The 56,893-nt window shown below is 71.5% G+C and carries 53 protein-coding genes, 2 tRNA genes and 1 pseudogene (1 of these 56 cut by a window edge); 24 read left to right on the forward strand and 32 right to left on the reverse strand.

All coding sequences use genetic code 11. The features are described 5' to 3' along the window. A partial coding sequence (locus tag ABD352_RS33305) for a discoidin domain-containing protein (RefSeq protein WP_344616501.1) occupies positions 1-473 on the forward strand: 473 nt, incomplete at its 5' end. A gap of 272 nt (positions 474-745) precedes the next feature. On the opposite strand, the gene ABD352_RS33310 is transcribed toward ABD352_RS33305, so the two are convergent. Further along, positions 746-819, reverse strand: a tRNA-Met gene (locus ABD352_RS33310). A gap of 578 nt (positions 820-1,397) precedes the next feature. Between ABD352_RS33310 and ABD352_RS33315 the strand changes: the two genes are divergently transcribed. Both ABD352_RS33315 and ABD352_RS33320 read left to right on the forward strand, forming a co-directional pair. Continuing rightward, positions 1,398-1,850 carry a hypothetical protein gene (locus ABD352_RS33315; protein ID WP_344616502.1) on the forward strand — a complete coding sequence of 151 codons (453 nt, stop codon included), beginning with the start codon at positions 1,398-1,400 and terminating at the stop codon, positions 1,848-1,850. A 354-nt stretch (positions 1,851-2,204) separates the two neighbouring features. After that, positions 2,205-2,474, forward strand: coding sequence for a tyrosine-type recombinase/integrase (locus tag ABD352_RS33320; protein ID WP_344616503.1), 270 nt, complete (start codon positions 2,205-2,207; stop codon positions 2,472-2,474). 70 nt (positions 2,475-2,544) lie between these two features. Here ABD352_RS33320 and ABD352_RS33325 read toward each other — a convergent pair. The 3 genes from ABD352_RS33325 to ABD352_RS33335 form a co-directional block, all read right to left on the reverse strand. After that, a tRNA-Met gene (locus ABD352_RS33325) sits at positions 2,545-2,618 on the reverse strand. A gap of 116 nt (positions 2,619-2,734) precedes the next feature. Further along, entirely contained in the window at positions 2,735-5,734 is a 3,000-nt protein-coding gene (locus ABD352_RS33330; protein WP_344616504.1) for a UPF0182 family membrane protein, read from the reverse strand. A gap of 61 nt (positions 5,735-5,795) precedes the next feature. Next, entirely contained in the window at positions 5,796-6,830 is a 1,035-nt protein-coding gene (locus ABD352_RS33335) for a YlbL family protein (RefSeq protein ID WP_344616505.1), read from the reverse strand. Positions 6,831-6,886: 56 nt separating this feature from the next. Here ABD352_RS33335 and ABD352_RS33340 point away from each other — a divergent pair, with 56 nt between their 5' ends. Next, positions 6,887-8,233: a zinc-dependent metalloprotease gene (locus ABD352_RS33340; RefSeq protein ID WP_344616506.1), complete on the forward strand. Its 1,347-nt coding sequence runs from the start codon at positions 6,887-6,889 to the stop codon at positions 8,231-8,233. Between the two features lie 391 nt (positions 8,234-8,624). Here the strand turns inward: ABD352_RS33340 and ABD352_RS33345 are convergent, their stop codons facing one another. Both ABD352_RS33345 and ABD352_RS33350 read right to left on the reverse strand, forming a co-directional pair. Further along, complete coding sequence (locus ABD352_RS33345) at positions 8,625-9,215, reverse strand: hypothetical protein (RefSeq protein WP_344616507.1); 591 nt, start codon at positions 9,213-9,215, stop codon at positions 8,625-8,627. Continuing rightward, positions 9,212-9,736, reverse strand: coding sequence for a M48 metallopeptidase family protein (locus tag ABD352_RS33350; protein ID WP_344616508.1), 525 nt, complete (start codon positions 9,734-9,736; stop codon positions 9,212-9,214). Before ABD352_RS33350 ends, ABD352_RS33345 begins: the two co-directional genes overlap by 4 nt. A 374-nt stretch (positions 9,737-10,110) precedes the next feature. On the opposite strand from ABD352_RS33350, the gene ABD352_RS33355 reads away from it, so the two are divergent. The 3 genes from ABD352_RS33355 (at position 10,111) to ABD352_RS33365 (ending at position 13,290) form a co-directional block, all read left to right on the forward strand. After that, positions 10,111-10,266: a DUF5679 domain-containing protein gene (locus ABD352_RS33355; protein ID WP_425553753.1), complete on the forward strand. Its 156-nt coding sequence runs from the start codon at positions 10,111-10,113 to the stop codon at positions 10,264-10,266. A 307-nt stretch (positions 10,267-10,573) separates the two neighbouring features. Then, a complete protein-coding gene (locus tag ABD352_RS33360; RefSeq protein ID WP_344616510.1) occupies positions 10,574-11,635 on the forward strand; it encodes a hypothetical protein in 1,062 nt (353 codons plus the stop codon). Between the two features lie 314 nt (positions 11,636-11,949). Then, a complete protein-coding gene (locus ABD352_RS33365) occupies positions 11,950-13,290 on the forward strand; it encodes an ABC1 kinase family protein (RefSeq protein WP_344616511.1) in 1,341 nt (446 codons plus the stop codon). Positions 13,291-13,575: 285 nt separating this feature from the next. On the opposite strand, the gene ABD352_RS33370 is transcribed toward ABD352_RS33365, so the two are convergent. From ABD352_RS33370 to ABD352_RS33380, 3 genes are all read right to left on the reverse strand, one after another. After that, positions 13,576-13,959, reverse strand: coding sequence for a WhiB family transcriptional regulator (locus ABD352_RS33370; protein WP_344616617.1), 384 nt, complete (start codon positions 13,957-13,959; stop codon positions 13,576-13,578). A gap of 118 nt (positions 13,960-14,077) precedes the next feature. Further along, the gene (locus ABD352_RS33375; protein WP_344616512.1) at positions 14,078-14,515 is read right to left on the reverse strand and encodes a hypothetical protein; all 438 of its coding nucleotides are present in this window, start codon (positions 14,513-14,515) and stop codon (positions 14,078-14,080) included. Positions 14,516-14,685: 170 nt separating this feature from the next. After that, positions 14,686-16,767 (reverse strand): ATP-dependent DNA helicase UvrD2, encoded by a 2,082-nt coding sequence (locus ABD352_RS33380; protein WP_344616513.1) that lies wholly within the window; start codon positions 16,765-16,767, stop codon positions 14,686-14,688. An 84-nt stretch (positions 16,768-16,851) separates the two neighbouring features. Between ABD352_RS33380 and ABD352_RS33385 the strand changes: the two genes are divergently transcribed. Beyond that, positions 16,852-17,094, forward strand: coding sequence for a mycoredoxin (locus ABD352_RS33385; RefSeq protein ID WP_344616514.1), 243 nt, complete (start codon positions 16,852-16,854; stop codon positions 17,092-17,094). 61 nt (positions 17,095-17,155) lie between these two features. Then, positions 17,156-17,746 carry a hypothetical protein gene (locus ABD352_RS33390; RefSeq protein WP_344616515.1) on the forward strand — a complete coding sequence of 197 codons (591 nt, stop codon included), beginning with the start codon at positions 17,156-17,158 and terminating at the stop codon, positions 17,744-17,746. Here ABD352_RS33390 and nudC read toward each other — a convergent pair. From nudC to ABD352_RS33445, 11 genes and pseudogenes are all read right to left on the reverse strand, one after another. Beyond that, positions 17,724-18,626 (reverse strand): NAD(+) diphosphatase, encoded by a 903-nt coding sequence (gene nudC, locus ABD352_RS33395; protein ID WP_344616516.1) that lies wholly within the window; start codon positions 18,624-18,626, stop codon positions 17,724-17,726. The genes ABD352_RS33390 and nudC overlap by 23 nt on opposite strands. Then, positions 18,623-19,957 (reverse strand): M16 family metallopeptidase, encoded by a 1,335-nt coding sequence (locus ABD352_RS33400; RefSeq protein ID WP_344616517.1) that lies wholly within the window; start codon positions 19,955-19,957, stop codon positions 18,623-18,625. Before ABD352_RS33400 ends, nudC begins: the two co-directional genes overlap by 4 nt. Continuing rightward, on the reverse strand, positions 19,954-21,270 hold the full coding sequence (locus ABD352_RS33405) for a M16 family metallopeptidase (RefSeq protein ID WP_344616518.1): 1,317 nt from the start codon (positions 21,268-21,270) through the stop codon (positions 19,954-19,956). Before ABD352_RS33405 ends, ABD352_RS33400 begins: the two co-directional genes overlap by 4 nt. Continuing rightward, entirely contained in the window at positions 21,257-22,423 is a 1,167-nt protein-coding gene (locus ABD352_RS33410) for a S8 family peptidase (protein ID WP_344616519.1), read from the reverse strand. The genes ABD352_RS33405 and ABD352_RS33410 overlap by 14 nt, the downstream gene beginning before the upstream one ends. A gap of 51 nt (positions 22,424-22,474) precedes the next feature. Next, positions 22,475-23,488: a hypothetical protein gene (locus ABD352_RS33415; RefSeq protein WP_344616520.1), complete on the reverse strand. Its 1,014-nt coding sequence runs from the start codon at positions 23,486-23,488 to the stop codon at positions 22,475-22,477. 61 nt (positions 23,489-23,549) lie between these two features. Next, positions 23,550-23,711 (reverse strand): hypothetical protein, encoded by a 162-nt coding sequence (locus ABD352_RS33420; protein ID WP_344616521.1) that lies wholly within the window; start codon positions 23,709-23,711, stop codon positions 23,550-23,552. A gap of 154 nt (positions 23,712-23,865) precedes the next feature. Next, positions 23,866-27,063, reverse strand: a pseudogene (locus ABD352_RS33425) (ATP-dependent helicase); the annotation flags it as partial. Beyond that, positions 27,063-30,173, reverse strand: a complete 3,111-nt coding sequence (locus ABD352_RS33430; protein WP_344616618.1) for an ATP-dependent helicase — start codon at positions 30,171-30,173, stop codon at positions 27,063-27,065. The gene ABD352_RS33430 and the pseudogene ABD352_RS33425, both read right to left, overlap by 1 nt. An 81-nt stretch (positions 30,174-30,254) precedes the next feature. Then, the gene (locus ABD352_RS33435) at positions 30,255-30,818 is read right to left on the reverse strand and encodes an LOG family protein (protein ID WP_344616522.1); all 564 of its coding nucleotides are present in this window, start codon (positions 30,816-30,818) and stop codon (positions 30,255-30,257) included. Further along, positions 30,819-31,583 carry an LOG family protein gene (locus ABD352_RS33440; protein WP_344616523.1) on the reverse strand — a complete coding sequence of 255 codons (765 nt, stop codon included), beginning with the start codon at positions 31,581-31,583 and terminating at the stop codon, positions 30,819-30,821. It abuts the gene before it with no gap. 91 nt (positions 31,584-31,674) lie between these two features. Further along, positions 31,675-31,944 (reverse strand): hypothetical protein, encoded by a 270-nt coding sequence (locus tag ABD352_RS33445; RefSeq protein WP_344616524.1) that lies wholly within the window; start codon positions 31,942-31,944, stop codon positions 31,675-31,677. A 13-nt stretch (positions 31,945-31,957) separates the two neighbouring features. On the opposite strand from ABD352_RS33445, the gene ABD352_RS33450 reads away from it, so the two are divergent. Next, positions 31,958-32,530: a DUF3152 domain-containing protein gene (locus ABD352_RS33450; protein WP_344616525.1), complete on the forward strand. Its 573-nt coding sequence runs from the start codon at positions 31,958-31,960 to the stop codon at positions 32,528-32,530. A gap of 103 nt (positions 32,531-32,633) precedes the next feature. Next, positions 32,634-32,762: a hypothetical protein gene (locus ABD352_RS33455; RefSeq protein ID WP_344616526.1), complete on the forward strand. Its 129-nt coding sequence runs from the start codon at positions 32,634-32,636 to the stop codon at positions 32,760-32,762. 117 nt (positions 32,763-32,879) lie between these two features. Here the strand turns inward: ABD352_RS33455 and dapE are convergent, their stop codons facing one another. Further along, positions 32,880-33,947, reverse strand: coding sequence for a succinyl-diaminopimelate desuccinylase (gene dapE / locus ABD352_RS33460; RefSeq protein ID WP_344616527.1), 1,068 nt, complete (start codon positions 33,945-33,947; stop codon positions 32,880-32,882). Positions 33,948-33,981: 34 nt separating this feature from the next. Here dapE and dapD point away from each other — a divergent pair, with 34 nt between their 5' ends. Next, positions 33,982-34,926, forward strand: coding sequence for a 2,3,4,5-tetrahydropyridine-2,6-dicarboxylate N-succinyltransferase (dapD, locus tag ABD352_RS33465; RefSeq protein ID WP_344616528.1), 945 nt, complete (start codon positions 33,982-33,984; stop codon positions 34,924-34,926). 43 nt (positions 34,927-34,969) lie between these two features. On the opposite strand, the gene dapC is transcribed toward dapD, so the two are convergent. Both dapC and fdxA read right to left on the reverse strand, forming a co-directional pair. Continuing rightward, positions 34,970-36,082, reverse strand: coding sequence for a succinyldiaminopimelate transaminase (dapC, locus tag ABD352_RS33470; protein ID WP_344616619.1), 1,113 nt, complete (start codon positions 36,080-36,082; stop codon positions 34,970-34,972). Continuing rightward, on the reverse strand, positions 36,079-36,405 hold the full coding sequence (gene fdxA / locus ABD352_RS33475; RefSeq protein WP_344616529.1) for a ferredoxin: 327 nt from the start codon (positions 36,403-36,405) through the stop codon (positions 36,079-36,081). The genes dapC and fdxA overlap by 4 nt, the downstream gene beginning before the upstream one ends. A 107-nt stretch (positions 36,406-36,512) precedes the next feature. Here fdxA and ABD352_RS33480 point away from each other — a divergent pair, with 107 nt between their 5' ends. Next, complete coding sequence (locus ABD352_RS33480; RefSeq protein ID WP_344616530.1) at positions 36,513-37,469, forward strand: GNAT family N-acetyltransferase; 957 nt, start codon at positions 36,513-36,515, stop codon at positions 37,467-37,469. A gap of 2 nt (positions 37,470-37,471) precedes the next feature. Here the strand turns inward: ABD352_RS33480 and ABD352_RS33485 are convergent, their stop codons facing one another. The 3 genes from ABD352_RS33485 to mshB all read right to left on the reverse strand — a co-directional run bounded on the left by ABD352_RS33485 (position 37,472) and on the right by mshB (position 39,900). Continuing rightward, the gene (locus ABD352_RS33485; RefSeq protein WP_344616531.1) at positions 37,472-37,939 is read right to left on the reverse strand and encodes a hypothetical protein; all 468 of its coding nucleotides are present in this window, start codon (positions 37,937-37,939) and stop codon (positions 37,472-37,474) included. A 255-nt stretch (positions 37,940-38,194) separates the two neighbouring features. Beyond that, a complete protein-coding gene (locus tag ABD352_RS33490; protein WP_344616532.1) occupies positions 38,195-39,001 on the reverse strand; it encodes a hypothetical protein in 807 nt (268 codons plus the stop codon). Next, positions 38,998-39,900, reverse strand: a complete 903-nt coding sequence (gene mshB, locus ABD352_RS33495) for an N-acetyl-1-D-myo-inositol-2-amino-2-deoxy-alpha-D-glucopyranoside deacetylase (protein WP_344616620.1) — start codon at positions 39,898-39,900, stop codon at positions 38,998-39,000. Before mshB ends, ABD352_RS33490 begins: the two co-directional genes overlap by 4 nt. 181 nt (positions 39,901-40,081) lie before the next feature. On the opposite strand from mshB, the gene ABD352_RS33500 reads away from it, so the two are divergent. Continuing rightward, positions 40,082-42,187 carry a S9 family peptidase gene (locus ABD352_RS33500; RefSeq protein ID WP_344616533.1) on the forward strand — a complete coding sequence of 702 codons (2,106 nt, stop codon included), beginning with the start codon at positions 40,082-40,084 and terminating at the stop codon, positions 42,185-42,187. Here ABD352_RS33500 and ABD352_RS33505 read toward each other — a convergent pair. Beyond that, positions 42,156-43,025 (reverse strand): hypothetical protein, encoded by an 870-nt coding sequence (locus tag ABD352_RS33505; protein WP_344616534.1) that lies wholly within the window; start codon positions 43,023-43,025, stop codon positions 42,156-42,158. The two genes, ABD352_RS33500 and ABD352_RS33505, sit on opposite strands and share 32 nt — an antisense overlap. Before the next feature lie 68 nt (positions 43,026-43,093). Between ABD352_RS33505 and ABD352_RS33510 the strand changes: the two genes are divergently transcribed. From ABD352_RS33510 to ABD352_RS33550, 9 genes are all read left to right on the forward strand, one after another. Further along, positions 43,094-43,552: a hypothetical protein gene (locus tag ABD352_RS33510; protein WP_344616535.1), complete on the forward strand. Its 459-nt coding sequence runs from the start codon at positions 43,094-43,096 to the stop codon at positions 43,550-43,552. Then, on the forward strand, positions 43,549-44,874 hold the full coding sequence (locus ABD352_RS33515; RefSeq protein ID WP_344616536.1) for a hypothetical protein: 1,326 nt from the start codon (positions 43,549-43,551) through the stop codon (positions 44,872-44,874). The genes ABD352_RS33510 and ABD352_RS33515 overlap by 4 nt, the downstream gene beginning before the upstream one ends. An 89-nt stretch (positions 44,875-44,963) precedes the next feature. Beyond that, entirely contained in the window at positions 44,964-45,971 is a 1,008-nt protein-coding gene (gene mycP, locus ABD352_RS33520; protein WP_344616537.1) for a type VII secretion-associated serine protease mycosin, read from the forward strand. A gap of 10 nt (positions 45,972-45,981) precedes the next feature. Further along, a complete protein-coding gene (locus tag ABD352_RS33525) occupies positions 45,982-46,266 on the forward strand; it encodes a 4a-hydroxytetrahydrobiopterin dehydratase (RefSeq protein WP_344616538.1) in 285 nt (94 codons plus the stop codon). Positions 46,267-46,329: 63 nt separating this feature from the next. Then, the gene (locus tag ABD352_RS33530; RefSeq protein ID WP_344616539.1) at positions 46,330-47,766 is read left to right on the forward strand and encodes a TldD/PmbA family protein; all 1,437 of its coding nucleotides are present in this window, start codon (positions 46,330-46,332) and stop codon (positions 47,764-47,766) included. Positions 47,767-47,780: 14 nt separating this feature from the next. Beyond that, positions 47,781-49,163 (forward strand): TldD/PmbA family protein, encoded by a 1,383-nt coding sequence (locus tag ABD352_RS33535; protein WP_425553746.1) that lies wholly within the window; start codon positions 47,781-47,783, stop codon positions 49,161-49,163. A 374-nt stretch (positions 49,164-49,537) separates the two neighbouring features. Further along, entirely contained in the window at positions 49,538-50,359 is an 822-nt protein-coding gene (locus ABD352_RS33540; protein ID WP_344616540.1) for a hypothetical protein, read from the forward strand. A gap of 9 nt (positions 50,360-50,368) precedes the next feature. Further along, positions 50,369-52,234 carry a fumarate reductase/succinate dehydrogenase flavoprotein subunit gene (locus tag ABD352_RS33545; RefSeq protein ID WP_344616541.1) on the forward strand — a complete coding sequence of 622 codons (1,866 nt, stop codon included), beginning with the start codon at positions 50,369-50,371 and terminating at the stop codon, positions 52,232-52,234. After that, positions 52,234-53,226, forward strand: a complete 993-nt coding sequence (locus tag ABD352_RS33550) for a succinate dehydrogenase/fumarate reductase iron-sulfur subunit (RefSeq protein WP_344616542.1) — start codon at positions 52,234-52,236, stop codon at positions 53,224-53,226. Before ABD352_RS33545 ends, ABD352_RS33550 begins: the two co-directional genes overlap by 1 nt. Positions 53,227-53,259: 33 nt before the next feature. Here the strand turns inward: ABD352_RS33550 and ABD352_RS33555 are convergent, their stop codons facing one another. Both ABD352_RS33555 and ABD352_RS33560 read right to left on the reverse strand, forming a co-directional pair. Further along, positions 53,260-53,754: a DUF1990 domain-containing protein gene (locus ABD352_RS33555; protein ID WP_344616543.1), complete on the reverse strand. Its 495-nt coding sequence runs from the start codon at positions 53,752-53,754 to the stop codon at positions 53,260-53,262. Continuing rightward, entirely contained in the window at positions 53,751-54,149 is a 399-nt protein-coding gene (locus ABD352_RS33560; protein ID WP_344616622.1) for a (deoxy)nucleoside triphosphate pyrophosphohydrolase, read from the reverse strand. The genes ABD352_RS33555 and ABD352_RS33560 overlap by 4 nt, the downstream gene beginning before the upstream one ends. Before the next feature lie 206 nt (positions 54,150-54,355). Here ABD352_RS33560 and ABD352_RS33565 point away from each other — a divergent pair, with 206 nt between their 5' ends. Next, positions 54,356-54,673: a pterin dehydratase gene (locus ABD352_RS33565; RefSeq protein ID WP_344616544.1), complete on the forward strand. Its 318-nt coding sequence runs from the start codon at positions 54,356-54,358 to the stop codon at positions 54,671-54,673. A gap of 257 nt (positions 54,674-54,930) precedes the next feature. On the opposite strand, the gene ABD352_RS33570 is transcribed toward ABD352_RS33565, so the two are convergent. The 3 genes from ABD352_RS33570 to ABD352_RS33580 all read right to left on the reverse strand — a co-directional run. Continuing rightward, complete coding sequence (locus ABD352_RS33570) at positions 54,931-55,395, reverse strand: phage tail protein (protein ID WP_344616545.1); 465 nt, start codon at positions 55,393-55,395, stop codon at positions 54,931-54,933. A gap of 50 nt (positions 55,396-55,445) precedes the next feature. Next, the gene (gene ychF, locus ABD352_RS33575) at positions 55,446-56,519 is read right to left on the reverse strand and encodes a redox-regulated ATPase YchF (RefSeq protein ID WP_344616546.1); all 1,074 of its coding nucleotides are present in this window, start codon (positions 56,517-56,519) and stop codon (positions 55,446-55,448) included. A gap of 272 nt (positions 56,520-56,791) precedes the next feature. Beyond that, positions 56,792-56,893, reverse strand: the 3' end of a protein-coding gene (locus ABD352_RS33580) for a sugar phosphate isomerase/epimerase family protein (protein WP_344616547.1). 732 nt of this gene lie beyond the right edge of the window; 102 of the gene's 834 nt are visible here — the last part of the coding sequence; the start codon falls outside the window, past its right edge; it ends in the stop codon at positions 56,792-56,794.

Below are 56,893 nucleotides of genomic sequence, written 5' to 3' on the forward strand. Positions count from 1 at the left end.
GGATCAACGGCACCGCTCGCGGTACCGCATACGGCTACTCGCTCTTCGAGTTCGAGGTCTACGGCGGCACCACTCCACCGCAGCCGACCGGAAACCTGGCACTGAGCCGCCCGGTGACGGCGTCGAGCGTGGAGAACGCCGGCACCCCGGCCTCGGCCGCGGTGGACGGCTCCCTCACCACCCGGTGGTCGAGCGCGTTCAGCGACCCGCAGTGGATCCAGGTCGACCTGGGTCAGCCGACGTCGATCAGCCGGGTGAAGCTGACCTGGGAGGCCGCGTACGGCAAGAACTACACGATCCAAACCTCGCCCGACGGCACGAACTGGACAACGGTCCGCACGATCACCAATGGAGACGGCGGGGTGGACGACAACACCGCCCTCGCCGCCACCGGCCGGTACGTGCGGATCAACGGCACCGCTCGCGGTACCGCATACGGCTACTCGCTCTTCGAGTTCGAGGTCTACGGCTAGCCCGTAAGCCCGCACCAAGCGCGGAGGGCCCGCTCCGGGCCCTCCGCGCTCACCTGTTGAGGGGTTGCGCTGAGCGCAAACCCGACCAGCGCACGCCCGCCGCAGTTGGGACGGTGTGGGTGGACCGAACCCGACCAGCGCACCCACCGCAGCAGTTGAGGGGGCGTGGGTGGAGCGAAGCTCCCCCACTTTCAGGGAGCGAGCGAAGCGAGCGGGCAAGGCTACAACCCAAAAGGCGAGGGCCCCTGCACAAAGCAGGGGCCCTCAGGTTGTAGCGGGGACAGGATTTGAACCTGCGACCTCTGGGTTATGAGCCCAGCGAGCTACCGAGCTGCTCCACCCCGCGTCGGCTTGGTTAGGTTAGCGCATCTTCGTCCCGGGTTCCCACCCACCGCAGCAGTTGAGGGGGCGTGGGTGGGGCGAAGCTCCCCCACTCTTCAGGGAGCGAGCGAAGCGAGCGGGAAAGGCTACTCGTCAAAAGGCGAACGGCCCCTGCGTGAGCAGGGGCCGTTCAGATGAGTAGCAGGGACAGGATTTGAACCTGCGACCTCTGGGTTATGAGCAAATCGTGGACGTCTCAGCGGTCGCATCCGATCGCGTCCGTGTGCTCATGACCTGGCCATATAGTGCCGAGCGTCTCACCCGTGCCGATCCATCCCCGGCCGTGCCGGAGCCTCCTGGCTACATATTTGGCTACAGCCCGCCTGACGTGCGAGCGGTGCCGCCACGCCGCGCCGGCGCCGTGTCCACACTCGGCGGCGAACTGCGGAGGTGCACTGAATCTCCTCTAAACCGCCACGAGATCCTGACAGGCCAGGACCGACACTCGCCGTATATTCGCGATCCATGACGCCCTCACAACCGACCTGGTCACGTCTCGCCGCTAGGGCTCGGCGACGCCTCTCCTGGCGAGTCGGTCTCGTAGTGGGCTTAGTCGCGTTGCTGGCGGTGTCGTTGGCTTACGTCCTCTACCCCGACGATCCGAGGGCGTATCCGGGGTCCGACGGCGGTGAATCGCTCGACCGAAATCTCGCGCGGGCACACATGGTCCTGCCAGCATGCGGACAACCGAGTGCCCGTTACGCCGCTCACTGGGACGGCCTGTTTCCGTCGTACCTCTTCCAGCTGCGCTTCACCGCATCACCAGGCTGCGTAGACGAGTTCCTCCAAGTGAACCACTACACAGCGTTGCCCGAGCAAGGCGTGGCGTTCTTCGTGTCCCGCGCCCCGGCCGAGTACGGCTGGCCGAGCGACCAGTGGAAGAAGTACACGATCGTCCCGGTTGCTTTCGAGACCACCTCACCGATCGCAGTTCTGATCGCCATCGACAGTTCGATCGACCCGTCTGACGTGTTCGTCAAATTCAGCAGCGGGTGATTTGAGACCCGATCCGTCGGGCTCGGACCGTTGCTCGACGGGTCACTCGACCCCTGACCCCCACACTGCCAGGACCGATCTTGAGACGGCCGTTGACGTGCACGCACGTCACAGCCTTGGAACTGGCGCGAGTCCCGGCCCGCTGACGATGGAAGACACCCGCGTCGTGGTCGGCGGGAAGGCCCAGAACTCCGATGGCAAGACGGAGAGCAGTTTCGGCCGCGTCGTCTCGCTTGACCCGGTGACCGTGGCGCACCTACGGCAGCACCTCACGATGCTGGACAGGGTACGCAAGGACTTCGGGAGCGGCTACCAGGACCACGGCAAGCTGTTCTGCCACTCGGACGGACGCCTGTGCATCCGGACACGATCACCCGCCGGTTCAACCGCATGGTCGACCTGGCCGACGTCCCCCGAATCCGGCTGCACGATGTGCGGCACACCTACGCCACGTTGGCGCTCGACAACGGCGAAGACCTCAAGGTGGTGAGCGACCGGCTCGGTCACGCGAACGTGACCGTCACGGCGCAGATCTACACGCACCGGTCGGTGGGCAAGGACCGCCAGTCAGCCGAGCGCATCGCTGGTCAATTCTTCGGAAAGGACTGGGCAATGCGGGCTTGAAACGGCGCCCTGGCTACACCAGACGCGAAAGCGCCCTCCCAGAGAATCTCTGGAAGGGCGCTTTCCTTTGTAGCGGGGACAGGATTTGAACCTGCGACCTCTGGGTTATGAGCCCAGCGAGCTACCGAGCTGCTCCACCCCGCGTCGGCTTGTTTAGATTAGCGCACCTTCGTCCCGGGTTCCAAATCGGCGCCGGGGGATAGTGTCCGGCGTCACCCAGACCGGGATCCGTGACCCCGGCCCGGGTGACATACACGCGATCAGCCCGCGGAAGGCTGCGGCGAAGCGGCCGCAGACGTCCCGGTCGAGGCGGACACGGACGGGCCCGGGGAGGCGCCCACCGAGGGCGTGGCGGCAGGAGTGCCGCCCGCCGCCTTCACCGCGTCCTGGTACCTCCCGATGGCGTCCTGCAGGGCCTTGAGGGCCTTGCCGTACGCCTCGAAGTCACCGGACTTCTGAGCCGCCTCCAGGTCCGCGATCGCCTTGTTCATGGCGGCGATCGCTTCCTGGATCTGGGGCGTGCTCGGCTGGTTGCCGGTCGTGGTGCCGCCCTGGTCGCCCTGGCCGGGGTCGGTCTGCGGCGGCGGTGCTTGACCCGTCACCTGTTTGACCAGCTCCTGCAGGCCCTGGGTGAGCGTGTCGGCGTAGGCCATGTACTGGCCGTAGGCCACCAGCACCTTCTGCATGCGCGGGAAGGCCTTGTCGTTCTTGTTTCTCAGATAGATCGGCTCGACGTACAGCATGCCGTTGGCGACCGGTAGCGAGAGCAGGTTGCCGTAGATGACGTCGGAGTTGCTCGACGCGAACTGGGTCAGGTCCTTTCTCGCGTCGACGAGTGAGGTCATGCTGGCGTGCGTCTGGTTCGGGCCCTGGATCGCCGTGTTGGCCGGCAGCTCCAGCACCTCGAAGCGTGGCTGGCCGTTGACGTAGGAGGCGGACATGAGGGCCGCCAGGTTGCCCCGCTTGCGCGGCGCCATCGCGGCGGTCAGCTGGAAGCGGGCCGAGTCCTGCTTCGGCAGCTGGGCGACGATGTAGTACGGCGGCTGGTCGGCCGTGCTGTTGGCCGGGTCCTTCGGGACCTCCCAGAAGTCCTGCCCGGAGAAGAAGCCGTCGGGCGAGGTCACGTGGAAGCGGCTGAGCAGGTCGCGCTGGACCTTGAACTGGTCCTCGGGGTAGCGCAGGTGGTCCATCAGGCTCTGCGAGATCGCCGAGCGGGGCTGGACCAGCTTGCCGCCGAAGGCCTTGTTCCAGGTCTTGAGCACCGGGTCCTGGTCGTCGAAGGCGTAGAGCTTGACCTCGCCGGTGTAGGCGTCGACGGTGGCCTTGACGGAGTTGCGCAGGTAGTTGACGTCCTGGCGGGGCTCCGGGAAGACCCGGCCGCTGGTCGAGGAGTCCTGGATCGCGGTGTTCCAGTCCAGCTTCTGCGCGTACGGGTACGTCGCCGACGTCGTGTAGCCGTCGATGATCCACTGGATCTTGCCGTCGACCACGGCCGGGTACGGGTCGCTGTCCAGGGTCAGGAACGGGGCGATGTTGCGCACCCGGGTCTCCGGGTCGCGCACGTACATGACCTTGGAGTGGTCGTTGAGCACCCCGGAAAGCAGGAAGTTCGTCTCGCGGAAGTACGAGGCGAAGAGCAGCCGGCGCCAGAAGTTGTTCACGGCGACGCCGCCGCTGCCGTCGTACGTCGAGTAGGTGCTCGACTGGTCCTCGCCCCCGGTCGGCACGTTGAACTCGGCGTCGCGGTCGCCCGCCTTGGCCTTGCCGACGATCGCGTAGACGTCGCCCATCTGCTCGCCGTAGTAGATCTGCGGATGGGTGACCGGGATCTTGTCCTTGTCGGCCACGCAGCTCTTGCCCTCGACCTTGTTGGCGTCCGGCTGGGCCGAGTCGCCGAAGAAGCCCGAGACGTACAGCGGCTGGCCGCTGCAGACGACCTGGTTGGCCGGGGCGGCCACGAACCCGTAGCCGTGCGTGTACACGCTGTGGCGGTTCTGCCAGTTGTTCTGCTGCAGCTGGTCGTAGCGGATCTCACGGACGCCGACGATGTAGTCCTGCGTCTTGCCGTCGATCGTGTAGCGGTCGATGTCGAGCTTCGGGTTGAACTCGTAGAAGCCGCGGACCTGCTGCTGCTGGGTGTACGTGTCGCCGACGACGGCCGGGTCGAGCAGCCGGATGTTGTTGACCGTGGCGTCCTTGCCGTCGACCAGGCTGGCCGGCGGGTTGGGGTTGTCCGCCTCGTAGGCCTCGACCTTGACGTCCTTCAGGCCGAACGCGTCCCTGGTGGCGTCGATCGCGTACTGGAAGTACGGCGACTCCTTCTGCAGCTGGCTCGGCTTCACGGTGAAGGACTGCACCGCGGCCGGGTAGATGCCGCCGACCGCGACCGCCGACAGGGCGAGCAGGCCCAAGGCCAGGCCCGGCCACACCAGGTTACGCATGAACGCGTTGGAGAAGACCAGGATCGCGATCGCCACGATGATCGAGATCCAGGCCAGGATCTCCTTCGCCGGCAGCAGGGCGTTGATGTTGGTGTAGCCGGCGCCGTAGAGGTCCTGGGTGGGGAACTTGTCCAGCAGCAGGCCGCGCCGGTCCAGGAAGTAGGCGGCCGCCTTGAGCAGCACGAACGCCGCGACCAGGGCGGTCAGGTGGGCCCGGGCGGCGGCGGTCATCCGCTCGCCGGCGCCCTGCAGCCGGACCCCGCCGAAGAGGTAGTGCAGGGCCAGCGCGCCGAGCAGGGAGAAGACCACGGTCGTGAAGGCCACGCCCAGCAGGTAGCGCCAGAACGGGTACTCGAACACGTAGAACGACAGGTCGACGTGGAACTCAGGGTCGGTCTTGCCGAACGGGGTGCTGTTGCTGAACAGCATCCAGTCCTGCCAGTGACCCTGGGCCGAGAGCCCGGAGAAGAGCCCGATCAGGGCGGCGACCAGGACGATCCAGCCCATCATGTGGGGCAGGAGGAAGAGCCGGTAGCGATCCAGCGCGTGCTGCTCGGCCGAGTGCGGGCGCAGCAGCGGGCGGGTGCGGTAGGCCAGGTAGAGGTTACCGGCGATGACCAGCCCGACGGCCACCCCGAAGATCAGGAACATCCAGATTCGGGTCGTGAGCACCCCGGTGAAGACCTGGGGGTACTTGACCTCGGAAAACCACAGGTAGTCCGCCCACGCACCGACCACCCGGTCGAACAGCGTGAACAACAGGAAGACGACCACCAGCACGGCGATCGTGACCCGGCCACGCCGGCTCACCCTGGTCATCGGATTACGCATTACCACGGTCGGCTCCGCCCGTTCGCGTATGGAAACTCGTTCAGCGTAGTCATCGGCTGCACAAAGCTGGCGTCCGACCGGCCCGCAGCGCCGTCAGCGCCGCCAGCGCGTCGTCCACGTTGGTGACCTTGACGAGGGGCAGGCCGGGCTGCGGATTGTCCATCGCCTCGGCGCAGTTGCTGGCGGGCGTGAGGAACACCTTGGCCCCGGCGGCCTTCGCGGCGACCAGCTTCTGCGGGATGCCACCGATCGGCCCGACGTTGCCGGCGTCGTCGATCGTGCCGGTACCAGCGATGATCATTCCGCCGGTCAGGTCCTCGGGCTCGATGGTGTCGATGATGCCGAGCGTGAACATGAGGCCGGCCGACGGGCCGCCGATCTTGTCCAGCTGGATGGTCAGCTTGAAGGGGTGCGGCTGCGTGGTGCCCACCTGCACGCCGAGGCGCGGGTTGCCGTCGTCGCCGGCCTTGGTGGCGATCTCGACGGTCTGCGTCTGCCCGCCGCGGACGATCTCCACCTGGCGCACGGTGCCGGCCGGCTTGGCCCGGATCAGCTCGGTGAGCTTGTCCGGCGAGTCGACGGCGGTGCCGTCCACGGCCTTGATGACGTCGTCCTTCTGCAGCTTGCCGACGGCCGGGAAGCCCTCGCTCACCTCGCCGACGGTGACGAGCACCGGGTAGCCGAGCTTGCGCAGCGCCACCGTCTCGGCCGAGGTCTGGGACTGCTGGAAGTCCCGGGCGTTGTCCTCGTCGACCTGCTGCTGGGTGCGGTCGGGCGGGTAGATGAGCTCCCGCGGCACGACGGCGTGGTCGTGCTCGAACCAGCCGGCCATCGCCTCGTACAACGTGAGCTCAGGCTGCACCGACACCGTGGTCATGCGCAGCTGCCCCTTGGACTTGGTGGCCGTGGCGCCCTCGACGCTGATGATCGGATGGCCGCCCGGCTTGCCCGTGTCCGTTCCCAGGGTGTCGTACGTCGGTCCGGGCCCCATCGCGACATACGGCACCTTGACCACGGTCGCCTGCCAGGACAGCACCAACAGCAGCAACGCGCCGAACAGCACGGTGAGCCCACGACGTCTCATGGCGGCGAGCCTAGCGCCCCCGACCCATCCCACCTGGAAGCGAGTACCGTTGAGGAATGCCCGCAGACATCCCGTTCGGCTTCGGTCCGTCCGGCGGCGACGTGCCGGATCCCAATGATCCGCGCCAGATGCAGCAATTCCTCAGCCAGCTGCAGCAGCTTTTCGCCACGCCCGGCGGCGGTCCGGTCAACTGGGATCTGGCCCGCCAGCTGGCCCAGGCCCACCTGACCGGCAACGGCCCGGGCGCGGGCATGTCGCAGTTCCCGGTCGGCTTCGCCATGCCCGGCACCCAGGTGCAGGTGCCGATGCCCGAGGTCGACAGCGAGGCCAGCAAGCCGGTCGGCGACCCGGCGGTGACCGCCGTGGAGCGCGCCTCGGTCATCGAGGCGCTGCGCCTGGCCGACCTGTGGCTCGAGCCCGAGTCCTCCCTCCCGTCCGGCGTGCGCTCGACCTCGGCCTGGAGCCGCGGCGAGTGGCTGAACCAGACCCTGCCGGTCTGGCGCAAGCTGTGCGACCCGGTGGCGGCCCGCATGGTGTCGGCGATGACCGAGCTGGTGCCCGAGGAGATGCGCGCCCAGATGGGCCCGATGACCTCGATGGTCGCCTCCCTCGGCGGGGCCCTGCTCGGCGGCCAGCTGGGCACCGCGCTCGGCTCGCTCGCCGCCGAGGTGCTCTCGGCCGGCGACATCGGCCTTCCGCTCGGCCCGGCGGGCACGGCGGCGCTGGTGCCGGCCAACATCGCGGAGTACGGCAAGGGCCTGGAAATCCCCGACGACCAGGTGCGCCTCTACGTGGCCCTGCGCGAGGCGGCCCACCAGCGGCTCTTCGGCCACGTGCCGTGGCTGCGCGGGCACGTCTTCGCCGCCGTGGAGGCCTACGCCGCCGGGATCCACGTCGACCGCGAAGCGATCGAAGAGGCGATGAGCCGCTTCGACCCCACGACGATGGGCACCGACCCCCAGGAGCTGGTGCTCGAAGGCATCTTCACGCCCGAGGACACGCCGCAGCAGCGGGCCGCGCTGGCCCGGCTGGAGACCGCGCTTGCGCTGGTCGAGGGCTGGGTCTGCCACGTCGTCGACCGGGCCGCCGGCGACCGCCTCCCCGACGTGGTGCGCCTCTCGGAGGCCTTCCGCCGCCGCCGGGCGGCCGGTGGGCCGGCGGAGCAGACCTTCGCGGCCCTCGTCGGGCTGGAGCTGCGGCCGCGGCGGCTGCGCGAGGCCACGGCGCTGTGGAACGCGCTGACCGAGCACCGGGGCATCAGCGGCCGGGACGCGCTGTGGGGCCACCCGGACCTGCTGCCCGACGAGGAGGCGTTCGCGGATCCGGAGATGTTCGCGCGGACCCAGCTCGACCTGGGCGACCTGGGCTTCAACGACGAAACCGGCGAGGAGCCCAAGGAGTAGTTGCCCGCGCTTGGCACGTCGGAGCTGGCAGCGATGAGCGCCAGCTCCGACTGTTCCGGCCGGGCATGGCTCGCTGCTCCCCCGCGCGCCGACCCACTTCCGCGCTTCCCACGAGCCTGGGCACCGCGATGAGTCGGGCATCACGCTGCGCCGAACACGGCCTGCGGCTGACGCCCTCCCCCCGCGAGCCTGAGCATCACGCTGCGCCGAACACGGCCTACGGCTGACGCCCTCCCCCGCACGCCGACCCGCCTCCGCGCTTCCCGCGAGCCCGGGCACCACGCTGCGCCGAACACGGCTCGCTGCTTTCAGCGATAAGTCGGGCGCTGGCGCGCCACGACTTATCGGATTTTCCGCCCGACACGACCTAAGCGGCGATTTGCCCGGTTTCTCAGGTCAAGATCGCGCGGGTGGCTTCCCAGCCGTCCAGGCCAGGGTCGAGGCGGCGCAGGTCGGCCGGGCCGCGGAGACGGTGCCAGCCCGGGGCGGCGGCGACCATGGTGGGGTCGGGGGCCGGGCGGCGGGCGGTGACCACGTCGCCGGCCTCGGCGTCCAGCTCCGGCACCCAGTCCGGCAACGGCAGGCGGGCGGAGGCTGCGAGCAGGCCGCCGTCATGAGCGGGCGCGATGGCCAAGTGCCGGGTGGACAGCGGGCGCAGCAGCTTGCCGATGAGCATGGCCGGCAGGTCGGGCGCGTCGGCCAGGACCACCGCGGCCTTGTCGTGCCCGTCGGCGGCCGCCGCGGCCAGGGCGGCGCGGATGGTCGGGGTCTCGACCTCGTAGATGCGGGTCGACGGCCAGGCGATCTTGGCGGCCAGCGGCATGTCGTCCGCGACGGCGGCGATGGCCGCCTGGACGCGCGGCAGCGGGGTGAGCAGGTCGACCAGGTCCTCGGCCATCGCGGCCCGCCAGGAGTCCAGGTCAGTGCCGGGCGGCGACCAGGTCACCGGCACCAGCAGCGCAACAACCGCGGCCACCGTCACTCGGTGATCCCCAGCCCTGCTGCCGCCGACACCCCCTCAAGATACCCCCGGGCCCGCTCCGCCTTCGGATAGCGGGCCACGAGCGCCCAGAAGGCGCCGCTGTGGCTCGGTATGACCAAGTGTGACAGCTCGTGCAGCAGTACGTAGTCGATCACCCAGTCCGGCATCTCCTGAACGCGGTGAGAGATCCGGATGGTACCGTCGTCCGGCGTGCAAGATCCCCAACGGCCGTTCTGGTTCTGCACCCACCGCACGCTCGCCGGGCGGGCGGCCGCGGGGTGGTCGGGCAGGTAGCGGGCGGCGAGGCGCTGTGCGCGGGCGGTCAGCTCCACGTCGGTGCGGCGGGCGCGCTGCTCACGGGCGGCGAGGCGCTCCAGCATGCGGTCGACCCACTCGCGCTCCTCCGCACGGGAGAACTGGGCCGGTATCAGCACGACCACCCGCTCACCGTCGCGGTAGGCAGACACCGTGCGTCGGCGGCGCTTGCTGCGCCGCACCTCGATGACCGGCTTGCGTGTCATGCCGGCCCCCCTCGGGTACCGCTCACGGAGGAACGCTAGCCGGAGGCGGCCATCCCTTCGCAAGGGCCAATCTCCGGGAGCGCGCCCGTAAGTCACCCATTCGTGGTGACTCGCCGGAAAGATTCCACCGGAAGTCCGGCCTGCTCCGGGACCCGGGCGCGATTTCATCCACAGCAACCCACACCGTTGCCCACACGGTTATCCCCAGGCTGTGCATAGTGTGTACGGTGCGGTTGGAGGAAGATCTTCCGATTACGCTCGGCGTGTCCCGTCTAACCGCACTTTCCCCGAGTGTCCGACAAGGCACACTCACCACGTTGGCCTAGCTGGTCAGCACCGGTACGCGGGGCGTGCCGGACCGAGATGAGGAGGGCATCGTGGCCGAGACCTACAACGGCTACTGCGTCAAGTGCAAGGAGAAGCGGGACTTCGAGGGCGAGATCGCCATCTCGAAGAACGGCATGAAGACGGCGAAGGGCCCGTGCCCGGTGTGCGGCACCACCGTCAACCGGATCCTCGGCAAGGCCTGACGCTCCAGGGCGCCCTCGACGCCCGCCCCGCACGTGGCCCACACCCGGGCCGAACGACGCAACCCGCCAGGGGTCCCCGTCCACACCTGGCATTCGGCCCGGATATGTCCGCCACCTCGTGACGGACATATCCGATTTTTCGGTTAAGAAGGTTCTCGCGAGTCCTTGCGAACCTGTGCGTACCCCCGCGCGATTGCGCCTCCGCCTGTGGACAACCCGGGTCCCAGCTGTGGATAACGCCGGCCGACGGTGGATCATCCTGTGGATAACCGCGTCGGCCGGCGCGCAGCCGTGTTAATGGTGGTCTATGCGACCGACGCTCCTGCCCGGCCTGCGACGCCTCTGGCGCGACGAACGCACCGTCCAGCTCGGCACCGACCCGGCCACGGCGATCGTCCTCGAACTGAACCGCCCCGAGCTGGCCCGCGCCCTCGACCTGCTCGACGGCCGGCACACCGTGCACACCCTGGTGGCCGAGGCGGAGGCGCTCGGCCTCGACGGCTCCGACGTGCTCGACCTGATCCAGGCGCTGCGCTCGTCGGGCCTGCTGGTCGGCTCCCACGCGCTGCTGCCCACCGGCCTGCCCGGCCACGTGGGCGCCCGCCTGACCGTCGAGGCGGCCGCCATCGGCCTGCGCCTGCGGGCCGGCGACGACGCCCGGACGCCCGCCGACGTCCTGCGCCGCCGCACCGCCGCGCGGGTCGTGGTCGCCGGCGAGGGCCCGCTGGTGGCCCCACTGGCCACCGCGCTCGCCGGCGCCGGCATCGGCCACGTGGACCCGCTGGTCGACGGCGCCGCGACCCACGGCGACGTGGCCGTGGGCGGCCTCGCCCGGTCCGACGTCTCCGAGCCGCGGACCTTGGCCACGTCCTCGGCGATCGCCCGCATCGCGCCGGGGGTGGATGTTTCATCGGTGCGCGCGGACAACGTCGACTTCCTCGTGCGCGTGGGCGACCGGCACCCGCCCGGCCTGGCCCGCCGCGGCTACCGGCTGCACGCCCTGCCGCGCCTTGAGGTGACCGTGCGGCTGGGCACGGTCCTCGTCGGGCCGCTGGTGCGGCCGGCGGGCTCCCCGTGCCGCACGTGCCTGGACCTGCACCGCATCGACCGCGACCCGGCCTGGCCGGTGATGGCCGCCCAGCTGGCCACGGCCCCGCCGGGCGGAGGCGAGCCGTGCAGCGTGACCACGGTCATGGCCGGGGCGGCCTTCGCGGCGGAGGAGGTGCTGGCCTACCTGGACGGCGACCCGGTGCGGACGGAGGCGGCGCTGGTCGAGATACCGAGGGCCGGCGAGACGGTACGGCGGGAGTGGTCCGCCCACCCCCGCTGCACCTGCCGCCGGCGGCGCAGGCCGGGCAGCGCCAGTTGAGCGGGCGGGGCAAAAGGCGCCAATTGAGCCGCGGGGGCGGGCAAACCTGCCGCCGGCGGCGCAGGCCGGGCAGCGCCAACTGAGCCGCGGGGCGGGGCAAAAGGCGCCAATTGAGCCGCGGGGGCGGGCAAACCTGCCGCCAACGGCGAAGCCCGGGCAGCGCCAATTGAGCCGCAGGGCGGGGCAAAACCAGCCGCCAACCAAGAAGACCGGGCGGCGGAATTCGCGCCGCAGGGCGGGACGAAACGGGGCTTGTGCGAGGCCTGTGACTGCCGTCGCCGTCGCCGAGTGCGCGGACCAGGTAAGAATGACTTGTGACCGAGATCCCCAGGGGCGCAGTCGCCCGCACCGCACGGCTGGCGTCGCTTCCCCTCGGGCTGGCCGGACGGGCCGCGCTCGGGCTCGGCAAGCGCGTCACCGGCATGGCGGCCGACGTGGTGTCGGCCGACGTGCAGCGGCGCACCGCCGAGCATCTGTTCAGCGTGCTCGGGCAGCTCAAGGGCGGCGCGATGAAGATGGGGCAGGCGCTGTCCGTCTTCGAGGCCGCGCTGCCCGAGGAGCTCGCCGGGCCCTACCGGGCCGCGCTCACCAAGCTGCAGGAGGCCGCGCCGCCGCTGCCGACCGCCAGCGTGCACAAGGTGCTGGACGAGTCGCTCGGGGCGGACTGGCGGTCGCTGTTCAAGGAGTTCGACGACAAGCCGGCCGCGGCGGCCAGCATCGGGCAGGTGCACCGGGCGGTCTGGTCCGACGGGCGGACGGTGGCGGTCAAGGTGCAGTACCCGGGCGCCGGGGACGCGCTGCGCTCCGATCTCAACCAGCTGGCGCGCTTCGCCGGGCTGTTCAAGGCCATCCAGCCCGGCCTGGACGTCAAGCCGCTGGTCGCCGAGATCCGCGACCGGGTGACCGAGGAGCTCGACTACGAGCTGGAGGCCCGCTCGCAGACCGCGTTCGCGACCGCCTTCGACGCGGACCCCGACATCTTCGTGCCGCCGGTGCTCGCCTCGTCGCCCCGCGTGCTGGTGACCGAGTGGGTCGAGGGCACCCCGCTGTCGACGATCATCTCCGGCGGCACCGAGGAAGAGCGCAACCGCGCCGGGAAGCTCATGGCGCTGCTGCACTTCTCGGCGCCGGCCCGGGTCGAGATGCTGCACGCCGATCCGCACCCGGGCAACTATCGGCTGCTGGCCGATGGGCGGCTCGGGGTGCTCGACTTCGGTGCCGTGGCCCAGCTGCCCGGCGGCCATCCGGAGATCATCGGGCGGCTGACCCGGCTGGCGCTCGCGGGGGACGCCCAGGCGGTGCTCGAGGGCCTGCAGCAGGAGGGGTTCATCAAGGGCGATGCCAAGTTCGACGCGGCGGCCGTGCTCGGGTACATCCGGCCGATGCTCGACCCGCTCGCCGAGGACGAGTTCCAGTTCACCCGCGCGTGGCTGCGCTCGGAGGCGGGGCGGCTGGCCAACCCGAAGAGCCCGGCGTACGCGCTGAGCCGGCAGCTCAACCTCCCGCCCTCGTACATGATGGTGCACCGGGTCACGCTGGGGTCGATCGGCGTGTTGTGCCAGCTGGAGGCCCGGGCCGGATACCGGCAGATCCTGACCGACTGGCTGCCCGGGTTCGCCGAGCCGCCGGCCAAGAAGACCCGGCGCAAGAAATAGGACGGGCCCCCTCCACTTGGAAGGGGGCCCGCGACGGGCAGTTATCGGGTCAGGTACGACTCCTGCTCGCGCCGAGCGCGGATGGCGACCTGACGGGCGGACGGGTAAGCCTCAGAGCGCTTGACAGCCTGAGGCCCACGCATTCGGGCCCGTGATAGTGCTTCGTGGAGTAGTTGCAAGGACATCTCAATGCTCCTGATGGCAGTCGTGTGAGTGGTCGTACGGAGCCGGGTCGGTCGCGCGTGGCGCGGCCCTCGGCTGGCTGGCTGTCGATGTGCGCTCATGTCAGGCCGCCACACCGGCGGTGACCGCCTTGGTGCGAGCGGCGACCTCGACCCGCAGGACGGCGTCGCGGGCGACGTCCTCCTTGCGCGGGCGGCCCCGCGGACGCTTGCGCGGCACAACGGCGCCACGCTCGAAGATCTCGCCACCCCAGACACCCCAGGGCTCGGCGCGCTCGATCGCGCCCGCCAGGCACTCGGCGCGGAGCGGGCACTCCACACAGAGCGACTTCGCGAGCTCGAGCTCCGCCGGCGAGTCGGCGAACCACAGGTCCGGGTCGAAGGTGCGGCACGGCAGGTCGGACTTGACGCCTCGCGCAGTAACACGGAGACGCTCGTCCACGGCCGACGCGTCGCGCACGTCGATCGATGCCAAGGCCAGGCTCATCCCGGTCACCCCTTTCTGTCTGTCGATCGTCTGGTTGATCGTTCGGTACAAATGAATGAGGCCGCGGATCCCGGTGTCGGGTTCCGCGGCCTCGAGGTGAGCCGGTGAGTCGGTCTTGTTAGACCGGCCTGCCTCGAGGTGGTATTCCGCGGACTCCGCCATTGGGCTTCAGAGCCGTCATGCTGTGCTTCGCGTCGAACCCATTGGTCCCCTGAACCTGGGCCCCACGCCGGTCGAGCTGAATCTCGTCGGTGGTGCTGATGCTGGTGTCGCCGGTGCGGGCCTGGTCGTCGCCGCCCGGCTCGGTGACCCGAACCGTGCCCTCGACCCGAACCGGCTCGGTAGCGCCGGCGGCAGCCGGGACAACCGTGGCCGGGACGGCCGTAGCCGGGACGGAGACTGCCGGGACGGAGGCAGCCGGAGCCAGGACCAGCGCCTGGGCAAGGGCAGACTCGTGCCACGACAGCAGGGCGGTCGGCGAGACACGACGCACCGAGGCTTGCGAGCAGACGGCAGGCAGCAGCGACCGCCGCTCCGATGTCGAATAGAGCTTCACGGGGGCCACCTTCTCTCCGCAGACTCGTGGTGTGTCGCCGCCGGTCGTCCGGCGTCGTGTTCGCAGGCTATGCCGTGCCTTCACGGTAGGGCAATCGAATTTCCGGGAAAAGTCCTTGTCACATTTCCAGCTGGCCCGCAACCGGGTGAACCGGGCCGCGGTCCGGCCCGTCAGGCCTGCTCAGTGAGGGTGTCGACCGACGTGCCGGCGACGAGGGCGAGCACGTCGTCGCCGTAGAGCCCCAGCTTCCGCGGCCCGATCCCGGCGATCACGGCGAGTTCCTCGCGCCGGCCGGGGCGCCGCTCGGCGATGGCCGCCAGGGTCACGTCGGTGAAAATCACAAAGGCCGGGACCTTCTGCACCGCGGCCAGCCGGGCCCGCCAGTCGACGAGCCGGGCCAGCAGCTCCTCGTCGAGATCCGACGGGCAGGTGGCGCACCGGCCGAGCTTGCGCTCGGCCCCGTTGACCAGCCCGGCACCGCAGACCCGGCAGGAGACGGCCATGACCCGCCGGACCCGGCCCGCGACCGCCGCCTTGTCGAGGGGCTTGCGCACGGCCTGCGCGGACGGGGCGGACGACGGCACGAACCGGCTCGGGCGGCGGGAGCGGCCGCCTGGGGTGCGGGCGGAGGCGTGCGACAGCCAGAGGGTGTGGCGGGCGCGGGTCACCCCGACGTACAACAGGCGCCGCTCCTCCTCGACCGCGTCCGGGGTCCTGGCGTGGATGACGGGCAGGGTCCCCTCGGCCAGCCCGACCAGGAACACCGCGTCCCACTCGAGGCCCTTCGCCGAGTGCAACGACGAGAGCGTCACGCCCTCGACGGTCGGCACGTGCTGCAGCGCCGCGCGCCGGGCCAGCTCGGCGTGGAACTCCTCCAGGGAGAGGGTGGGCATGCCCTCGGCCAGGGCGACCAGCGCGGCCACCGACTCCCACCGCTCCCGCTGGGCACCGCCGGCGGGCGCGGCGTCGGGCCGCCAGCCGACCCGCTCCAGCGCGGCGTGCACGGTCGGGACGAGGCCGTCGGCCGGCTCCCCGCGGTACGCGCGCAGCGCGAACATGGCCTCGCGCACCTCGACCCGGTCGAAGAAGCGCTCGGTGCCGTGCAGCACGTAGGGCACCCCCGCCTCGGCCAGCGCCTCCTGGTAGACCTCGGACTGGGCGTTCACCCGGAAGAGGATGGCGATCTCGCGGGCCGGGGTGCCGCCGGCGATGAGCTCGGCGCAGCGGGCGGCCACGGCGGCCGCCTCCTCCGGCTCGTCGGCGAAGATGCGCACGGTCGGCTCCGGGCCGGCCGGGCGCTGGCCGACGAGCTCGAGGCGCAGCCGGGACAGGTCGCCGCGGGCCCGGGAGATGACCGCGTTGGCCAGGCCGACGACCTGCGGGGTGGAGCGGTAGTCGCGCACCAGCCGGACCACCGTGGCGGCGGGGTGGCGGCGCTTGAAGTCGACCAGGTAGGAGGCGCTCGCCCCGGTGAAGGAGTAGATCGTCTGGCTGGCGTCGCCGACCACGGTGAGATCCTCGCGCCCGCCCAGCCAGGCGTCGAGCAGCCGCTGCTGCATCGGGTTGACGTCCTGGTACTCGTCGACGACGAAATGGCGATACTGCGCCCGCACCTGCTCGGCGACGTCGGGGTGCTCCTCGACGGCCCAGATCGCCGCGCGGATCATGTCCTCGAAGTCGATCACGCCCTGGGCCCGTTTGAGCCGCTCGTAGTGTGCGTAGACCTGGGCGACCTTGGCCGCGTCCAACGGCGGCTCGCGCATCGCCTTGGACGCCGCGGCCGCGTAGTCGTCCGGCTCGACCAGCGACGCCTTGGCCCACTCGATCTCGCTCGCCAGGTCGCGGGCGACCTCGCGGTCGGTGCGCAGGCCGGCCCGGGTGGCCGCGGCCCCGACCAGCCGGGCCTTGCTGTCGAGCAGCTCGGGCATGTCGCGGCCGGAGAACAGCCGGGGCGCGAAGTAGCGCACCTGGCGCAGCGCGGCGGCGTGGAAGGTGCGGGCCTGCACCCCGTCGGCGCCGAGCCGGCCGAGCCGCTCGCGCATCTCGGCGGCGGCCCGGGCGGTGAACGTGACGGCGAGGACGTGCTGGGCCCGGACCTGCCCGGACCGGACACGGTGGGCGATGCGGTGCGTGATCGCCCTGGTCTTGCCGGTGCCGGCACCGGCCAGGATGCACAGCGGCCCGGCCGGAGCGGTCACGGCGACCGCTTGGTCCGGGTCGAGCCCGGCGAGAATCTCTGAGGAGTCCGCCACAGCTGGACATCATTCCAGGGGGGTACGACGTTATGCCGCTTTGCCGTGTGTGACCCCGCCGATGCTTTTTGGAGGATCCACCCCATGTTGACCATGTACTCCACCACCTGGTGCGGCTACTGCCACCGCCTCAAGAGTCAGATGGACCGCGAGGGCATTCAGTACCAGGTCGTCGACATCGAGCGGGACCCGGAGGCGGCGAAGTTCGTGGAGAGCGTCAACGGCGGCAACCAGACCGTCCCGACGCTGCGCTTCGACGACGGCACGGCGCTGACGAACCCCTCGATCGTGCAGGTCAAGAAGCACCTGGAAACTGTCGGTAGCTGAACGCTGCTGAATCCGTTACGGTGGCTGGCGAACGCCGGAATGCCTGGGGAGGCCGGCCACCATGCGGGTTGCTCATCTCTACGCGGTACCGAACGCGCCGGAGCGACCGCGGGTGGCCGATCCCGACCGGCGCCGGCTGATCGCGGACTATCTGGCCGGCGGCACCACGATCGGCCGAGGGCGGGCGCCGCTGCACACCGACGGGCTCTGGCTGTGGCCGGAGCGCTTCGTCGCCGAGGCGCGCGACGCCGGCCTGGCACCCGAGCCCGACCTGCTGGGCTGGATGCACACGCGCGCCTACCGGCCGCCGGCCCCCGAGCCGGACGAGCGGCTGACCGCCGCCGCGCTGCGGGCCTGGCGGGCCGGGCCGCCGGCCGCCCCGCGCCGCCTGGTGACCTACTTCGTGCGGGTCGACGAGGAGACGACGCCGGAGCGGCCGCTGTCACTGCTGCGCCGCACGGTCACCCCCACGGGCGGGGTGACCGACGAGGCGGTCTGGCGCGACCTCGGATGGCACCCGACCAACGCCTTCGTGAGCCTGCGCATCGACGACGAGCTGCGCGAGGTCGAGCCGGCCGAGGCCGCGGCCGTGCTCGACCGGTGGTGCGCGGCGTGGCACGCGGAGGCGCTCAGGCGTAGAGCCACTTCGTGAGGAGGAAGTGGGCGATCGACGCCGGGAACGGCAGCCCGAACTCACTCGAGCGGCCCTCGAGCACCTCGGCGATCTCGGTGCGGGTCAGCCAGCGGGCCTCGGCGATCTCCTCGACGTCGACGGTGATCGCCGCGCCGGCCTCGGCCCGCGCGTGGAAGCCGAGCATGAGCGAGCCGGGGAAGGGCCACGGCTGGCTGGCCACGTAGGTGACCTCGCCGACCTTGACCCCGACCTCCTCCAGCACCTCGCGGGCGACCGCCATCTCGGCCGACTCGCCGGGCTCGACGAACCCGGCGAGGGTGGAGAAGCGCGGCACGGTGGTGCCGAGCGCCTTCCACTGGGCGTTGAAGCCGAGCAGGCAGCGCCCGTCGGGGCCGGCCACGCCGTCGTGCACGAGCATGATCACGGCCGGGTCGGTGCGCGGCCAGAGCGTCTCCTCGCCGTCCTCGGTCATGCGCACCCAGCCGGCCTGCGCGGCGACCGTCAGCTTGCCGCTCAGCGGGCTGTACGGGTGCCGGGAGTGCCAGTTGGCCAGCGCGACCGCGGTGATGAAGAGCCCGGCGGGCAGGTCGGGCAGCGCGTGCCCGACCTGGCGCAGGTTGACCCGCCGCGTGCCCTCGGGCGCGGTGACGTCCGCGGCGACGGCGAAGTACACCGTGCCGTCCTCCTCCTCGCCGAGGAAGAACCGCTCCCCCTCGGGCGCCCCGGCCGGGTCGATCAGCACGAGCTGCGGCGGCTCGCCCTCGTGGACCAGGACGTGGCCGTCGTCGACGACCACGACCCGGGCGCGGGACCAGGCCTCCTTCAGCCATGCCTCGTCGGTGCGGCGGTGGGCCGCCCGGTCGAGCGGCCCCGAGGCGAACGGGGGGCTCGAGCTCATGACCCCTCGGCCCGCACCACCGGCAGCAGCCCGGCCAGCGAGGACTCGACCTTCGCGGCGTCGCCGAGGACGACCGCGGCGGCGCGGGACGGGGCGAGGTACTTCGCCGCGACCGCCGCCACCTCCTCCTTGCTCGCCCGGGCGAGGCGCTGGGCGTGCTCGGCCAGGAAGTCCAGCCGCAGCCCGAAGCCCGCGTAGGTGGAGACCAGCCCGGCCAGCCCGGCCTGCGTGGACATGCCCAGCTGGAGGGTGCCGAGCGCGTACTGCCGGGCCTGCTCCAGCTCCTCGTCCTTCGGCGGCAGGCTGGCGATGCGCCCGAGCTCGTAGAGGGTCTCCAGCAGCGCCGGGGCGGTCACCTCCGTCGCCACCTCGGCCGAGAGGACCAACGCCGAGCCGGCGACCGCGTGCTCGACGAGCGAGTGGGGGCCGTACGTGTACCCCTTGTCCTCGCGGATGTTCTCCACCCAGCGGGAGGAGAAGTAGCCGCCGAAGACCAGGTTGGCCAGCTGCAGGGCCGCGTGGTCGGGGTGCCTGCGCGACACCGCCGGCAGGGCCACCCGCAGCGAGGACTGCACCGAGTCGGGCCGGTCGACCAGGGTGAGCGGGCCGGGCTCCAGCGCCGGGGCGGGCGGCAGCTCGGCGGTGACGCCGCCGCCGTTCCACTTGCCGAGCATCCGCTGGGCCGCGGCGACCGCCTGCTCCGGCTCCAGGTCCCCGACGATGACGAGGGTGGCGCCGGCCGGGTGCAGCCGCTCGCCGTGCAGGGCCCGCAGCGCGTCCGGCCCGACCGCCTCGACCTGCTCCGGCGAGGGGGTCTGCACGGCGTACGGGTGGGCGTCGTACATCCGCTTGAGCAGCGCGACCCGGGCCAGGTGGCTCGGCTGGCTCTGGGCCACCCGGATCCGGTCGACCAGGCGGGCGCGCTCGGTTTCGACCTCCTCGCCCGGGTAGGCGGCGTCGGTCAGCACCTCGGCGAGCAGGTCCAGCAGCCGGTCGAGGCCGCCGACGAGGGCGTTGCCGGAGATCAGCAGGCGGTCCGGGTCGGCGCCGGCGGACAGCCCGCCGCCGACCTTCTGCAGCTCGGCCGCGATGTCCACGGTGGACATGGTGGACGTGCCGGACAGCACGGTCTGGGTGAGCAGCGCGGCCCGCGCGAGGTTCGCCTGCGCGAACGGGATCCGCAGTCGTACCTCCACCAGCGGCACCGACGAGCGCCGCAGCGCGATCACGGTCAGGCCGTTGTCCAGCGTGTGCTCGACGGTGGTCGGCAGGGCCAGCGGGCGGTTGGGCCCGAGCACCGGCAGTGCCCGCGGCGGGGTGGTCACAGTCACTTGGCTCCTCCGGCGATGACCTCGACCGCGGCCCGGCGAGTGGGCACGAGCTGCCCGGCGGCCGCGACGATCTGCTCCTCGGTGACCTCACCGATCAGGGTGTGCAGCTGGTTGAGCAGCTCCGGCTCGCCGCGCTGCTGCTCCAGCAGCGCCATCTGCAGGGCCCGGCCCAGCACGGCGTCGGTGTCGCGGAGCAGGTGCGTGGCCATGCGGGCCTGGGTCCTGCTGAGCTCGTCGGCGGCCAGACCGTCGGAGGCGATGCGGGCGCACTCCTCCTCGACGCTGCGCAGCACCTTGTCCACGTCCCCGCCCGGGGGCAGGTGGGCCTGCAGCACCAGGGCGGTCGGGTCGCGCACCGCGAAGGGCTCGCCCATGAAGCCGATGTAGCCGCCGATGCTGGTCGCCGACCGGTCGCGCAGCACCAGCCGCTCGACCAGCCGGGAGGCGTCGCCGTCGGTGAGCACCTCGGCGAGCACCACGTAGGGCAGGTAGCCGGCCAGGTCGGAGATCGGGTCGGGCACCCGCCAGGCGGCCGCGACGGCGGGCAGCGGGGCGAGCCGGTCCTCGTAGGTGGAGCGGCGCTCCGCCGTCAGGTCGGGCTCGGAGAAGTCGGGGCGCTGCGGCGCCGGGCGCGCCGGCACGTCGCCGAAGTGGCGCTCGACCAGCGCGGTGGCGGTGGCCACGTCGAAGTCGCCGGCGACCGCCAGCACGGCGTTGCCGCAGGCGTAGTACCGGTCGAAGAAGTCGGCGGCGTCGGCCACGGTCGCCGACTCGAGGTCCTCGAAGGAGCCGTAGCCGTCGTGGGCGTTGGCGAACGTGTCGAACATGACCGGGGGCAGGCGCAGCCAGGGGAACCCGCCGTAGGGCCGGTTGAGCACGTTGACCCGGATCTCCTCCTTCACCACGTCGATCTGGTTGCGGAGGTTCTCCTCGGTCAGCCGGGGCGCGCGCATGCGGTCGGCCTCGAGGAACAGCGCCCGCTCGAGCGCGTTGGAGGGCAGGGTCTCGTAGTAGTCCGTGTAGTCGAAGTGCGTCGACCCGTTGAAGGTGCCGCCCGAGCCCTGCACGTGGCGGAAGTGGGCGAGCTTCTCCAGGTTCTCCGAGCCCTGGAACATCAGGTGCTCGAACAGGTGGGCGAAGCCGGTCCGACCCTGCGGCTCCGATCTGATGCCGACGTCGTAGGCCACCGCCACGCCGACCACGGGGGCGGCGCGGTCTGGGGTCAGCACCACCCGCAGGCCGTTGGGCAGGGTGAATCGCTCGACGGGATACTTGGAGGCCGGGATCCGCACACCGGGGCTACGACTGGACACTCACCGAATCTACTTCGTCCCGGGCCGAAATTCGGATCCGGCGTTCCGCGGCCGCCGCGTAGCCGAACAGGACGAGCACCACGGCGAGCAGCGGCAGCCCCAGCAGCCACCCGTACTCGCCACGCGAGCGGGGCGGCGGAGGGGGCCCGGCCACCGGCGCGGCGGCCGGCGACGCGCCGGCCGAGGTCCGGCTCACCGAGGGTGATGGCGAGGGTACCGGCAGTCGCCGGGTGAGAGCTTGGACCAGGTCGAGGCGGCCCAGGCCGTACTCCGGGTCGACCCCCTTCGCCCCCGCATCGATCGCGGTCAGCGTCAGCCGGCGCACGATCTCGGCCGACCTCGCGTCCGGGTAGGCGGCCCGCACCAGGGCGACGGCCCCGGCGAGCAGGCCCGGCGAGGCGCTGCCGTCGTCCACCCGGTAGCGGTTGCCGGCGTTCGTGGTCATGATCTGGAAGCCGGGCACGCCCAGGCCGAGGCGGCGCCCGCTGGTGGACTGCACCCGCACGTCGCCGGCCCGGCTCAGCGGCACGGCGGCCAGGACGCCCTCGTAGCCGGCCGGGTACGGCTCGAAGTCGCGGCTGGGCTGGTCGCCGTCGGCGGCCACCACCATCGCGTCGGCGGCACGGGCGGCCCGGATCGCCTCGGACAGGCGGTCGCTGCCGGCGACGGAGTACCCGACCACGATCACCCGGGCCTTCTGCTCGACCGCCAGGTCGACGCCGGCGGCCAGTTCGTCGGCGGTCGGCGCCCGGTCGATCGGCGTGTCGACGACGACCGGCAGCACCTTCGCCCCGGGCGCCACACCGACCACACCGGCACCCTGGTCGTCACCGTGCCCGTGGCCCACGATCGCCCCGGCGAGCGCGGTGCCGTGGCCGTCGGGGTCGGCGATCGTCTGGTCCGTGGCCCGCACGTACACCGGGTCGAGCACGGAGCCGGTCAGGTCGTCGTGGGTGGCGTCGACGCCGCGGTCGACAATCGCCACGGTGACGCCCTCGCCGCGGGTCTGCCGGTTGGCCTCGGCTACGTCGAGGTACCGCAGATGCCACTCGTCGTCGCGGATGACGTCGGCCCGCGCCGGGCTCGCCGGGAGGAGGACGGCCCCGGTCGCCGCGACGAGTCCGACGGCCATCGCCGCCAGCCGCTGCTTCATGCGCGATAGCGTGCCGGATCGACGCAAGCGGCGCCACTCACGCAGGTGGATCTACACGGGGCGGATACTCTCTGGTGCCTCGTCGGCCACGTAGTCGTACTGCCGGTGCGTGTCCGGGATCGAGACGTACAGGATCGCCGCCTCCGGCTTGCCCAGGTCCACCAGCGCGATCGAGACCAGCTCGCTCTTGGCGTTGAGCCCCGCCTGGTTGAAGTGCAGCCGGAACTTCAGCAGCCGGGCCGGGCGCCCGCCGAGCGTGAGGTCCTTGGCCTCGAGCTGCTCGAGCTGGTTGCCCTTCGGGTAGAAGCTGACCCGCACGTCGGCCGCGATCTGGTCGCCGACGCAGTGCAGGTCGAGCACCATGCCGTCGTTGACCGCGGCCGGCACGTGCCCGGAGAGGATGGTGGCGTGGTAGTCGTTGCCGTTGCCGTCGTAGTCCGGCTCGGTGACGAAGTCCTGCCCCTGCCGGTAGGTGATCTTCAGCTCACCCTGGTCGCGCCAGTTCTGCAGCAGGGGCCGCCAGGGCGCGCCGTACTGCTTGTAGCTGATCCCCGACTCGCTGTCCGTGGTGCGCGGCCCTGGCGGGACCTCGGCCCCGCCCCCGTTGTTGGGGTTGTCGGGCGGGATGCTCGGCGGCGGGCAGCGCCGGGCCAGCTCGGGCCGGGTGTCGCTGGGCCCCTCGGCCTGCCGGTTGAACAGCCCGCCCGGCGTGGTGGCGTTGTTGGTGAGCACCGACACCAGGATCACGATGAGCCCGATGGCCACGACGAGGATCGCTCCCCCGCCGAGCCACTTGAGGATCCGCTGGTTGCGCTTGACCGGGTCGTCGCCGTCGCCGTCGCCGCGCCCGTTCGAGAGCACGTCGGGCGGCGGCGGAGGAGGCGGCGGCGCGCCGAACCGGGAGACCCGCCCCGAGTTGTACTGCGGCGCGACGCGCGCAGAACCACCCGGCCGGCCGTCAAACGGCTGGGCCGGGCCCGGATTCGGTGCCGTGGACGCAGGCAGCACCGGTTCGATCACGGTGTGCGTATCCGGCTCAGCCCAGGGCGAACGCTGCTCGGTCATCTCACGCCAAGTGTCGCAGCCGGACGCGACCGTGGCCAGCTAGCCCCCGGTCATGGTTACCTCAGGGTTGTGCCTGCGCCGGCGGGTGCAGCTGGGTAACGTGCGGATAGCGCGGCCCCTCGGCCCAGGCGACGGGCCCGAGCACGATGAGCGCGACGGTCACCACACCGGCGGTGGCGACCCCGACGACCACGGCGACCTCACGAACCTGCGGTGCCTGCATTCTGGGCACTTCCCCTCGCATGCTCTCTTGGACAGCTTCGGCGAGGATTCGGTTCCGGCGACACCCAGCTGTCGGAACCTTGCCAGTTCATTGAGCTTCGGGGGTACCTCAGGAGCCCGGCGCGCGGCGAAGGTCCTTCATCAACAGCAGCAGGTCAGCGTGTCGGGAGCGCGGTGATCAGGGCCAGGAGGCCGGGTTCGTCCAGCAGGTCCGCCGGGCGGACGGTCTCGCCGCTGCGGACGTAGAAGAAGGCGGCGCCGACCTGGCTCAGGGGGACGCCGCGCAGCTCGGCCCACGCCAGGCGGTAGGCGGCCAGCTGAACGGCGGCCGCGGTGGCGTCGGCACCGGCCGGGCGGGCGCCGGTCTTCCAGTCCACGACGTCGTAGCGGCCGTCGGGGTGGCGGTAGACGGCGTCCATCCGGCCACGGACCACCACGCCGGCGATGACCGAGGCGAAGGGGACCTCCACGTCCAGCGGGACCCGGTCGGCCCACTCGCTGGCGAGGAAGCGGGCCTGCAGATCGCTCAGGGCGGCGTCCGGGGCGGCGCCCTCGTCGGCCGCGCCCGGGAGTTCGTCGAGGTCGAGCAGGCGCTCGGCCTGGAAGCGCTGCTCCAGCCAGTGGTGGAAGGCGGTGCCGCGGCGCGCGTACGGGTCCGGGCGGGCCGGCAGGGGGCGGCGCAGCGAGCGGGCCAGCCGCTGCGGGTCCCGGCGCAGCGCGACGAGCTGGGAGACGGAGAGGTGGCCGGGCAGGGACACGTCCACGGCGGCGTCGGCGCGCGGGGCCAGCCGGGCGCGCTCGGCCAGGAGGAGCTCGGTCTCCTCGGCCCAGCGCCGGGCCAGCGGATCCTGCGTGTCGACCTCTCCCGAGGCGGAACGGACCTGCGCCGCCGCGGACTCCAGCAGCGGGCGGCGGGGGCCGAGCGGGTCGGCCGGCCAGCTCGCGCTGGGCAGGTCGGCGGCGGTCGGGTTCTGCGCGTCGGCCTGCGGCTGGGGGGCCCACTCGTCGACCTGACCGGCACCGGCCAGGCAGCGCTCGCGGATCTCCTCCAGGAACACCGACGGGCCGCGGGCCCGCTTCACGCCCTCGCCCCACCAGAAGCCGCTGGCCAGCAGCAGCCGGCGGGGGCGGGTGACGGCGACGTAGGCCAGCCGCCGCTCCTCCCGCACGTCGTGCTCGCGCCAGTCGCGGGTGAACGTCTCCAGGGCGCCGACCACGCCCTTGACGTCGGCGACGGCGGAGAGGTCCAGGGCGGGCAGGCCGGCGTGGTCGCCGCGCAGCGCGAAGGGCAGCACGCCCAGGCCGCGCAGCCAGTGGTCGCCGGCGTTGCTGGCGCCCGGGAAGACGTCCACGCACAGGCCCGCCACGGCCACGACGTCCCACTCCAGGCCCTTGGCCGCGTGCGCGGTGAGGATCTGCACCGCGCCGCCGACCACCTCGACCTCGCCGGGGGCCAGGCCGCGCTCCTCGTTCTCGGCCGCGGCCAGGAAGGCCAGGAACGCGCTCAGCGTCGCGCCCTCCGACTCGGCGGCGAAACGGGCCGCGATGTTGCTGAACGCGTCGAGATGGCCGCGGGCCAGGCCGGCGTCGCCATGGCGGGCCGCGACCTCGACGTCGAGGCCGGTGACCCGCTCGATGTCGGCGACGAGGTCGGGCAGCGGCTGGTCGAGGCGGCGGCGCAGGGAGCGCAGCTCACCGCCGAGGCGGGCGAAGCGGCGGTGGCCCTCGGCGGAGTACAGCTCCGGCTCCCCCAGGTCGTCCAGCGCCTCCACCAGCACCGCCTCGTCGAGGCGGTCCGCCAGCTCCGGCTCGGCCCCGGCGTCGCCGTGGCGGCGGGCGGCGGCCAGCGCCCGGGCCCGGCGGTAGAGGGCGACGAGGTCGCGCGGGCCGATCCGCCAGCGCGGGCCGGTCAGGATGCGCAGCAGCGCGGCCCCCTCGGCCGGGTCGGCCAGCACCCGCAGGACGCTGACCACGTCGCGGACCTCGGGCGTGTCCAGCAGGCCGCCGAGGCCGACGACCTCGACCGGCAGGCCGCGGGAGCGAAGCGCGTTCTCCAGCGCCGGGATCTGGGCCCGGGTGCGCACGAGGACCGCGGTCGACGGGCGGTCCTCGACCGGGATGTCGAGGGCGAACGTGTCCGGGTCGACCTTCGCCGCCCGCCGCCACGAGGCGAGCACCCGGTCGGCGATCCAGGCCGCCTCCTCGGTGTAGGTGTCGAGCAGCGCGCAGTGCACGGTGGCGGTGGAGGCCGGCTCGGCCAGCACGTCGGCCGGGGCGAGCTCGGCGACCTGGGCGCCGTGGTTGCGCAGCGGGGCGGACAGGGTGTTGGCCACGTCGAGGATCTCGGGCCGGTTGCGCCAGCTGGTGGTGAGCGACAGCAGCGGGGCGGGCGCGCCGCCGGCCGCCGGGAACTCCGCCGGGAAGCGCTCGAGGCTGCCGGCCGAGGCGCCGCGCCAGCCGTAGATGGACTGGCAGGGGTCGCCGACCGCGGTGACCGGGTGGCCGCCGCCGAAGAGGGCGCGCAGCAGCACCACCTGGGCGTGGGAGGTGTCCTGGTACTCGTCCAGCAGTACGACCCGGAACCGGTCGCGCTCGACCTGCCCCACCTCGTCGTGTGCCACGGCCACCCGGGCCGCCCTGGAGAGCTGGTCGCCGAAGTCCATGGCTTCCAGCAGGGCCTTTTTCTCGGTGTACTGCCGGATCAGCGGCAACAGCTGGAGCCGGGCCTGCTGGCGGGCCAGCACGTCGCGCACCGGCTTGGCCATCTTCCCCGTCTTGGCGCCCACCTCGGCGAAGAACCGGCCGGTCCAGGCGGCGACGTCGGCGGGCTCGCGCAGGTGCTCTGCGAGGTCGCCGGCCAGGTGGAGCACGGCGTCGACGACGGTGGACGGCGCCGCCGAGACCGCGGTCATGTCGCCGTCGTAGGCGCGCACCACGGCGTCGGCCAGCTGCCAGCAGGCGGCCTCGGTGAGCAGGCGGGTCGACGGCTCGAAGCCGGCCCGCACGCCGTGCTCGCGCACGACCCGGGCGGCGTAGGAGTGGTACGTCGCGACCGTCGGCTCGCCGGCGATGAGGTCGTCGCGGCCGAGCCGGCGCACCAGCTGGCCGAGCCGCTGGCGGATGCGGTGCGACAGCTCGCCGGCGGCCTTGCGGGTGAACGTGAGGCCGAGGATCTGCTCGGGGCGGGCGTGGCCGTTGGCGACCAGCCACACCACCCGGGCGGCCATCGTCTCGGTCTTGCCCGACCCGGCGCCGGCCACGACCAGCAGCGGCCCGACCGGCGCGGCGATCACCTTGGCCTGCTGCGGCGTGGGCGCGGGCAGCCTGAGCAGCTTGGCGAGCTCCAGTGGGGTCATGTGACGTGACGGCCTTTACCCGACACCGGGCACGAGGTCTTCACGGGGCAGACCCGGCACTTGTTGTTCACGACGGCCGAGAAGGTCGACGCCGCCATGGTCTGCGCGGTGCGCCGCACGAGCGCCTGCGCCCAGTTGGGGTCGTCGGCCTCGCCCAGCGGCGGCTGCACCTGCTCCCGGGCGGCGCTGGTCTCCCCGCCCAGCTGTACCAGGGTGGCCCCGCCCGGCACCGTGGACTCCTCGAACGCGCCCAGCTCGATCGCCGCCTGGTACGCGGCCAGCTGCGGGTGCTCGGCCAGGTTGGCGTTGGCCGGGATGGACTTGCCGGTCTTGAGGTCCACGACCACGAGCCGGCCCTGCTCGTCCAGCTCCAGCCGGTCGACCCGCCCCTTGATCTCGACCGGCGCCTCCGGGTCGGCCAGCTCGACGAGGAAGTCCTGCTCGATCGCGACCAGCCGGCGCGGGTTGCCGGCGAGCCAGCCGATGAGCTTGTCCAGCATCGACTCGGCCCGGTCCCGCTCCCGGCCGGCCAGCCAGCGCGCCGAGAGCTCGATCGCGTCGAAGCGGTCGGCGACGTACGCCACCAGCTGCGCCCGGTCGGCGCTGGCGTCCGCGGCCAGCATCGCCGCGGCGTGCACGAGGTTGCCGATGGACTGCTCCGGCGACGGGGTCAGCGACCCGCCGTGCCGCTCCAGCAGCCAGCGCAGGCTGCACCGCTCGACGCTCTCCACGGTCGACGGCGTGACCTGCACCGCCTCCCCCGGGTCGACCAGCGGCCGCTCGTCGGACAGCGCCGGCAGCCCCCACCAGCCGTCCGGGTCGGCCCCGGGCACCCGCTCGGCGGCCAGGCGGGCCAGCAGCCCGGCGGCCGCGGCCCGGCGATCGTCGGGCGCGTCCGGGTCGACGAGCGCCACCCGAAGCTCGGCCACCAGGGTCGGCAGGGTCAGGGGGCGGGGCGGCTCGAAGTACGCCTCCTCCTCCAGCTCGGCGTCCGTGGCCAGCTCGGTCAGGAACCGGCTCGGCTGCTCCTCGCCGTCGCCGGAGGCCACCGCGGTGACGATCACCTGCTCCCGGGCCCGGCTCACGGCCACGTAGAACAGCCGCCGCTCCTCGTCCAGCAGCGTGGTGAGCCGCCCGATGGTCTCCATGCTCCGCCCGGCCAGCACCTCGACCAGCAGCTCGGAGCCGAGGACGCTGCCGCGCAGCCGCAGGTCGGGCCAGACCCCCTCCTGTACCCCGGCCACGGCCACGACGTCCCACTCCAGCCCCTTGGCCGCGTGCGCGGTGAGGATGCGCACCGCGTCGCCCCGGTCGGCCGAGGGGGCCAGGTTGTCGGCCGGCAGGTCCTGGCCCTCGACGTGGTCGAGGAAGACGTCGGGGCCGGCGCCGGGCAGCCGGTCGGTGAACCGGGCCGCCGCGTCGAAGAGCGACACGACCGCGTCGAGGTCCCGGTCGGCCGCCGCGCCCCGGTGCCCGCCGCGGGCGCTCAGCGCCGACCAGCGCTCGGCCAGGCCGCTGGCCTGCCAGACCGCCCACAGCACCTCCTCGGCGCTCGCACCGGGCCGGGCCGCCGCGTCGCGGGCCTGCTGCAGCAGCCCGGCCACGGCCCTCGCCGGTGCGGCCCAGCGCCGCTCCACCATGGCCAGCTCGGCCGGGTCCCGCAGCGCGTCCAGCAGCAGCACGCCCGACGGCCGGCGGTCCCCCGCGGCCAGCGCGAGCGCGCGCAGCCCCTGCCGCAGCCGCCGCTCGGCCAGCGGGTCGGCGCCGCCCAGCGGCGAGTGCAGCAGCGCCACCGCGGCGTCCTCGTCCAGCCGCGTGGCGTCGAGCGCGCACCGGATGAGCAGCAGCAGCGGCGCGATCGCGGGCTGCAGGTGCAGCGGCAGGTCCTCGGCCTCGGTCACCGTCGGCACCCCGGCCGAGTGCAGCGCCCGCTGCAGCGGGGCGAGCTGCCGCGCGGTCGAACGCACGATCACCGCCATCCGCGCCCAGGGCACCCCCCGCAGCAGGTGCGCCTCGCGCAGGCGGTGCGCGATGTACGAGGCCTCCGACGTCTCCGACGCGAACGTCCGCGTCTCCGTCGTGCCGCCCTCGCGGGTGGCCAGCATCGCCCGGTGCCGCGACGGCCCGCGCAGCCGCGCCGCGACCCGCCCGATCGGCGCCAGCAGCCCGGACCCGAGCCGCCGCGAGTGCGGCAGGGTCACCCGCAGCGCGCCGGGGAACCGCTCGCCGAAGTCGCCGACGATCGCCGGGTCGGCGCCGCGGAACGCGAACGTGGAGGAGTCCGGGTCGGCGAAGGCGACCAGGTGCGCGCCGTTGCCGGCGACCAGCTCCAGCAGCTCGACCTGGGCGGGGTCGGTGTCGGGCAGCTCGTCGACGTACACGTAGGCCAGCCGCCGGCGCTCCTTCTCCAGCAGGTCGGGCTCGCCGGCGAGCAGCCCGGCGGCCGCCCGCACCAGCTCGGCGTAGTCGTAGGCCACCGAACCCCGCCCGGTGGCGTCGCGCAGCGCGAGCACCTGGAGGTACTCCTGGAAGAAGGACGCCGCCGCGGACCAGTCCGCGCGTCGATGGATCCGCGCCAGTTCTTGCAGCTGGGCCGGCCCGACCCCGCGCTCGACCGCCCGCAGCAGCAGATTGCGCAGCTCGGTGGCGAAGGCCCGGGTGCCGAGCGCCCCGCGCAGCGACTCCGGCCAGGGCGCCGCCGACTCGGCGAGCAGCTCCCGGATCACGAGGTCCTGCTCGGGGCCGGTGAGCAGCCGCGGCGAGGCCTCGCCCCGCTCGACGGCGGCCCGGCGCAGCAGCCCGAAGGCGTACCCGTGCAGCGTGCGGACCATCGGCTCGGCCGTGGTCCGCAGCCCGGCGGCCCGCCCGAGCCGCCCCTCGATCCGGTCGCGCAGCCGCCCGGCCCCGCGCCGCCCGAACGTGAGCACGAGGATGCTCTCGGGGTCGGCGCCCTCCTCGACCCGGGCCGCGACGGCCTCGACCAGCGCGCTCGTCTTGCCGGTGCCGGGGCCGCCGACCACCAGCAGCGGGCCCTTGGTGTGCTCGATGACCAGCCGCTGCCACGGGTCCGCGAAGACCGGGACGGCCGCGGCCGGGGGGCGGCGCACGAGCCGGAAGGCACGGCGCTGCCCCGCGGGGGAAGCTGTCGCGGTCACGCGGCCTATGGAATCACATCGCGGGACCCGGACTTATTGTCCGCGCGCCGCGTCGACCAGGGATGCCTCGATCAGGTCCATGGCCTTGTCGACGTCCTGGGCCATCAGCAGCAGCGTCATGGCCGACGGGCGGACGAACTCCTCGCGGGACAGGCCGCCCAGCCACTCCAGCAGCCCGCCGTAGAAGCCGCCGGAGTCCAGCAGCAGGATCGGCTTGCGGTGCAGGTCGAGCATGGCCGTGGTCCAGACCTCGAACAGCTCGTCCAGGGTGCCCAGCCCGCCGGGCAGCGTGATGAACGCGTCGGCGCGCTCGATCATCAGCAGCTTGCGCGAGGCCATGCCGTCGGTGACGACCAGCTCGTCCGACTTGGTGTCGGCCACCTCGAGGTCGACCAGGGACTGCGGGATCACGCCGAACGTGCGGGCCCCGCCGGCCCGGGCGCCGTCCGCGACCGCGCCCATCATGCCCACGCAGCCGCCGCCGGAGACCAGCTCGTGGCCGCGGCGGCCGATCTCGACGCCGAGTTCGTGGGCCAGGTCGAGCCAGTGCTGGTCGAGCCGTTGCGAAGAGGCGCAGAACACACCGATGCGGGCCATCTACTCGGTCTCCTCTTCGAGGTGCTCGGCCGCGTCGCGAATGTGCTGCACGGCGGCCTCGACGTCGTCGGTGAGGAAGAGCAGCTCGAGGTCCTCGGGTCCGATCTTCCCGTCCGGCAGCATGGTGTCGCGCATCCAGTCGAGCAGCCCGCGCCAGTAGTCGGTGCCCATGAGCACCACCGGGAAGCGCGTCACCTTCCGCGTCTGCACCAGCGTCACGGCCTCGAACAGCTCGTCGAGCGTGCCGAAGCCGCCCGGCAGCACCACGAAGGCCTGCGCGTACTTCACGAACATCGTCTTGCGCGCGAAGAAGTACCGGAAGTCGATGCCGATGTCGACCCAGTCGTTGAGCCCCTGCTCGAACGGCAGCTCGATGCCCAGCCCGATGGACAGCCCGCCCGCCTCGGAGACGCCCTTGTTGGCCGCCTCCATGACGCCCGGCCCGCCGCCGGTGATCACCGCATACCCGGCGCCGGCCAGCGCCTTGCCGAGCGCCTCGCCCATCGCCCACTCCGGGCTGTCGGGCTTGCTGCGGGCCGAGCCGAACACGCTCACGGCCGGCGGCAGGTCGGCCAGGGTGTCGAAGCCCTCGACGAACTCGCTGAGGATGCGCAGCGCCCGCCACGCGTCCTTGGTCTTCCACTCGTGCCGCAGGCGCGAGTCGAGCAGTCGCTGATCGGCGGTGCTCAACGGAATGGCGTCGCGACGCAGAGTCACCATTCCCCGATGCCGCTCCCGCGGCCGGCTGCGCTTGGCTTCGCTCATGCCGTCACCTCCGGTTCGTTCCGGCGCCGGCCTGAGCCAGGCTGTCCGCTTGTGCGCGGCCCGTCACGTCGATCCGGGCCGCTCATGACTGTCACGGTACGTCGATCAGATTGCGGGGGGCCCACCAGGCGGCGAAGTCATGGTCCAATACGGCCATGACGCGACGAGGGTGGATGCTGCTCTCGTTGGCATGCCTGGTCCTGGTGGGGGCTTCCATCATCTGGTACGGCATGAGCGCTTCCTCTCCCCCCGCAATGCCCATGGCGGCCTCGTCGTCGGCCGCGCCTTCTCCGTCTTCGTCCCCGTCCACGTCGCCGGCTTCGTCCCCGTCTCCGCCTTCGTCGGCGTCGCCGACCCCCACCGGGCCCCCTTCCGTGCCGTTCAGGGGCAACGGCAAGTTCGACTACGCCGCCACCGGCGGTGAGCGGGTCGGCACCGCCGGCCACCTGGTGCACTACACCGTCGCGACCGAGCAGGGCTCCGGCGTCGACCCCGAGGAGTTCGCCGCCGCCGTGCACCGCACCCTCGGCGACGGGCGCAGCTGGATCGCAGGAGGCCGATTCTCCTTCCAGCGGGTCCCGGCCGGCAGCCCGAGCGAGCTCACTGTGCATCTGGCCACACCATCGACGACCGACACCATGTGCGCCAAGCGCGGCGTGAACACGAAGGGCGAGGTGTCCTGCCGCGGCGGCCGGGACGTCATCGTCAACCTCAAGCGCTGGCTGCTCGCCGTCGCCTGGTACCCGAGCGTCGCGGAGTACCGCAACATGGTCGTCAACCACGAGGTCGGCCACTTCCTCGGCAACGGCCACGCCGTCTGCCCGCGCAAGGGCGCCCCCGCCCCGGTGATGGCCCGCCAGTCCTTCGGCCTGGAGGGCTGCGTGGCCAACGCCTGGCCCTACCCGGACGGTAAGACCTTCGTCACCGGGCCACCCGCGCCGCGATGATCGGACGCTTTCGGTAAGAAAATGGGTGCGGGGAGCAACGTTCCGCCCTACCGTCGCGTCCTACTCGGTATACCAGTGGCAGGGACGTGGGGGGTGACCGGCCATGACGCGGACGGACCAGGACCGCCAGAAGCGGCAGATCAACCGGAGGATCCGCGAGGTGCTCGCGGTGCGCCGCCTGATGCGCCAGATCGACCCGGCACTCGAGGACTCCACGCCCGAGGCGAACTGAGCCCTTTACCCGAAAAGTCGGGCGCTGACGCGCCACGACTTTTCGGACTTTTACCCCGACGGGGTATAGGCGCTCTACGCCGCGAACGGGCGAATTGCCCGTTTCATCGGCGGCCGGTCAGGCCTCGCCGCGCAGCCAGCGGCGCATGACCTCGGCGCCCTCGACGATCTTGTCGATCTCCACGTGCTCGTCCTGCTTGTGAGCCAGGTTCGGGTCGCCGGGGCCGAAGTTCAGGCCCGGGATGCCGAGCACGGCGAAGCGGGCCACGTCGGTCCAGCCGAGCTTGGCCCGGGGCGGGCGGCCGATCGCGCCGAGCAGCTCCTGGGCCGCGGGCGCGTCCAGGCCCGGCAGCGCGCCCGGGGCGGAGTCGGTGAGCTCGACGTCGAAGCCGTCGAACACCTCGCGCACGTGCTCCTCGGCCGCCTTCTCGTCGCGGTCCGGCGCGAAGCGGAAGTTGACCTCGACCTCGCAGGCGTCGGGCACGACGTTGCCGGCCACCCCGCCGGCGATCCGCACCGCGTTCAGCCCCTCGTGGAACTCGCAGCCGTCGATGGTGACGATGCGTTCGCGGTACCGCTGCAAACGCTCCAGCACGGGCGCCGCCTTGTGGATCGCGTTCTCGCCCAGCCACGACCGGGCCGAGTGCGCGCGCTTGCCGCTGGTGCGCACGATCACGCGCTGCGTCCCCTGGCATCCGCCCTCGATCAGGCCGTGGGTGGGCTCCAGCAGTACCGCGAACGCGGCATCGGTCAGGAGGTCCGGACGCCGGTCGGCGAGGATCCTCAGGCCGTTGCGCGCCGAGTCGATCTCCTCGCAGTCGTAGAACACGTACGTCACGTCGTGGCGCGGGGCCTCCTCGGTGACGGCGAGGTGCAGGGCGATGGCCGTGCCCGACTTCATGTCGGACGTGCCACACCCCCACATCAGGTTGCCCTCCGTGCGCGACGGGAAGTTGTCGTGCAGCGGCACCGTGTCGAGGTGGCCGGCCACCACCACGCGCTGCGCCCGGCCGAGCTCGGTCCGCGCCACGATGGTGTGCCCGAAGCGCTGGACCTGCAGCTTGGTGGCGGTCAGCGCCTCCTCGACGCGGTCGGCGATCTCGGCCTCGTTGCCGGAGACCGACTCGATGTCGACCAGCGCGCGGGTCAGGGCAACGGGATCGGCGAGGACTTCACGGGTGAGCATGGCTCTGACATTAGATGGGGTAGCGTTCGGTCACGTGACGACCGCCTACATCGACTCCCCCGCGTGGGGGCTGGGCCTGGCCACCGTGACCTCCTCGGGCCAGGTGCTGGACGCCTGGTTCCCGGCCGGCAACCTGGGCCTGGGCTCCCCCGCCTCGCCCGCTAGCGACTTTTCGAATATTTCGGAATCGTCGGATTCACCGCTGGGGCTGCGCACCGAGGTGGTCCGGGTCGAGATCCAGTCACTCGGGGACGCGCCGTCGAGCACGGCCGAGGTGTACCTGCGCCTGCACCTGCTCTCCCACCGCCTCGTCCGCCCGCACCAGGCCAACCTCGACGGGCAGTTCGGCCTGCTGGCCAACGTCGCCTGGACCTCGGCCGGCCCGTGCCTGCCCGACCAGGTCGACGAGCTGCGCGCGCTGGAGCGGCGGGCGGGTCGCCGGCTCAACGTGTTCGGCGTGGACAAGTTCCCGCGGATGGTCGACTACGTGATCCCGTCCGGCGTGCGCATCGCCGACGCCGACCGGGTGCGCCTGGGCGCGCACCTGGCCCCGGGCACCACCGTCATGCACGAGGGCTTCGTCAACTTCAACGCCGGCACGCTGGGCACCTCGATGGTGGAGGGCCGCATCTCGGCCGGCGTGGTGGTCGGCGACGGCACCGACGTGGGCGGCGGTGCCTCGATCATGGGCACGCTGTCGGGTGGCGGCAAGGAGACCATCAGCCTGGGCGAGCGCTGCCTGCTCGGCGCCAACTCGGGCATCGGCATCTCGCTGGGTGACGACTGCGTGGTGGAGGCGGGCTGCTACATCACGGCGGGCTCGAAGCTCACCCTGCCGGACGGCCGCGTGGTCAAGGCGCGGGAGCTGTCCGGGCTGAGCAACCTGCTGTACATCCGCAACTCGGTGAACGGGCGGCTCGAGGTGCGCGAGCGCCAGGGCCGGGGCATCGAGCTCAACGCCGCGCTGCACGCCAACTGAACTGGCCGGCCCCCGCCGCGGCGCGGCGGGGGCCATCGCACAGCTACAAGCGGGCGGCCGCGGCCGCGACCCGCTCGTCCGTGGCGGTGAACGCCACCCGGACGTGCCGCTCCCCGGCCGGCCCGTAGAAGGCCCCCGGCGCGGCCAGGATGCCCCGCTCGGCCAGCCAGTCGACCGTGGTCCAGGAGTCCTCGTCGCGGGTCAGCCAGAGGTACAGCCCGGCCTCCGAGTGCTCGACCGTGAACCCGGCCCGCTCGAAGGCCTCGCGCAGGATCTCGCGCCGCCGCCGGTACCGCTCGCGCTGCTCGTCCACGTGCGACTCGTCCCCGAGCGCGGCGATCATGGCCGCCTGCACCGGGGCGGGCACGATCATTCCGGCGTGCTTGCGCACCGCCAGGATCTCCTCGACGAGCGCCGGGTCGCCGGCGAGGAAGCCGGCGCGGTACCCCGCGAGGTTGGACCGCTTCGACAGCGAGTGCACGGCGAGTACGTTGTCGAACACGCCGTCGCACACGGACAGGATCGACACGGGGGCCGACTCCCACGGCAGCGGGAGGTAGCACTCGTCGCTGACCACGATCGCGCCGCGCTCACGCGCCCACGCCACGATCTTGCGCAGGTGCGCCTCCGGCAGCACCCGCCCGGTCGGGTTGGACGGCGAGTTGACCCACACCATCCGCACCCGCGCCGGCCCGAGCGCCGTGAGCGAGTCGGACCGCGCCACGGTGGCCCCCGCGAGCTGGACCCCCACCTCGTACGTCGGGTAGCACACCGACGGGATCACCACGGTGTCGCCGGGCCCCAGGCCCAGCAGCGTGGGCAGCCAGGCGACCAGCTCCTTCGAGCCGATCGTGGGCAGCACGCCGAACGACCCGGAGCCGGGCGCGCACCAGCGGCCCACCCAGTCCGCGATCGCCGCGCGCAGGGCCGGGAAGCCGGCCGTCAACGGATAGCCGGGCGCGTCGGACGCCTCGGCCAGCGCCGCGCGGATGATCGCCGGCACCGAGTCCACGGGTGTGCCGATCGACAGGTCGACCAGCCCGTCCGGGTGTCGCGCCGCGGCGGCCTTGGCCGGCTCGAGCCGGTCCCAAGGGAAGTCCGGCAGCCCGGCCGCAAGCGCGCGCCGGGCCCCAGCTGAGGAGACTGTGCCGGTCAGTGTTCGCGCTCCTGCGGCGGCAGGGCGGCGACGAACGACGCGTCCTTCTCGATCTTGCCGACCTTCGACGCGCCGCCGGGCGAGCCCAGCTCGTCGAAGAACGTGTAGTTGGCGCCGACGAAGTCCTTCCACTTCTCCGGGACGTCGTCCTCGTAGAAGATCGCCTCGACCGGGCACACCGGCTCGCAGGCGCCGCAGTCCACGCATTCGTCGGGGTGGATGTAGAGCATGCGGTTGCCCTCGTAGATGCAGTCGACAGGGCACTCCTCGATGCATGCCTTGTCGAGCAGGTCCACGCAAGGTTCGGCGATGATGTAAGTCACGGGTCGCCCTCTTTCGCGCCTGAGGCTGCCAACCTGGGCTGGCAAACCCCGCCGCATCCAACCGCGGCGGTAAGAAGCCTAGTATCCAGGTTCGCGGGAGGTCGATCGTGCTCGGGCCACAACACGTGGGACAGCGCGTCGTCGTGCGCCGAATCGTCGGGATGCACGACGAACGACCCGTGTTTTCCGACATTCTGGGCCACTTGGTCGAAGCGTCCGAGACACATCTCACAGTCCGTGCCCGCTCGGGCGCGATCCGCGTTCCAATTTCTGAGATCGTGCGGGCCAAGCCGGTTCCCCCGCGCCGCCGTTTCACCCCCACCGAGTCCCTCGAAGCCGCCGCGGCCCTGGGCTGGCCGGCCGCCGAGCGGGCGAGCCTGGGCGACTGGCGGCTGCGGGCCACCGACGGCTGGACCCAGCGGGCCAACTCGGCCCTGGCCATCGGCGACCCGGACCTCCCGCTGAGCGAGGCGATCGACTTCGTGCAGCAGTGGTACCGCGACCGCGACCTCGTCCCCGCGATGAGCGTCCCGGTGCCGCTCTTCCAGCGCCTCGATGACGAGCTGGGGCGCCGCGGCTGGATCGCCTTGCCGGTCACCCAGGTGATGACGGCGAGGCTCACCGAGCTGGCCTTCCCGCCGTTCGCCGACGTGCCGGGCCGCCTCGCGCTGGCCACCACCCCGTCGGCCGAGTGGCTGGCCGCGGTCGGCGGCCGCAAGGGCCCCCTCCCGGACTCGGCCGTCGGCGTGCTGACGTCCGTCCCGCACGTTCGTTTCGCCGAGTGGTACGGCGAGGACGGCACCCTCCTGGGCACCGCCCGCGGCTGCGTCGCCGATCCCGGCTCGCACTGGCTGGGGCTGTCCGTCATCGGCGTGGCGGAGGACGCCCGCCGCCGCGGCCTGGCCCAGCGCCTGGTCGCCGCCCTGGTCGAGTGGGCCGGCTCGCTCGGCGCCGAGAAGGCGTACCTCCAGGTGGAGCAGCGCAACACCGCGGCCGTCGCGCTCTACGAGCGACTGGGCTTCACCACGCACCACGTCTATTCGTCGCGCCGCCTGGTCGGCTGACCTTATCCGCGGCGAATGACCTTGCGGGGCTTCGTGCCGACCCGGTCGACATACCGTTTCCAGGACTGCGACCGATAATCGAGGCCGAACGTCATCAGGAGCAGCAGCCCGATCACGGTCCCGATCGCGGACAGCCCGACGAAGTAGAAGAACTGCCGGAACACGAGCCCGACGCCGTTACTGAACGGCCCGACCCCGGACACGAACGGCCCGATCAGCACCGCGAGCACGCACGCGACGACGACGGCGGCACCCAGCTCCCCCACCACGCGGATCATCGGGTATCTCCGGCCGTACCAGAACGCCACCGGAATCATCACCGCCCCGACCGCGCACAGCGCCCAGAGCCCGATGGTGATCTGCTTGGCGTCGTCGTCCCCGGCCCCGAACCGCACCACGAGCCGCGCGATGAGATTGACCAGAAAGAGGCCCCCCGCGACGAGCCCGACGGGCAACCACCGCTCCTTCATCGCCAGCCTCCCGTGTTTTCGCTTCCCCGATCCGCCGGCACCTCACCCGACGCGGAAACGTGTTTACTCGCCGATACCTCCAAGGCGCAAGACCCGCCGCCTCGGAGTTCCCTGAGCCCGGCCCGGCCGTCGGCAATTCCCCCACGTCAACGCCGATGTCACGGCATTTCGACGGCAACCGTTCCCGGCCGGAACCGGAATCACCCGCACAATCGCCCGCGGCGAACTCGCGGGCTAGCCCCGGCGCCCGGCTCGCTAGACGCCGGCCGTCGGCGAGGTGGTGGACGGCCCGGCACCGGGACCGCTGCGCGGCCCGGCCGACAGCCGCTGCCGCATCGACGAGACGTAGATCCCGATCGCGAAGGCCAGCGGCCCCGCGAACAGCGTCAGCAGCCCCACCCAGTTGTCGCCGGTGATGACCAGGTCCCCTTCCGAGGTCTTCCCGGCCGCCACGAACCAGATCACGCACCACGCCGCCGCGGGCAGCAGCGCGGCGAGGCGCAGCCGGCTCGTCGTGAACGCGAACCACCCGAGCAGCGGGTTGGTCGCCAGCGCCAGCACCAGCGACACGGGCACGCGCACGCCGCCGATGCGCAACGGGGAGTAGAAGGCCTCGAAAAGCGCGAGCACGATCGCGAGCAGGGTGGCGATCACCAACCCGGCCACCTTGATCCCGACGTCCAGCAACTGCTCGACCGCCGGTGACATGGACCTGCGGCCCGCGTCGTCGTTCAGCTTCGCCACACCACCAGCGTCTCCCCCTTCGAGCCCGCCGGTCGTCGAGGACGCGCCCTGTCCGCCGACATTGAACGCGATGCCGGCGGGCTCAGGGTCGTTGGACACCGAGCCGTTGGACGCTGGGCCGTTGGCTTTGTTGGACGCCGGGCCGGTGGCGCTGTTGGACGCCGGGCCGGTGGCGCTGTTGGACGCCGGGCCGGCGGGAGCGGGGCCGGTGGTGCTGTCCGCGGTCAGGCCGGCGGTGGCGAGGTCCGGGCCGCCCGGCGCGATCTGCGGGGCGGGGCGGATGCCGGGGCGCGGCGCCCCCTTGCGCTTCGTGCTCACGAGGACCCGGGCTCCATCGTCGCGCCGCTGGACAGCGCCGTGGCCTCCAGCGCTGCGACCGGCACCTCCCGCGGCCCCGGCGGCACGTCGACGTCGAGGCCCGCGAACAGGTCCTCCTCCCAGCCGTACGGACCCACGCCGGGCCCCTTGTCACCGCGGGCCAGCTGGAAGTATTCGACGCCCATGAACTCCGCGCCGAAGTTGCCCGCGATGGAGAACAGCCAGGACGAGTGGGGAATCTGCGTGGCGTGCGCCTTCAGGGCCGCCGTCTTCTCCTCGGCGAACTCGTGGGCGTCGACCCGCGCGGCGATGTCCTCGTCGGCGGTGCCGAAGGGCAGGTCCTCCGGCCGCTCGATGTCCGCGAACGGGTTGTCGGAAGAGCCGCGGAACTCCCGCATGCCGGCTTCCAGCACGCTGCGGGGCACGGCGGTCCAGTACACCTTCTCGGGTGCGATGCCTTCGGCCTCGGCCAGCTCGACGGCGCGGGTCAGCACCCGGTGGGCCTGGATGTGGTCGGGGTGGCCGTAGAAGCCGTTGGGGTCGTAGGTGACCGCGACCTGCGGGCGGGTCTCGCGAATGATCTCGAGCAGCTCGCCCGCGGCGGTGTCGAGGTCGGCGCCCCAGAACGCGCGCGGGTGCTTGTTGGCCGGCGTGTCCATCATGCCGGAGTCCCGGTAGCGCCCGGCGCCGCCGAGGAAGCGGTGGTCGCTCACCCCGAGGTGGCGACAGGCCTCGGCGAGCTCGGCGATGCGGTACCCACCGAGCTGGTCGCCCTCGGCCGCGGCGAGCCCGGCCAGCGCGGGCACGTGGATCTCGCCTTCCTCGCCGAGGGTGCAGGTGACGAGGGTTACATGCGCGCCGGCGGCCGCGTAGTGGGCCATCGTGGCGCCGGTCCCCATCGACTCGTCGTCGGGGTGTGCATGGACGAACAGGATGCTCCGAGCACTCACGGGGGCAACTCTACGGCGTACCACCGACAGTTCTTCCAACCGCCACGGTGTGCGTAACCGGCCGCACACCCCGAGTGACGTTCAAGGGCAAAGACATGACAATCCGCCGGGCGCGAGTCAACATTCCGGGGTGGACTATCCGGAGTTGGCCGCACGAACCCGTCGTTTCTCCTACGGCGCGCCCCGCGCAGTCACGGTGAGCCCGGACGGGGCGCGGGTGATCTTCCTACGCTCGTCGGGTCCCGAGGACCCCAGCGATGCACTGTGGGTCTACGACGTCGCCGCGCGCACCGAGCGCTGCCTGGCCGACCCCGCGACGCTGCTGCGCGACCAGCCGGATCTGCCGGCCGCCGAGCGGGCCCTGCGCGAGCGGCTGCGGCTCTCCGCCGGCGGCATCGGCTCGTTCGCCCTCGACGGGGCCGGCGTGCTGGCCGCCTTCCCGCTGGGTGGCCGGCTGTTCAAGGCCGACCTGCTCACCGGCGACGTGACCGAGCTGGAAACGTCCGGCCCGGTCGTCGACCCCCGCCTCGACCCGACCGGCCGGCGCATCGCCTACGTCACCGGCGGCACCCTGCGCGTCGTCGACGCCGACGGCACCGACAGCCTGCTGGCCGGCGAGGACGGCGTGACCTGGGGCCTCGCCGAGTTCATCGGCGCCGAGGAGTTCCACCGCTTCCGGGGGTACTGGTGGTCGCCCGACGGCCGCAGCATCCTCACGGCCCGGGTCGACGAGTCGCGCGTGCCCCGCTGGCACCTGCAGGACCCGTCGCAGCCCGACCAGGCGCCGACCACGATCGCCTATCCACACGCCGGGGCGACCAACGCCAAGGTCACGCTGCACGTGCTCGACCTCGACGGCGGCTGGGTCGACGTGCACTGGGACCGGGAGACGTATCCGTACCTGGTCGCCGCCGCCTGGTCCGAGCAGAACGGCCCGCTGCTCGCGGTGCTGCGCCGCCTGCAGCAGCACGGCCTCGTGATCGCCGTCGACCCGCGCACCGGCGAGACGCAGGTCCACGCCGAGCTCGCCGATCCGCGCTGGGTCGAGCCGGTCCCGGGCACGCCGGCCCACCTCGCCGACGGCCGGGTGCTGGTCGGTGGCGAGCTCGGCCACGACGGCTACGACGCCCGCTGCCTGTTCGCCGACGGCAGCCTCATCACCCCGCCGAATCTGTACGTCAGGAGAGTGGCCGGGCGCCTCGACGGCGACCTGGTGGTCGAGGCCAGCGAGGGCGAACCCAGCGAGCAGCACGTCTTCCGCATCCCGGTCAGCCATTCCGGCCCGCGGGCGACGCGGCTGACCACCGAGCCGGGCTGGCACCAGGCCCAGGCGGCCGGCCGGACGCTCGTGATCGGCTCGCAGACGCTGGAGGCGGGCGGGTCGACGTACACCGTCATCCATAACGGCGAAACGATCGGCGGCATCCCGTCGCTCGCCGCCGCGCCCCCTTACGCACCGCGGCCGGCCCTCGAACGGGTGACGGACCGGCGCGTGCCGACCGGCGTGGTCTATCCGCGCAACCACGTCGACGGCCGCAAGCTGCCCGTGCTGGTCGCGATCTACGGCGGCCCCGGCCACCAGGAGGTCGTGGCCGCGCGCGCCCGCTGGCAGGAGAAGCAGTGGTGGGCCGACCAGGGCTTCGCCGTCGTCTCCATCGACAACCGGGGCACCCCGGGCATCGCCCCGAGCTTCGACAAGGCCATCCATCGCCGCTTCTCCGACGTGATCCTGGGCGACCAGGTCGACGCCCTGCAGGGCCTCGCCGGCAAGCACCCCGACCTCGACCTCAACCGGGTCGGGATCCGCGGCTGGTCCTTCGGCGGCTGGTTGTCGGCCCTGGCCGTGCTGCGCCGCCCGGACGTGTACCACTGCGCCGTCGTCGGCGCGCCGGTGACCGACTGGACCCTGTACGACACGGCGTACACGGAGCGGTACCTGGGGCTGCCCGCCGACGCGCCCGACGTCTACGCCCACAACTCCCTGATCGAGCTGGCCGCCGAGCCGCCGGTGCGCCCGGACGACGTCCGCCCGATGCTCCTCGTCCACGGCCTGGTCGACGACAACGTGGTCGCCGCGCACACCCTGCGCCTGTCGGCCGCCCTGCTGGGCGCCGGCCGTCCGCACTCGATGATCCCGCTGACCGGCGCGACCCACATGGCCGCGGGTGGCCTGGCCGAGAAGCTGCTGCGCATCGAGCTCGACTTCATCCGCCGTTCGCTGCCGCTATCCGGATGACGACGTCGCCCCCGAGGCGTCCACCCTCGGGGCTGCGCGTCACCGAACCCGCGTGCAGCAGCGCGGTGACGACCTTCTGCGCGTCGACGGCGCGGTACACGGTGTCGGTGAGCGCGAAGCGCTTGAGCTCGGTGACCGTCATCGCCCCGCCGCGCAGCCGCTGCAGGATCTCCCGCCGCAGCGCACCGGGATTGGGCTCGAGCGAGATGTCCATGAGGTGGCCCTCGGGGTCGCTGGGGTCGCGGTAGCGCACGCCGGCGTACTCGTCGAGGGCCCACAGCTCGGCCTTGAACGCCTCGAGGCTCTTGCCCGACCGCGTGCCGAACCCGACGAGCAGCTCGTCCTCCCCGTCGACCAGCTCAACCCCGGCCGTCAGCTCCAGCCCGGCCCGCCGCAACCGCTCGCGCTGCGTCGCCCAGTCTCCGGCGGGGGCGGTGAGGAGTACGACGGCGGCGGTAAAGCTCATCTCGACGGTCTCGTCGATCACCGCCAGCACCGGCCCGCTCCCGGCCCCGGCCGCTTTCAACACCGCCCCGACGTTGCCATTGCCCACGACGTGCACGCCCATTTCCGGCGGCATGCGCAATTCCCGCCGCAGCCCCTCCACCCGCGAGCCCAGCGCCTCGCTCCCGGGCGCCACGAACAACAACGTGAGCCGCCCGCGCAGCCGATCCCCGAACTCGGCGAACGCCCGCACCACCGCCTCGGCCGCCGCCACGTCGATCCCCCGCCCGGACGCGTAGAGAAACGTCGCTCCGTGCGGAGTGTGGAGATTGCCCGGCGCCCACGTGTCCACACACCGCACGAGCAGCTCCCGCACGACCCCACGTATCGACATATCGTTCTTTCTCCTCCTGCGACGCTCCGCTACCTTGAACATGTCATCACACGGACGGGGGAGGCACCGTGGCCGACAGCAAGGGCATCGAGATCAACGCCACCGGCATGCAAGACTTCAGCACGAAGCTGCAGGCCTCGGTGGACAAGGACATCGCTCCCGGCAGCGAGCGCATCAAGAACCAACTGCAGTTCTATCCTGCCTTCGGCATCCACAGCGCCAGCCCGGTCGTACAGTCGGCCGCCTACAGCTACTGGCAGCGCATGGAAGAAGCCATGCTCTTCCTGGACACCTTGTCCCACAATGCCGCCGTCCTGGCCAAGGTAGCCCAGGAGATCGTCACCACCTACCGCGACGCCGACAGCCAATCCGTGAGCTTCCTCGAGGCTTTGCAACGCGGCGCTTCGACCGAGGTGACTCGTGGCGAAGAAACGGCGAAGGCGGCCTACCAGCAGGCCTTGGCCGACGAACAGCGGGACCGGATGAACGAGAACCGCGAGCTGCACAACCCCGGAGCGACGCGATGAGCGGCACGTACGGCAACTATTCGGTCCCGGGCATGTGGCAGATGGTGGCCGACGAGAACGCGACCAACAACACCACCCACGAAAAGGCCTGGAACGAAAAGCAGCAGCTGCTCGGCAAACAGATCGAAAACCTGACGGAGCTGCGCAAACAGGTTGCCGCCGCCTGGAATCCGGACAAGAGTGCAGCGGCCCAGGCTTTCCTGACCAGGATCGACGAAACGGTCGAGGCAATGCAGCTCGCGAGAGATGCCGCCGCCAAGGTCCAGCAGACGCATGTCACCGTCACCGGCGCTTTGATGGACGCCAGAAGGCAGCTCGAGCCGCTTCACGCGTCATACTACGACCCTAAAGCCGCACTGAGGACCTACGTCAAGACGAGCACACCGTTGAGCCCGCTGCTCGGCAGCCTGCCCGACGGCTGGGTTCCTACCATGGGTCTGCCGGACTCCTTTGGGGGTGCGGTGCTCGGGCTGCATCAGGATCACCTGGATGCACAGGCTCGAAAGATCATGGAAGCCGCCGACAACAAGGTGGCTGCAGCAACCAACGACACGACGACCATTCCGAAGATGGGCCGTCTTCAGGATGGTGCAAAGCCAGCGATTCCAACCACACAACATCCAGGTGGAAGCCGCAGTCGGCCGGAGGGCAGCGGATACCTGTCTTCGCCCGTCTTCGACCCACCGCCGGCAGATGCCCGGACGGCTGGCGGAACCGCTCCGATCACTGCCGACCCTGGGCCGTTTCTGACCGGCACTCCGACACCGGTCGCGAGCCCACCGGTACTCGCACCGCCAGTTCCCCCGATGCCGCCCATCTCAGCGGGAGGGCCGCTACCAACGGGAGCAAATCCGATTCTGCCTCTCGCACCGGGATGGATCACGGAGACGCCGTCAGGCCAGCGCGCTCTGCGCCCTGGCGGACTCATCGAGAGGTCGCCCGGTCCTTCGCCAGTGGTCCGGCAACTGGCCGGTGAGCCACTCGGACGGCCGACCACAGCCGGCAGCCAATTCGGCGCACCTACGGTCCGATCCGGGATAATTGGCCACGAACCTGGACGGGCAGGAGCGACATCGGAAGGTCGTCACCGGACTGACCGCCGAGTTTCCGGCCGACCCGGGCCAACGGAACCGGATGAGCACACGCCGGCGGGTGGTTGGCGTGACCGCAGCTACGAAGCTTATGCCCGGCGGCGCACCGACCGCGATCGTGACCCAAACGAACAATGGCAGGTCGAGGAAGGCGTGACGCCGTTGCTCGAACCTCCCCCCGCGCCATCATGGAACGACGCCGCGCCTGGCGTGATCGGGATCGACCGTTGACCCTACGGCGTTTCGCGCTGGCCATCGTGGCGGCATGTCTTGCGGCGACAGCATTCCCAGCACCCGCATTCGCGGACTCGATCCGTGACATGCAGTGGCACCTGCGCTTCCTCCATATTGCCGACGCTCACAAAATCAGCCAAGGCGAGGGCGTCGTTGTAGCGGTGGAGGATTCCGGGGTCGATACCACGTCGCCCGAGTTGGCCTCTGCTGTCATACCGGGCAAGGACTTCGGCGGAAACACCGGCGACGGCAGGTACGACATCGTCGGACACGGTACAGCGATGGCCGGGCTGATCGCCGGTCGCGGCAAGGGCGGCAACAACGGCGTCCTCGGTATCGCCCCGAAGTCGACCATCCTGCCCGTCCAGGTGTCGAAGGCCCTGGACGTGGGTGGCAATCCGCTGGATCTGGCCAAGGGCATCGACTACGCCGTCGCCCAAGGCGCCAAGGTCATCAACATCTCGCTGGACACGAGCGAAGCCAAGGAAGTCAAGGATGCGATCCAGCGGGCCATCGATGCCAACGTCGTGGTCGTCGCCGCCGCCGGGAACAAACCGACGTACGGATCGATCACCTTCCCCGCGAGAATGCCTGGCGTGATCGCGGTCGGAGCGGTCGATCAGCAAGGGGAACGCGCAGCCGTTTCTGTGGCCGGCGCCGAAATGGTCCTCACCGCTCCCGGCGTGGACATGGTCACAACCGACCTCGACGGGAAGGCTCAGTCTGGCCGCGGCACCAGCGACGCGGCCGCCGTCGTTTCCGGCGTCGTCGCCCTCGTCCGAGCCAAGTACCCCCAGCTGAGCGGGCCGGAGGTCGTCCACCGCCTGACCGCGACCGCACAGGACAAGGGTGAGCCTGGGCGGGATCCGGTCTACGGGTTCGGGATCGTCGACCCCGTCAAGGCACTCACCGCGGACGTCCCGCCCGCCTCACCCAGCGCCTCCCCCCAAGCCTCGGCCGCGCCGAGTTCGGCCGGGAAAGCTGGGGGCGGCAACCCGGCGGGGGTGATCGCGGCGATCAGCGCCGCCGCGGTGGTCGTCGTCTTCATCGCCGTACTGCAAATCCTCATCCGTGGGCGGAGGCGGCGGGGGTAGGTTCGGGGCCATGGTTGATGTGCTCGGCAACGATGAGGTTTCTGCGGCCCTCGCCGGCCTCGCGGGTTGGTCCGGCGACGCGCAAGGGATCGAGCGCTCGGTGACCGCGCCGACGTTCCTCGACGGGATAAGGCTGGTGGCCGAGGTCGCACACGTCGCCGAGCAGGCCGATCATCACCCCGACATCGACATCCGGTGGAGGACGGTGACCTTCCGGCTGTCGACGCACTCCGCGGGTGGGGTGACAGAGAAAGACATCGTGCTCGCGGGGCAGATCAACGAGCTGATCGGGTAACGGAGGCATCGGCGTAGGGTCGAGTCCGCCCAAACTGTCATACCCCCTCGGTACTGTCCAACCATGACCCAATTCGACGTAGCGACCGCCGCGGTTGAGGCGGCTCTCGCGGCCGGGGCGCGGTATGCGGACGCCCGCGTGATGCATCGGCGGAGCGAGTCGATGACGGCGCGCAACGGTGAGATCGAGGACCTGCGGCAGGACGAGGACGCCGGCGTCGGTGTGCGGGCGCTGGTGGGGTCCAGCTGGGGGTTCTTCGCGGTGCCGGACCTCGGCGGCGAGGCAGCGCGGCGGGCGGGTGAGCGGGCGGCGGCGATCGCGCGGGCCTCCTCCACGGTGCCGGGGCCGGCGTTGGACCTGGTGGATGTCGAGGCGCGGGTGGACTCGTGGGCGAGCGCCTGCGAGGTGGACCCGCTCGGGGTGGCGCTGTCGGTGAAGGGTGACCTGCTGACCGGGGCGACGGCGGAGGCGCACAAGGCGGGGGCCGACATCGCCGAGGGGCTGTACCAGATCTGGGACACCCAGAAGTGGTTCGTGTCGTCGCAGGGGCACCGCATCGACCAGCACATCCGCGAGGCGGGGGCGGGCATCTCGGCGACGGTCATCGGGGACGGGGAGACGCAGCGGAGGTCCTATCCGTCGTACCGCGGGCAGTACGGCACGCGCGGCTGGGAGCTGGTCGACGAGCTCGACATCCCGGCGCACGCGGCGCGGATCGCGGAGGAGGCTCGGGCGCTGTTGTCGGCGCCGCAGTGCCCGGCGGGTGAGACGACGCTGATCCTGGGCAGCGAGCAGATGGCGCTGCAGATCCACGAGTCGGTGGGGCACGCGATCGAGCTGGACCGGATTCTGGGCTGGGAGGCGGCCTTCGCGGGCACGTCGTGGCTCGACCTCGCCAAGATCAACCAGCTGCGGTACGGGTCGGAGCTGATGAACATCACGATCGATCCGACGATACCGGGGGCGTTGGGGTCGTTCGGGTACGACGACGAGGGGACGCCGGCGACGCCGCGGTATGCGGTGCGCGACGGGATCTGGGTGGGGGCCCTGGCCGGGCGGGACTCGGCCGCGGTCGCGGGGCTGGACTACGCGGGCAGCGTGCGGGCCGACGGGTGGGCGCGGCTGCCGATGGTCCGGATGACGAACGTCGGGCTGCGGCCGGGGCCGCACACGCTGGAGGAGATGATCGCGGCGACCGACGACGGGGTGCTGATGGACCTCAACCGGTCCTGGTCGATCGACGACAAGCGGCTCAACTTCCAGTTCGGGTGCGAGATCGGCTGGGAGATCAAGAACGGCAAGCTGGGGCGGATGCTGCGCAACCCGACGTACACCGGGATCGGGCCGCGCTTCTGGGGCTCGATGGACATGCTGAGCTCGGAGATCGTGTCCTGGGGCACGCCGAACTGCGGCAAGGGCCAGCCCGGCCAGATCGGGCACACCGGGCACCCGGCCGCGGCGGCCCGGTTCCAGAATGTCCGAGTGGGGGTGCGGGGATGAGTGGGGGTGCGGGGATGACCAGCATGGCGGCGACCGAGACCGACCTGGCGCAGCGGGTGCTCGAAATGGTCGGGGCCGGGATCGAGGCCGAGGTGGCGGTGGAGCGGCACGCACTGGCGCTGACCCGGTTCGCCAACTCGTACATCCACCAGAACGTCGCCGACGAGACGACCTCGGTGCGGCTGCGGCTGCACGCCGACGGGCGCACGGCCACCACGTCGACGACGGTGCTCGACGCGCTGGACGAGCTGGTCCGGCGCACGGTCGACGCGATGCGGCTCGCGCCGGCCGACCCGACGTGGCCGGGACTCACGCCGCGGACGCCGCTGGGCTTCTCCGGCAACCTCGACGAGGAGACCGCGGCGGCCTCGCCGGATGAGCGGGCGGCGCGGGTGCGGGCCTTCGTGGACCAGGCCGGCGGCCTGGACACCGCCGGGTACTGCCGGACGTCCTCGACCCGGATCGCCTACGCGAACTCTGACGGGCAGCACCTGACGGCGGCGCGCAGCAGCGCGGCGATGGACGGCATCGCGCGCACGGCGACGTCGGACGGGCTGGCCCGGCTGGCGGCGGTGCGGCTGGCCGACATCGACGGCACGGTGCTCGGCGCGCGGGCGGCGGCCAAGGCGCGGGCCGGGGCCGACCCGGTGGAGCTGCCGCCTGGGAAGTACGAGGTGGTGCTCGAGCCGGCGGCGGTGGCGGACGTGCTGCAGTTCCTGGCGATGTACGGGTTCAACGCCAAGATGGTGCTCGACCGCCAGTCCTTCCTGCAGTTGGGCGAGGCGCAGTTCGACCCGTCGGTGACCCTGGTGGAGGACGCGTCGCTGCCGGACGCGACGGCGCTGCCGTTCGATGCCGAGGGCACGCCGCGGCAGCGGGTGGTCTTGGTGGACAAGGGCGTCTCCGCGGCGCTGGTGCACGACCGGCGCACGGCGGCCCGGGCCGGGAGCGGGGCGCGGTCGACCGGGCACGCGATCCCGGGCGGGGCGAGCTTCGGCGCGATCGCGTCGAGCCTGCGGCTGCTGCCGGCGGAGGGGCCGGCGCCGGTGGAGGTGGACGGGCCGGCGGCCGACTCGTCGGTGGCGGCGCTGGTGGCCGGGGTCGAGCGCGGGCTGCTGGTGACGGACAACCACTACACGCGGGTGCTGGACCCGCGGACACTGGTGGTCACGGGGCTGACGCGCAACGGGGTGTGGCTGATCGAGGACGGAGTCATCACGACGCCGGTGCGGAACTTCCGGTTCACGCAGTCGTACGCGCAGGCGTTCGGGCCGGGGGCGGTGCTCGGGCTGGGCACCCGGGCGGTGGAGCAGCCGGGGCCCTGGTCAGAGGCCGGGTTCGTGGCGCCGGCGGTACGGCTGGCGTCGTGGAACTACACCGGCGGCGCGTCGGGCTGACCTCCGGCGCGAAGGCGCGAAGGCGCGAAGGCGCGAAGGCGCGAAGGCGCGAAGGCGCGAAGGCGCGAAGGCGCGAAGGCGCGAAGGCGCGAAGGCGCGAAGGCGCGAAGGCGCGAAGGCGCGAAGGCGCGAAGGTCCGGAGGGCCGAGAGCACACCAAGAGTCGAACTAAGGTAAGGCAAACCAAACCTATGATAGGGAAAGGAGGGGACCCCGGGAGGGGGTGAGTTTGCCGAATGAGGCGTTTCGACAACGGAGTCGACACACGCAAGACTCCCAACGCACGTCGCTGCTGGGTCGGGCGTAACGTGTGCACCGACCATAGATCGGTACACTCGGCGAACTCTTCACCAGCCCGTCCAGGGAGTACTCACCATGACGACCACGCCGACCAGGGCTCGGTCAGTTGCCGGCGCGGGGGGCCGCGCCGCGATCAGCGCCAAGACATTGCGGACGGACGGGTGGCGGACTTCCCCGTTGTCCATCGCGGTGATTCTGCTGTTCTTCATCGTCTATTCGACGATTCGAATTTTCATGGCGAAGTGGTACTTCGTCCCCGAGCACGGCTATCTGACGCCGCTCTACTCCCCCTGTCTGAGCGACTCCTGCGTCCCGGGTTCGTCGCACTTCGGCACGCCGTTCGGGGCGTTCCCGCGGTGGCTTCCGCTCGGCCTGGCGGCGTTCCCGTTCGTCGCCGGCTTCCGGGTGACGTGCTACTACTACCGCAAGAGCGGGTACCGCTCGCTCTGGCTGTCGCCGCAGGCGTGCGCCGTGCAGGAGCCCCACAAGAAGTACAGCGGCGAGACGCGCTTCCCGCTCGTCTTCATGAACTCGCACCGGTACTTCTTCTACGTGGCGTCGATCATCCTGTTGATCAACATCTGGGACGCGTTCCACGCGTTCAAGGGGGCCGACGGGAACTTCGGCATCGGCCTGGGGTCGCTGATCATCGTGGTCAACGTGCTGGCGCTGGCCGGGTACACGGCGAGCTGCCACGCCTGCCGGCACGTCATGGGCGGACGGCTCAAGCACTTCTCGAAGCACCCGGTCCGGTACCAGCTGTGGACGCTGATCTCCAAGCTGAACACCCGGCACGGCACGTTCGCCATGACCTCGCTGTTCACGGTCATCCTGACCGACTTCTACATCATGGCCGTGTCGGCGAACTGGATCACCGACCTCCGAATCTGGAATTAGGACCCCCCGATGACGAACATCGAGCGACACACCTACGACGTCGTGGTGATCGGCGCGGGCGGCGCCGGGCTGCGGGCGGCCATCGAGGCGCGGCTCGCCGGCAAGAAGACCGCCATCATCTCCAAGTCGCTGTTCGGCAAGGCGCACACGGTCATGGCCGAGGGCGGCGCCGCCGCGGCGATGGGCAACGTCAACGCCAAGGACAACTGGCAGGTGCACTTCCGCGACACGATGCGCGGCGGCAAGTTCCTGAACAACTTCAGGATGGCCGAGTTGCACGCCAAGGAGGCCCCGGACCGCATCTGGGAGCTGGAGACCTACGGCGCGCTGTTCGACCGCACCAAGGACGGCAAGATCAGCCAGCGCAACTTCGGCGGCCACGAGTACCCGCGGCTGGCCCACGTCGGTGACCGGACGGGCCTGGAGCTGATCCGCACGCTGCAGCAGAAGATCGTCTCGCTGCAGCAGGAGGACTACGCCGCGCACGGCGACTACGAGGCGCGGATCCGGGTGTTCCAGGAGTGCACGATCACCGAGCTGTTCATCGAGAACGGCGCGGTGGCCGGCGCGTTCGGCTACTACCGCGAGTCGGGCGAGTTCGTGCTGTTCGAGACCTCGGCGATCGTGCTGGCCACGGGCGGCGTGGGCAAGAGCTACAAGGTGACGTCGAACTCGTGGGAGTACACGGGCGATGGTCACGCTCTTGCGCTGCGAAGCGGCGCGACCCTGATCAACATGGAGTTTCTCCAGTTCCACCCGACCGGCATGGTCTGGCCGCCGTCGGTCAAGGGCATCCTGGTGACCGAGTCGGTGCGCGGCGACGGCGGCGTCCTGCGCAACACCGACGGCAAGCGGTTCATGTTCGACTACGTGCCGGACGTCTTCCGCAAGCAGTACGCGGAGACCGAGGAGGAGGCCGACCGCTGGTACTCCGACCCGGACAACAACCGCCGCCCGCCGGAGCTGCTGCCCCGTGACGAGGTGGCCCGGGCGATCAACAGCGAGGTCAAGGCCGGCCGCGGCACCCAGGCCGGCGGCGTGCTGCTCGACATCGCCTCCCGGCTCAAGCCCGAGCAGATCACCAAGCGGCTGCCCTCGATGTACCACCAGTTCAAGGAGCTGGCCGACGTCGACATCACCAAGCAGCCGATGGAGGTCGGGCCGACCTGCCACTACGTGATGGGCGGGGTCGAGGTCGACGCCGACACCGGGGCGGCCGCGGTATCCGGGCTGTTCGCGGCGGGTGAGGTCTCCGGCGGCATGCACGGCTCCAACCGGCTGGGCGGCAACTCGCTGTCCGACCTGCTGGTGTTCGGCAAGCGGGCGGGCGAGCACGCGGCGGCGCACGCAACCGAGACGCGGCGGCGCAAGCCCTCAGCGGCAGCGGTCGACGCGGCCGTGGAGACGGCGCTGGCCCCGCTGCAGCGCGGCGAGGGCGGCGAGAACCCGTACGCCCTGCACCACGAGCTGCAGGACATCATGGGCACCCTCGTCGGCATCATCCGCCGCGAGGGCGAGCTGCGCGACTCGCTGGTCCGGCTGGCCGAGCTCAAGGAGCGGGTCAAGAAGGTCGGCGCGACGGGCGGACGGCGGTACAATCCGGGCTGGCACCTGGCCCTCGACCTACGCAACATGCTGGTCGTGTCGGAGTGCACGGCCAAGGCGGCGCTGGAGCGCACCGAGTCGCGCGGCGGGCACACCCGCGAGGACTTCCCGAAGATGGACCCGAACTGGCGCCAGGTCAACCTGGTCTGCTCGCTCGAGGGGGAGGACGTCCGGCTGGAGCACAAGCCGCTGCCGGTCATGCGCCCCGAGCTCCAGGGCCTGTTCGAGCGCAGTGAGCTGGCCAAGTACATGACGGACGAGGAGCTGTAATGGGTACCATGCGCCATTTCCGCGTCTGGCGCGGCGACGACACGGGTGGCTCGCTCGAGGACTTCCAGGTGGAGGTCAACGAGGGCGAGGTCGTGCTCGACGTCATCCACCGGCTCCAGGCCACCCAGACCCCCGACCTCGCGGTCCGCTGGAACTGCAAGGCCGGCAAGTGCGGCTCGTGCTCGATGGAGATCAACGGCAAGCCGCGGCTGGGCTGCATGACCCGGATGTCCACGTTCGGCGACAGCGAGACGGTCACCGTCACCCCGCTGCGCACCTTCCCGGTGATCCGGGACCTGGTCACGAACGTGAACTTCAACTACCAGAAGGCCCGGGAGCTGCCCGCCTTCGCGCCGCCGAAGGGCGTGGAGCCCGGCGAGTACCGCATGCAGCAGGTCGACGTCGAGCGCTCGCAGGAGTTCCGCAAGTGCATCGAGTGCTACCTGTGCCAGAACGTCTGCCACGTGGTCCGCGACCACGAGGAGAACAAGAAGGCCTTCTCCGGCCCCCGGTTCTTCATCCGGGCCGCCGAGCTGGACATGCACCCGCTCGACGCGCGCGGTGACCGCAAGGAGCTGGCCCAGGCAGAGCAGGGCCTCGGCTACTGCAACATCACCAAGTGCTGCACCGAAGTGTGCCCGGAACACATCAAGATCACTGATAATGCGATCATTCCCATGAAGGAACGCGTTGTCGATCGGAGGTACGACCCGGTGACCTGGCTTGGCCGCAAGATTTTCCGTCGTGACCAGCTGGACGAGCCGGCCGTGACGCACGCCTCGAGCCCGACGGGTGCGGCTTCGGACACCGGCTCGCACTGGCACCAGCAGGGCCCCGTTCCGCAGGAGCCGGCCCTCGGCGCCGACGGCAAGCTGACCGTCGCGGAGCTCTACCTGGACCGCCCGGCCGCGGCTTCGCCCTTCGGCGACGACCAGGAGTTCCCGCTCCCGCCGGAGAAGCTGCGCTACAACCACCCGAAGAACGGGCACTGAGCCCGACGCTCCCGGCCGATGCGGGGCCAGTTCCTAGAGGCCCCGCATCGCCTCGGCGTACCTGTCGGTGACCCGCGACTGCACCAGCCGGGTCACCGGCCCGCCGAGCTTGGTCCACCACTTCGCCGGGCGGCTGAACGCCCGCACCTCGAACCACACGTCGCCCTCGGCATCCGTGGCGAGCAGGAACGCCTCCTCGCCGTGCGCGATGTGCCCGGGCAGGGTGCCGAACCCGTAGCCGTACCGGCCGGGCTCGTCCACCACCCACACGATCTTGCAGGGCACCCACAGGCGCAGCGGCCCGGCCCCGATGCCGGAGGCGAACTCGACCCCGAGCCCCGCCCGCTCCGCGCCGGCGCGCACGCGCAGCCCCGCGCCCCGCTGCGGCCGCCAGTGGGCCAGCGCCTCGGCCGCGGTACGGAACACCTCGGGCCCGGAGCCCAGCCGGACACGCCGGCTCACGTGCCGGTAGCCGGGCGGCAGGGGGCCCTCACGGGTCGCGCCGACCTCGGAGTACGTCAGGTTCACGGGCTAGACGGTAACAATGGCTCCAGCGCGTGCACGATGGGCGCGTCGGCCGGCAGCCAGGGCACGCTGTGGAGCTCCCCGACGCCCAGCCAGCGCAGGTCGCTGTGCTCCAGGGCGATCGGCTGCGCCCCGTTGGCCAGCGTTGCGACGTACACCCGAAGCAGCGCGGTGCCGCCGAGCATCTCGATGTCGTCGCCGACCCTCGGCCCCACGACGACGTCGACCCCGAGCTCCTCCTGGCACTCCCGCACCAGGGCCTGCTCCTCGGTCTCCCCCGGGTCGACCTTGCCCCCGGGAAATTCCCACTTACCGGCCATTTCGGGCGGCTGCGCCCGCTCACACGCCAAAACGCGGCCCTCGGAGATGATCGCCGCTCCGACGATGATCCGTGGCATCAACCGTTCGGTCTGCACGGCCAACCAGAGTGCCAGATCCAAATGAAGTTCCGGTGGCGGGCTATGCCCTGTTGTTCACCACACGAGGGAAATGTGGCCGTGGACAGATCCACCGGTTGCTAGTCAGACTTGCATACACCGTTGATGACGGGCAGGCTTCGAAACGGCCACAAGCCGGCAACGATGCCGTGGGAGGGTAGGTCAAAATGCGGGCCCGGTGGAGCGACGATCACCGTGACTATCTCAGCGATGCGCTGGCCTTACTACAGGGCTGGACGCACGACGGCGGAGAGATCCGGCGCACTTTGGCACTCGACGATTCCCAGCATGCGGCACTCACCGAGCGAATGAAAGTGGTCGCGGATGCCGTTGGTGTCCGCCCGGACGTCCGCCGCCTGGACGGCCGCACCCAGATCCGGCTCCGCGTGCCCGGCACGGCCGACTCGGAGCTCTCGCCGGGCGAGGTCACCTTGGCCGCCCGCATCGAGGACATGTACAAGACGATCATTGCTGGCGCTGCTTAAGAGCCAATTCTTGGCTCCGGTCCGTGCAACCAGGGGCCGTTGCTCCCGTCAGACAACGGTCGGCCCCTGGGGGGCCTCCCTGCCAGCTTCGCGGCGCCAAGATCGGGCCGGATAAGTCGGGCGCTGGCGCGCCACGACTTATCCGATTTATACCCCGGCACCGCATAAATGCGACATGTCGTGGCGCGGAGTACCCGACACGTCGGAATGCCTCGAACCTGCCGAAATGCCCGCGTTCCACCCTCGAACAACGACCGTCAGTACTCGCCCTTGATGACGAAGAACGAGCCACGGATCGTGCCGGCAAGCTTGGACCTCTGGCGGGCGAACTTGAAGCGGTCTGCGAGCTCGGCCGGGACTTCCATCCCGTCAGAGAGCTTGAAGCCGACGGCCCGCTTTCCGGCGTCCTCGAGGGTGTAGAGCACGTTGATGGACAGCCCCGACTCATAGAAGACGTACGTCCAGCGGATGCCCTCGACCTCGAAGGACGTGACCTCCAGAGGCCGGGAGCCGATGACGAGGTCGCGCTCCTCCAGGAGGATGCGATGCACGTAGGCCACCGCCTCGCTGTCCGCCGATGCCGGCTCGACCGTGAAGGTGTGGTCGTACTTGTTCTTGAAGTAGCGGGCCTCGTTGGCGCGCAGCCCGGCCAGGGCCTCGGCGACCGGTGACGACTCCAGACCTGCGGTGGAGACGCTCTCGAAATCGACGACGTATGACACGTGCGCTCCTTCGACTGGTTCCGACGGGCAAAACGAACGTACGCCACGTCCTAGACGTTGAAGCGGAACTCCACCACGTCGCCGTCCTGCATGACGTACTCCTTGCCCTCGATGCGGACCCGGCCGGCGGCCTTGGCGCCGCTCATCGAGCCCGCGGTCATCAGGTCCTCGAAGGAGACCACCTCGGCCTTGATGAAGCCGCGCTGGAAGTCCGAGTGGATCACGCCGGCGGCCTCGGGGGCGGTGGCGCCGATCGGGATCGTCCAGGCCCGCGCCTCCTTGGGGCCGGCCGTGAGGTACGTCTGCAGCCCGAGCGTGCGGAAGCCGACCCTGATCAGCTGGTGCAGGCCCGGCTCCGGCTGACCGATGGAGGCCAGGAGCTCCAGGGCCTCCTCCTCGTCGAGGTCGGTGAGCTCGGACTCGATCTTGGCGTCCAGGAAGATGGCCTCGGCCGGGGCGACGATGGCGCGCAGATCGTCGAGGAAGGCGGCGTCGGACAGGCCGGCCTCGTCGACGTTGAAGACGTAGAGGAACGGCTTCGCGGTGAGCAGGTGCAGCTCGCCCAGCTCGGAGACGTCGAAGCCGGCCGAGTACAGCGTGTTGCCCTCGTTGAGCAGCTCACCGGCGGCCTTCGCGGCGGCGGCGACCCCGGCCCGCTCCTTGCGGACCTTGGCCTCCTTCTCCAGCCGCGGCAGCGCCTTCTCGATGGTCTGCAGGTCGGCCAGGATGAGCTCGGTGTTGATCGTCTCGATGTCGTCGCGGGGTGAGACCTTGCCGTCGACGTGCACCACGTTCGGGTCGGAGAAGGCCCGCACCACCTGGCAGATCGCCGAGGCGTCCCGGATGTTCGCGAGGAACGCGTTGCCCCGCCCCTGGCCCTTCGACGCCCCGCGCACCAGCCCCGCGATGTCGACGAACGACACCGGCGCCGGGATGACCTTCTGGGAGTCGTACAGCTCCGCCAGCCGCCCGAGCCGCTCGTCGGGCAGCCCGACCACGCCGACGTTGGGCTCGATGGTCGCGAACGGGTAGTTCGCCGCGAGCGCGTCCCCCTTGGTGAGGGCGTTGAACAGGGTGCTCTTGCCGACGTTGGGCAGGCCGACGATGCCGATGCTGAGTGCCACGGCTGTTCAGCTTAGGCGATTCGCTCGGCGCACCTTGACGCCCAGCGCCGTGCCCCGCTCCGGCCGCCCTGATGCCCGCCGCGCGGCCGGCGGACTGCCCGTCGTGGGCCGCGGCTAGATGCCCGCCGCGCGACCGGCGGGACTGCCCGCCGCGGGCCGGCTAGATGGCCGCCCGCGGGCCGGCTAGATGCCTGCCCGCGGGCCAGCCCGATGCCCGCCCGCGGGCCAGCCCGATGCCCGCCGTTGCGACCGGCCCGGCGGACGCGGTCCGCTCAGGCCAGCTCGACGCCCAGCTCCGCGGTCAGCCCGGCGAACGCCCGGGCCGCCTCCCCGAAGCGCCGCGGCCCCGACAGCACGTCCGGCCGCGCCGGATC

The organism is Dactylosporangium salmoneum (assembly GCF_039532525.1).
GTDB classification, from domain to species: Bacteria; Actinomycetota; Actinomycetes; order Mycobacteriales; family Micromonosporaceae; genus Dactylosporangium; species Dactylosporangium salmoneum.

Coding starts and splice junctions, on each gene's coding strand:
- ABD352_RS33330 (WP_344616504.1), bottom strand. CDS start 5,734: ATGACCAGGGTGAGCCGGCGTGGCCGGGTCACGATCGCCGTGCTGGTG.
- ABD352_RS33335 (WP_344616505.1), bottom strand. CDS start 6,830: ATGAGACGTCGTGGGCTCACCGTGCTGTTCGGCGCGTTGCTGCTGTTG.
- ABD352_RS33340 (WP_344616506.1), top strand. CDS start 6,887: ATGCCCGCAGACATCCCGTTCGGCTTCGGTCCGTCCGGCGGCGACGTG.
- ABD352_RS33350 (WP_344616508.1), bottom strand. CDS start 9,736: ATGACACGCAAGCCGGTCATCGAGGTGCGGCGCAGCAAGCGCCGCCGA.
- ABD352_RS33360 (WP_344616510.1), top strand. CDS start 10,574: ATGCGACCGACGCTCCTGCCCGGCCTGCGACGCCTCTGGCGCGACGAA.
- ABD352_RS33370 (WP_344616617.1), bottom strand. CDS start 13,959: ATGAGCCTGGCCTTGGCATCGATCGACGTGCGCGACGCGTCGGCCGTG.
- ABD352_RS33385 (WP_344616514.1), top strand. CDS start 16,852: ATGTTGACCATGTACTCCACCACCTGGTGCGGCTACTGCCACCGCCTC.
- ABD352_RS33390 (WP_344616515.1), top strand. CDS start 17,156: ATGCGGGTTGCTCATCTCTACGCGGTACCGAACGCGCCGGAGCGACCG.
- nudC (WP_344616516.1), bottom strand. CDS start 18,626: ATGAGCTCGAGCCCCCCGTTCGCCTCGGGGCCGCTCGACCGGGCGGCC.
- ABD352_RS33410 (WP_344616519.1), bottom strand. CDS start 22,423: ATGAAGCAGCGGCTGGCGGCGATGGCCGTCGGACTCGTCGCGGCGACC.
- ABD352_RS33415 (WP_344616520.1), bottom strand. CDS start 23,488: ATGACCGAGCAGCGTTCGCCCTGGGCTGAGCCGGATACGCACACCGTG.
- ABD352_RS33420 (WP_344616521.1), bottom strand. CDS start 23,711: ATGCAGGCACCGCAGGTTCGTGAGGTCGCCGTGGTCGTCGGGGTCGCC.
- ABD352_RS33435 (WP_344616522.1), bottom strand. CDS start 30,818: ATGGCCCGCATCGGTGTGTTCTGCGCCTCTTCGCAACGGCTCGACCAG.
- ABD352_RS33440 (WP_344616523.1), bottom strand. CDS start 31,583: ATGAGCGAAGCCAAGCGCAGCCGGCCGCGGGAGCGGCATCGGGGAATG.
- ABD352_RS33455 (WP_344616526.1), top strand. CDS start 32,634: ATGACGCGGACGGACCAGGACCGCCAGAAGCGGCAGATCAACCGGAGG.
- dapE (WP_344616527.1), bottom strand. CDS start 33,947: ATGCTCACCCGTGAAGTCCTCGCCGATCCCGTTGCCCTGACCCGCGCG.
- ABD352_RS33485 (WP_344616531.1), bottom strand. CDS start 37,939: ATGAAGGAGCGGTGGTTGCCCGTCGGGCTCGTCGCGGGGGGCCTCTTT.
- mshB (WP_344616620.1), bottom strand. CDS start 39,900: ATGGGGACCGGCGCCACGATGGCCCACTACGCGGCCGCCGGCGCGCAT.
- ABD352_RS33505 (WP_344616534.1), bottom strand. CDS start 43,025: ATGTCGATACGTGGGGTCGTGCGGGAGCTGCTCGTGCGGTGTGTGGAC.
- ABD352_RS33515 (WP_344616536.1), top strand. CDS start 43,549: ATGAGCGGCACGTACGGCAACTATTCGGTCCCGGGCATGTGGCAGATG.
- mycP (WP_344616537.1), top strand. CDS start 44,964: ATGCAGTGGCACCTGCGCTTCCTCCATATTGCCGACGCTCACAAAATC.
- ABD352_RS33525 (WP_344616538.1), top strand. CDS start 45,982: ATGGTTGATGTGCTCGGCAACGATGAGGTTTCTGCGGCCCTCGCCGGC.
- ABD352_RS33530 (WP_344616539.1), top strand. CDS start 46,330: ATGACCCAATTCGACGTAGCGACCGCCGCGGTTGAGGCGGCTCTCGCG.
- ABD352_RS33535 (WP_425553746.1), top strand. CDS start 47,781: ATGACCAGCATGGCGGCGACCGAGACCGACCTGGCGCAGCGGGTGCTC.
- ABD352_RS33540 (WP_344616540.1), top strand. CDS start 49,538: ATGACGACCACGCCGACCAGGGCTCGGTCAGTTGCCGGCGCGGGGGGC.
- ABD352_RS33545 (WP_344616541.1), top strand. CDS start 50,369: ATGACGAACATCGAGCGACACACCTACGACGTCGTGGTGATCGGCGCG.
- ABD352_RS33550 (WP_344616542.1), top strand. CDS start 52,234: ATGGGTACCATGCGCCATTTCCGCGTCTGGCGCGGCGACGACACGGGT.
- ABD352_RS33560 (WP_344616622.1), bottom strand. CDS start 54,149: ATGCCACGGATCATCGTCGGAGCGGCGATCATCTCCGAGGGCCGCGTT.
- ABD352_RS33565 (WP_344616544.1), top strand. CDS start 54,356: ATGCGGGCCCGGTGGAGCGACGATCACCGTGACTATCTCAGCGATGCG.